Raw genomic sequence first — 57,671 nt, 5'->3', positions numbered from 1 at the left:
GAGGTTGAGAAAGATTTTTTTGGTAACGAACAAAAGCCTTTTAAAGTCATTACAAGAAAAGCTGTAATAGCGAGCGATGAGGAGCTAGCGGTTAATAGCCGAGCTAGAAGTGCAAAATTAAGAATTGGAGAAAAGTTATGAATAACCAATTCAGAAAAAAGTTAGAAGAGCAGGAAGAGGAAGAACAACCACGGGTAGAAGAGGAGGTTCAAGAGCCTGTAAGAGATAGTAAAACAATTGCCTTTTTAAGGAAATTTTTTACAGAAGGAGTAATTACTAAAGAGTCGGCAACGGATATGCTGCCGTTTTTGATTTTTGTTTGTGTGTTGGTGATGATTTACATCGCAAATAGCCACATGGCAATTTCAAATATTAGAAAAATTAGTACGCTAAATAAAGAAGTAAAAGAATTGAGCTGGGAATATAAATCGCTGAAAGCTGATTTAATGTTTAAAAGCAAATTAACGGAAGTAGCAAAAAAAGTTGATACGCTAGGTATAAAAGAATTAATAGAACCACCGAAAAAGATAATTATAAAAAGCAATGAACATTAGAGCAAACATATTATTGCGTGTGTACTTGGCCTTTGGGTTAATAGTACTCTTCGCCCTTGCTGTACTGTTGAAGTTGGGTCAGGTGCAGTTTGTGCAAGGCGAAAAATGGAAAGCTATGGCTGATAGCCTTTCTACCAAAGAGTTTGAAATTGAAGCTGCTCGTGGAAATATCTATTCTAACGATGGTAGTTTGCTGGCAACTTCTATTCCTGAGTACGAATTGCGTATGGATATGTTTGCTGGTGGAATTCAGGAAGACAAAGTTTTTAATCCCAAAGTAGATTCGTTGGCTATGAAGCTGGCTGGCTTTTTTGGAGATAAATCTGCTAAAGAATATTCAAGGTTTTTACGCAAAGCGAGACAAGATAGTGCTCGTTATGTATTAATAAAACGTAAAGTTTCGTATCAGCAACTTAAAGTAGTTAGAACTTTTCCTTTATATAATATAGGTAAGCATACGGGTGGTTTAATGGTTATCCAAAAAAACAAACGCATTATGCCATTTAAAGATTTGGCCGCCAGGACTATTGGTTACAAAAATGAGAATGTTGCAAATGGGGTAGGTTTAGAGGGTGCTTACGGTAATTACATCAATGGAGAAAGTGGTAGGCAAATGATGCAAAGGATTAGCGGAGGAACCTGGGTGCCTGTTAATAGGGATGCAGAAGTGGCGCCAAAAGACGGAGCGGATATTATTTCTACCATCGATATTAACATGCAGGATTTAACCCAAAATGCATTAAAAGAGGGTTTAATTACTGCTAATGCACACCACGGAACTGCAATTTTAATGGAGGTTGCTACCGGAGAGGTTAGAGCTGTTGCTAATTATACGCAAATGGCCGAAGGCGTTTACAAAGAGTCTTTCAACTATGCAATTGCTGGTAATCAAGATCCGGGTTCTACTTTTAAATTGGCGTCTTACATGGCTTTGTTAGAAGATGGTCTTGTAGATACCAATACAATGGTTAGAACGGGCTGGTATCAAATTCCAGGAAAGAGAATTACAGATTCTCACCCTAAAGATGAAATGGTAACCGTTAAACGAGCGTTCGAAGAATCATCAAACGCTGCAATCGCGAAGCTAATAAACGACAATTACAGTGGTGATCCGATGAAATTTACTGATCATTTGTATGAGTGGGGCTTCAATAAAAAAATGGAACTTCAAATTCCAGGTGAGGCACAACCAGTTGTTAAAAATATCAAAGCGAATAAAAGCTGGAATAAAAATATGACTTTGCCACAAATGGCTTATGGTTATGAAATGAATTTGACGCCTTTAAAAATGCTTTCGTTTTATAATGCAGTTGCAAATGATGGAAGATATGTTGCGCCGATTTTTGTAAAAGAAATTAGAAGGTTGGGTAATCCGATAGAGCAATTTAAAGCAAGAGTGATAGACGATAAAATCTGCTCTGACAAAACCTTAAGCAAAGTAAAAGCGATGTTAGAAGGAGTGGTTACCAATGGTAGCGGTAAGCAAAATGTATTTAATCCTTTATATAAAATTGCTGGTAAAACGGGTACAGCTCAGGTAGCTAATGATAATTTAGGTTATAAACTTAACAAGAAATATCAGGCATCATTTGTAGGTTATTTTCCGGCCGATAAACCTAAGTACTCTTTAATCGTTGTGATCAATGATCCGAAAAACGGCTATTACGGATCAACAATTTCTGGTCCGGTTTTTAGAAAAATTGCCGATCGCATCTATGCTGGAGATGTACAGATGATTAACAATGTACAGCAGAATTTAGTTGGTAACACAACGGCTCCAGACGCAAAAGCCGGACAGAGCAAAGCGGTGAAAAAAGTATATAATGCTTTTGGTATTAAGGCGCTTTATGCAGCTAAATCAGATTATTTTAACACAGTTGATACAAGCAATGGTATAGCATACCAAGAAAATACACCTGTTAAAGGTATTATGCCGAATGTAAATGGCATGGGCCTAAAAGATGCTATGTATTTGCTAGGTAACGCCGGGTTAAAAACAAAGGTTAGAGGAAGCGGTAAGGTGATAGGGCAATCCATTGCTGCAGGTACCAAGGTTGGCAAAGGTTTGTTAGTACAATTAGAATTACAATAAAAATAGAAGGGTAGAATTACTGAGTGAGGAGTTAGTGGATTAGCTATTCGATCATTCAAAATTTAGTCATTCAAAAATAAATGAGTATGCAACTGCAAGATTTACTTTACGGCGTAGCAATTAAGAGTTTGGTGGGTAAGCCAGATGCTGAAGTGAATGCTTTAGCTTTTGATTCTCGTCAGGTAAAAAGCGGTACGTTATTTTTTGCAGTGGTAGGCACGGTAACAGATGGCCATCAATACATTTTGCAAACTATTGAGGCTGGCGCTAATGTTATTGTTTGCGAGCAAATGCCTGCCGAAATAAATGAAAACGTTACTTACGTAGAGGTAGATAATTCTTCTGTAGCACTAGGTATAGTAGCTAGTAATTTTTACGGAAATCCATCGAACAAAATTAATTTGGTTGGCGTTACCGGTACAAATGGTAAAACTACTATTGCTACCTTGTTATTTCAGTTGTTTCGTGGCTTAGGTTATAATGTAGGTTTAATCTCTACGGTACAAAATCAAATTAATGAAGAGGTAATTCCAGCAACGCATACAACGCCGAATCCAATTGCATTAAATGCTTTGTTAAAAAACATGGTTGATGCTGGTTGCGAATACGCATTTATGGAGGTTAGTTCTCATGCCGTTGTTCAACATCGCATTGCCGGGTTAACCTTTGTAGGTGGCATATTCTCTAACATCACGCACGATCATTTAGATTTTCATAAAACATTTGATAGCTATTTAAAAGCGAAAAAAGAATTCTTCGACAACTTGCCCAAAAATGCATTTGCATTAACCAATGCTGATGATAAGAATGGTATGGTAATGTTGCAGAATACCAAAGCAAACAAAAAAACCTATGCTTTAAAACAGATGGCCGATTTTAAGGCAAAGATTATCGAAAACAAGTTTAGTGGCTTAAACTTAAATATCGATGATATGGATGTTTTCTTCAAAATGGTAGGTTCTTTTAATGCTTATAACCTTTTAGCTGCCTATGGAACTGCTATTTTGCTGCAACAAGACAAGCTACAAACCTTAACCATTTTAAGCAGTTTGGCAGGTGCCGAAGGCAGATTCGATTATATGGTTTCTAAAGAAGGCGTAATTGGGATTGTGGATTATGCGCATACGCCAGATGCAGTTCAAAATGTATTAAGTACGGTTGCAAACATTAGAAAAGGTACCGAACAAGTTATTACCGTAATTGGTTGTGGTGGCGATAGAGATAAGACTAAACGTCCAATTATGGCACAAGTTGCTTGCGATTGGAGCGATAAAGTGATCTTAACTTCTGATAATCCAAGAACAGAGGAACCACAAACTATCATTACAGAAATGGAACAAGGAGTTTCCCCTACCAATAGGCGTAAAACCCTAAGTATTCTAGACAGAAAAGAAGCTATAAAAACGGCTTGCCACATTGCACAACCTGGCGACATTATTTTGGTTGCTGGTAAAGGACATGAAAAATATCAAGAAATTAATGGTGTAAGGCATCATTTTGATGATAAAGAAGTATTAACCGAACAATTAAACGCTATCAGCTAATGTTATATTTATTATTCGAATATCTGCACAAACATTATGATTTTCCTGGATTAAGGTTATTCCAATACCTAACGTTCAGAGCGTCTTTGTCTATCGTATTATCGTTAATTATTACAACTGTTTACGGTCGTAGAATTATAGATTATTTGCACCGCAAACAAGTTGGCGAAACGGTTAGGAATTTAGGTTTAGAAGGACAAATGCAAAAACAAGGTACGCCAACTATGGGTGGTATCATGATTTTGTTAGGTATTTTAATCCCTACCTTGTTATTTGCGAACATCACTAACGTTTACGTTATTCTAATGATCGTAACTACGGTTTGGATGGGTACAGTAGGTTTTTTAGACGACTACATTAAAGTATTCAGAAAAAACAAGGAAGGTTTAGCAGGTAGGTTTAAAGTTGTTGGTCAGGTTGGTTTGGCTATAATTGTGGGTTTAACTATGTTTTACCATCCAAATATTGTGGTTAGGCAAACAGTTGATGAGTCTGCTAAAACAACCCATGCAGCACCAATGGTGCTTAGGCAAAAAGGCGAAACTTTTTACTATACACAAGATGTAAAATCTACCAAAACCAATGTACCGTTTTACAAAAACAACGAATTTGATTACGCCAAAGTTCTTAAGTTTTTAGGCGATGGTTATGAAAAATATGCTGTAGTAGTTTTTATGTTTTTCGTAATTACCATTGTTACTGCGGTTTCAAACGGTGCAAATTTAACCGATGGGATTGATGGCCTGGCAACGGGAACGTCTGCTGTAATTGGGCTTACGCTAGGTATTCTAGCCTACATTTCTGGTAACACCGTTATGGCCGATTACCTTAACATCATGTACATTCCTAACTCTGGAGAGTTATTGATTTTTGCTGGAGCTTTTGTTGGGGCTTGCGTAGGTTTCCTTTGGTACAATTCTTACCCGGCGCAAATTTTTATGGGCGATACCGGAAGTTTAACTATTGGTGGTATCATCGCGGTTTTCGCCATCATGATTCGTAAAGAACTATTAATCCCGATTCTATGTGGTGTTTTCCTGGTAGAAGTTTTATCGGTTACGTTACAGGTAAGTTATTTTAAATACACTAAAAAACGTTTTGGCGAGGGTAGAAGAATTTTCTTAATGTCGCCGTTACACCATCATTATCAGAAAAAAGGATATCACGAAGCTAAAATCGTTACACGTTTTTGGATTATCGGTATCATGTTGGCAATTATCACTTTAGTTACGTTAAAATTGAGATAATGGAAAACAAAAGGGTAGTAATTCTTGGTGCGGGAGAAAGTGGGGTTGGTGCAGCTAAGTTGGCGCAAAAACAAGGTTTTGATGTTTTTGTATCTGATTTTGGCGGTATTGCTGATCGCTATAAAATCGCCCTGCAAGAATTAAATATCGCTTTTGAAGAAAAACAACATACCGAAGCACTGATTTTAAATGCTACGGAAGTTATAAAGAGCCCAGGCATACCAAGTACGGCGCCAATTGTAAAAGCCTTAAAGCAAAATGCTATTCCTGTTATTTCAGAAATAGAATTCGCAAAGCGATATACAAATGCAAAGACGATCTGCATAACTGGTTCTAATGGTAAGTCGACAACTACCATGCTAACCTACCATATTTTGCAAAATGCTGGGTTAAATGTTGGTTTAGCGGGTAACATTGGTCAGAGCTTTGCAGCTCAGGTGGCCGACAAAAATTTTGATTGGTACGTATTAGAGATTTCGAGCTTTATGCTTGATGATATGTTTGATTTTAGAGCTGATATTGCTGTTCTTTTAAACATTACGCCAGATCATTTGGACAGGTACGATTATAAGATGGAAAACTATGCAGCTTCGAAAATGCGCATCGTTCAAAATCAAACTAAAAATGATGTTTTCATCTTCTGTGCAGACGATGAGGAGACGCAGAACACCATTCCTAAAATAACAATAAACGCAATACAATATCCATTTTCAATCCAAAGAAAGGTAGAGAGTGGCGCATATCTACAAGACAATACCTTACACATCAACACACCACTAAAACAAGAATTTACCATGTCAATTTCTGAGTTAGCTTTGCAAGGCAAGCACAACATTTACAACTCTATGGCTTCGGGCATAGTAGCTAAAGTATTAGAGTTACGTAATGAAACCATTCGCGAGAGCATGGGTAACTTTAAGAATATTGAACATCGTTTGGAGTTCGTAGCCAAAATATCTGATGTAACCTACATTAACGATTCTAAAGCAACCAACGTAAACTCTACCTGGTATGCATTAGAAAGTGTGGGTACAGATGTGGTTTTAATTTTAGGTGGTGTAGATAAAGGTAACGATTACGGTATGCTTAAAGACTTGGTGCGTAGTAAGGTAAAGGCTATCGTTTGTTTAGGTAAAGATAACAAGCGTATTCACGAAGCTTTTGAAGATGATGTGGAAATTATTGTAAATACTTTTTCTGCCGAGGAAGCAGTACAAGTAGCTTATCATATTGCTAAAAAAGGTAATACGGTGTTGCTGTCACCTGCTTGTGCAAGTTTCGATTTATTTAAAAATTACGAAGACAGAGGCAACCAATTTAAAGCTGCCGTTAAAGAATTATAGATATGTATACTAGCAATGCACATATAGATCAAGACGATCAAGAGCAAACATCTGCTGGAAACAAATTCAGTATAGATAAGTTATTGGCACGTACTAAAGGAGATCGATGGATTTGGCTGATTATCATCATGCTTTCTCTGATCTCGATTATGGCAGTTTATAGCGCAACTGGCGCAATCGCCTATAAAAAGAATATGACAGTAGAGAAGTTTGTGTTTGTTAAACACATCATCTTTGTACTGTTGGGTATTTTCATGATCTATATTTCGCACCTGCTCGATTATAAATACTATGCCGGTATCTCAAAAATATTGATGATTATAACCTTGCCACTGCTACTATACACCTTGGCTTTTGGTACTAATTTAAACGGTGCAGCACGTTGGGTGCAGGTGCCCGTTATCGGATTAACTTTTCAAACATCAGATTTGGCAAAACTTGCACTTATTACATTTCTAGCAAGAATGTTAACCAAAAAGCAGGAAAATATTAAAGATGTAAAAAATGCATTTGTACCAATTATGGGATCGGTTTGTGTGGTTTTTATTTTAATCGCGTTAGCAAACTTATCTACAGCTTTAATGCTTTTTGGGGTTAGTATTTTGCTGTTGATCATTGGTCGTATTAGTATTAAGCAAATAGCAATTGTTTGCGTAGGAGGTGTAGTACTGTTAATGTTTGTGGTCTTCTTAGGTCCGCGTAGAGAAACCTATAAATCTCGTATCAACTCATTTTTACACCCAGAATTACAACATTCTGATAAGACATTCCAGTCAGACCACTCAAAAATTGCATTGGCAACTGGAGGCGCATTTGGCAAGGGCCCAGGTAATAGCACCGAGCGTAACTTTTTACCGCACCCATATTCTGATTTTATTTTTGCCATTATTATCGAAGAATATGGAACAATAGGAGGTTTAGCTGTTATGGTGTTATACCTGGTTCTGCTATATCGATGTGTACGGATTGTTACTCGAAGTCCGAAAGCATTTGGAGCTTTGCTTGCTGCTGGGTTAAGTTTTAGTTTAACCATTCAGGCGTTTGCAAATATGGCTGTAGCCGTTGGTCTCGGTCCTGTAACAGGGGTGCCGTTGCCGTTGGTTAGTATGGGCGGTACATCTATGATTTTTACCAGTATCGCCTTCGGTATTATTTTAAGCGTAAGCCGAGACGTAGAAGAGTATAGCGAGAAAAAAGATAAAGAAAAAGTTATTGTTGGTACTATACCGGCGATGGGGTAAAAAAACTGAAATACCAAAGTTGAACTAATAAAGGATAAAAAAAAGAAAGTAAAAAATTGTAGAAAGCTAAGCTTTAAGCTTTGGTCTTTCTGCTTTAAGCTTAAAAAACAATGAATAATTTCCCAAAAATTATCATATCTGGTGGTGGCACAGGCGGGCATATATTTCCCGCCGTTGCTATTGCCAATGCACTAAAAAGTATTTCGCCAAACTGCGAGATTCTGTTTGTGGGTGCTATTGGCAGAATGGAGATGGAGAAAGTTCCCGCTGCAGGATATAAAATTGAGGGTTTAAATATAAGTGGAATTCAGCGTGGCTCTATTTTAAAAAATTTAGGCCTGCCGTTTAAAGTGCTTTCGAGTGTACGCAAAGCAATGAAGTTGATCGATGAGTTTAAGCCAGATGCGGTAGTTGGCGTTGGTGGTTACGCCTCTGGTCCGTTATTGTATGCCGCAAAACTGAAGGGAATTCCATATTTGATCCAAGAGCAAAACTCTTATGCCGGCATTACCAACAAAATGCTAGGCAAAGGTGCTGCTAAAATATGTGTTGCATTCGAAGGGATGGAGCAATTCTTTCCGGCAGATAAAATAACGCTTACCGGAAATCCGGTTCGCGAAAATATAGTAGATATTAAAGGAAAACATCACGCAGGTGCGGAGTTGTTGAAATTAGATCCATTAAAGAAAATAATTTTGGTTACTGGCGGAAGTTTAGGCGCCGGTACTTTAAATAAAAGTATAGAAAAACATTTGCCAGAAATTATTGCCGCCGATGTGCAAGTTGTTTGGCAAACGGGTAAATATTATTATAACAGCATAGTAGAACGATTAACGCTAAATTACCATCCAAACGTGGTTATTTTAGAGTTTTTAAATAAAATGGATTTAGCTTACGCGGCAGCGGATTTGGTGATTTCGAGAGCGGGAGCAGGAACTATAGCTGAACTTTGCTTGGTTCAAAAACCGGTAATTTTGGTGCCTTCTCCAAATGTTGCAGAAGATCATCAGACAAAGAATGCTTTAGCATTGGTTAAAAACGACGCAGCTGTTTTAATTGCAGATCGCTCTGCAGAAGATACGCTCGTTGCCGAAGCATTAAAATTATTGAAAAACAAGGAACGTTGCGAAGTTCTGAGTGAGAATATTGGTAAAATGGCTTACCGAGATGCAGACACCGTTATAGCGGATGAAGTGTTGAAATTAGTCGATAAGTAATAAGACATTAGATAGGGGATATGAATTTGGGCACTGCGTCTCAAATCTCTGTTCTCACATCTCAAATCAAATAAAAATGGAATTAAGTAAAATAAACAGAGTGTATTTCGTTGGTATCGGTGGTATCGGTATGAGTGCGCTTGCACGTTATTTTGCTAAACGTGGTGTTGTGGTTTGTGGTTATGATAAAACACACACCGATTTAACTACTACACTAGAAAGCGAAGGGATTCTGATTTCATATATTGACGATGAAGCATCTTTGCCAATTGCTTTTCAGGAAAACTATCCAGATACTTTAGTTGTTTTTACACCAGCAATTCCTAAAGATTCGAAACTGTTAAATTATTTTAAGAACAATGGTTTTACGTTGCACAAGCGTTCTGAAGTTTTAGGGATTATTAGCAAAGGAATGTTTTGTATAGCTGTTGCGGGCACACATGGTAAAACCACTACTTCATCAATGATCGCTCACCTTCTTACCGATACAGGCTTCGGTTGCACAGCTTTTTTGGGTGGCATTACCACAAATTATGATAGCAATGTGCTTTTCGGAAAAAACGACGTGGTTGTTGTAGAAGCCGATGAATATGATAGGTCTTTCTTAACCCTGCATCCAGATGTAGCGGTAATTACTTCTATGGATGCCGATCATTTGGATATATATGGAGACGAGAGCCATTTGCAAGAATCTTTTCACCTTTTTGCAGACCAGTTAAAAGAAGGCGGAAAGCTATTCGTTAAAGATAACCTGCCACTAAACGGTATCACTTACAGTGCGATGAATGAATCTGCGCTTAAAGCATCAAATATTCGCGTAGCTGACGGCAACTTTGTATTCGATTTTACCGATGGGTATACTACTATAAAATATTTAAGCTTAGCTATGCCGGGTAAGCATAATGTCGAAAATTCTGTTGCTGCAATTGGTGTTGCTTTAAGTTTAGGCATTAGCCCGAAAAGCATTAAAAAAGCTGTGGCATCTTTTAAAGGTGTAAAAAGAAGATTTGAAACCATTGTAAAAACTTCAAATCATATTTATATAGATGATTATGCACATCATCCTGAGGAACTTAGGGCTTGTTTTGATGCAGTTAGGCAATTGTATCCTGATAAGAAATTAACTGTTTTGTTTCAGCCACATTTGTTTACACGCACTAGAGATTTTGCCGATGAATTTGCAAAAGTTTTAAGCACAGCTGATGAAATTTTACTGTTGGAAATTTATCCGGCTAGAGAATTGCCATTAGAAGGGATTAATTCGCAATTTTTATTAGAAAAAATTACTAATGATAACAAAGAATTATGTGGAAAAGATTCGGTAGTGGAGCGCATAAAGAATAAAAATCCTGAATTACTTTTGACTGTTGGTGCAGGCGATATTGATACATTAATTCAACCATTAAAAAATACCTTAACAAATGCTTAAGAGCGTAAATTGGAAAGCGATATTTAAAGGGTTTGCATGGCTATTTTGCCTTGCGGGAATTGTTGTGCTTATGAGTTTCATCAGCGTAAAGAAAAAAGAAGTTAAGGTTACTAAAGTTGAAATTTTAATTCCGGGTGCCGATAATTTTATTGAACGTGATGAAATTGATGCGATTTTAAAGGAAGGTGAAGGTCAGCTAATTGGTCGTAGCCTGGCTAACATTAACACGCATCAAATAGAAAATACCATAAAATCCAATCCTTACATTGCTTTTGTAAAGGTTTATGCAGATATGGATGGTGTTATTAGTATAGAGATTAAGCAACGCCAACCTGTATTACGAATCTTAAATGCTGGCGGACAAGATTATTATGTGGATAGTAAAGGGTTAAAAATGCCAATGTCGCCAAATTTTACAGCTAATGTTTTAGTGGCAACAGGAAATATTTTAGAAGGTTTTAGCGGCAGGGTAGATACTTTGCTTACGCCTTTGGCAAAAGATTTGTACAAGACTGCGCTTTACGCAAAACAAGATACACTTTGGGATGCACAGTTTGAGCAAATTTATGTAAACGATAAAAAAGATATTGAACTGGTTCCAAGGGTAGGTAACCAACGTATTATTTTAGGCAATGCCGATTTTATAGAAACAAAGTTGAGCAACTTGCTGGCATTTTATAAACAAGCAATGCCGATGGTGGGATGGAATGCTTATCGCACCATTAACCTAAAATACGTAAACCAAATAGTAGCAGAAAAGACCGATTCTACATTGGTTAAAAAAACATCCAAGCCTACTTTCGTTTTTGATAGCACGGCAGTTGTTAAAAAGTCTGTAGATTCTACTATTAAAAGCGTAATTGCTGATGAAATTAGAAAGGCAACTACAGAAGCTGCAAACGTTAAACCGGTAGTTCCGAAAGATAAGCCGAAACAACAAGCAAAACCTGCTACGGAAAAAACCAAAGTAGAAAAAAGTACTACACAAGCTAAAGAAAAGGTTAAGCCTGTAAGTACAACCAAAGAAAAGACAGATACTAAGAAAAACAAATAAAGAAACTCAACAAAAGAATATAGTTATGGGCAAAGAAAAATCTACCACACAATCTCCAATCGTAGTAGGATTAGACATTGGTACAACCAAGATTTGTGTAATCGTGGGCCGTCGTACACAGCACGATAAAATTGAAGTTTTAGGAATTGGAAAAGCAGAATCCGCGGGTGTTACACGTGGTGTGGTTTCTAACATCCAAAAAACTGTACAAGGTATTGCCGCCGCAGTTGAGATCGCAAGCGGACAATCTAACGTAGAAATCAGGGTGGTAAATGTTGGTATCGCTGGTCAGCATATCAAAAGTTTGCAACACCGTGGTATTTTAACGCGTAGAGAGCTTAATAACGAAATCAGTAAAAAAGATATCGAAAAGTTAATTGACGATATGTTTAAACTGGTTATGCCTCCGGGCGAAGAAATTATTCATGTTTTACCACAAGAGTTTACCATAGACAACGAGCCAGGCATTAAAGACCCTATTGGCATGGCAGGCGTTCGTTTAGAAGCAAACTTCCACATTATTTCTGGCCAGGTAACAGCGGTTAAGAATATTATGCGTTGTGTAACCAATGCAGGTTTGCAAACACAAGAATTAATTTTAGAACCACTTGCGTCTTCAGAATCGGTGTTGAGCGACGAAGAAAAAGAAGCAGGTGTTTGTTTAGTTGATATTGGTGGTGGTACTACAGATATCGCTATTTTCCACGAAGGCATCATTCGCCACACGGCTGTAATTCCTTTTGGTGGGAATAGTGTAACAGAAGACATTAGAGAAGGATGTTCGGTAATGAGAAACCAGGCAGAACTGCTTAAAACTCGTTTCGGATCAGCGCTAGCCGAAGAAAACAAAGAGAATGAAATTATCTGCGTACCTGGTTTGCGTGGCAGAGAACCTAAAGAAATCTCTGTTAAAAACTTGGCTTATGTAATTCAGGCTCGCATGGAAGAGATTGTTGAGCATGTTTATTATGAGATCAAATCATCTGGATACGAGAAAAAATTGATTGGTGGTGTAGTAATTACTGGTGGTGGAGCGTTATTAAAACATCTAAACCAATTGGTAGAGTACGTAACTGGATTAGATTGTCGCGTTGGCTACCCTAATGAACATTTGTCTAAATACGAAGACATGGCTAAAAACATTTATGATGATTTAAAAAGCCCAATGTATGCTACAAGTGTTGGTTTGCTAATAAAAGGTATCCAAAAAGCGGAAGAATTGCTAGAGGAAATGAAAAAACCGGGTGTGTATGTTGAGCAGCCAACTGTAGCAAAAGAAAAAGTAAAGAGAGCAGGACTGTTCGATAAGCTTCTTAAAAAGACTACCGATTTTATCAGAGATGATATGAACGTTAGTGACGAGGATTATATAAAACCGTAATAGTTTTCCACAAAAAGGGATTTTTCCACATTATTAACAGTTGTGGAAAACGCCTGTTAAAAAAGTGTTAATATTACAAAAGAGATGAACAGAAAATTTCAATTTTTAAACAACTGATTCATAACGATATGAAGTTCGAAATGTTAAAAGATAAGTCGTCAATTATCAAAGTAATTGGTGTTGGTGGCGGTGGAGGTAATGCGGTAAACCATATGTACCGTCAAGGAATTACTGGTGTAGACTTTATTATTTGTAATACTGATGCCCAAGCATTGGAGTTAAGCCCAATTCCTAACAAGGTACAATTAGGCTCTAGCTTAACCGAAGGAATGGGAGCAGGTTCTATCCCGGAAGTTGGTAAAAACTCGGCTATTGAAAATATAGACGATGTTAAAGCTATGCTAGGCAGCACTACCAAAATGCTTTTTATTACGGCAGGTATGGGTGGTGGTACTGGTACTGGTGCAAGCCCAATTATTGCGCAAGCTGCTAAAGAACTTGATATACTAACTGTAGCAATTATTACTACGCCTTTTGCTTTTGAAGGTAAAAGACGTAAAATGCAAGCTGACGACGGTTTAGACGAACTGAAAAAATACGTAGATTCTTATCTTGTAATTTCTAACGATAGGTTGCGTGAGATTTTCGGCAATTTAACATTAGGTTCGGCTTTTGCACAAGCAGATGATATTTTAACTACTGCCGCAAAAGGTATCGCAGAGATTATTACAGTTCCTGGTTACATAAACGTGGATTTTAAAGATGTGCGTACTGTAATGAAAGACAGTGGTGTATCTATAATGGGTAGTTTTTCTGCCGATGGCGAGAACAGGGCATTAGCTGCTGTTGAAGGTGCCTTAGCATCGCCACTGCTTAAAGATAACGAGATAGAAGGTGCAAGATATATTCTATTAAACATCAGTTCTGGCTTACGTGAAGTAACCATGGACGAGGTAACAATTATCACAGATTACATCCAGGATAAAGCAGGTCTTTCTGCAGATTTAATTTGGGGTAACTGTATAGATGAGAACCTAGAAGATAAATTGTCTGTTACTATTATTGCTACCGGTTTCCAAACTACCGAGCAAAGAGCAAAAGACAGACAGAATGTTAAAAAGATTTCTCTTTTAACACCAGAAGAAGCACCTTTGGTTAAACCTGTTGAACCAGTAAACTCATTTATTGAAGCTAAACCTCAACCAGTTTCTACTGAACCTGTTTTAAAAGTGCAAGAAGAACCTAAACAATCTGATTTGTTCGGCGATCTTTTTAACGCAAAATCAAACAAAGTAGAAGAGCCAGAGAAGGGTACGGTTATTCATCATTTAATTGAAGAAGAAGCTCCAGTAGCCGAAGCGCAAGAAACCGGTTTTGAATTTGAGGTTAAATTATCAGAAACTGATTTTGTTTTTGAAACCCCAACTGCTCAGTTTGAGGAAGAAGAAATTGTGTTTACACCAACTGCGCAAGTAGAAGAGGCACCAGTAAAAGGTTTAGACGATGATAAAAATGACGACTCTATTGAAGATCAACTTAAAAAATCTAAAGAAAGAATTTTAAGATTGAAAGATTTGAGTATGAAACTTCGTACTTCAAACGGCTTGCAAGAATTAGAAAATGAGCCTGCTTACAAACGCAAACAAATGCAATTGCAACAAGTTCAACATTCATCAGAGTCTCAAGTGTCGAGATTTACATTGAGTAATGATGAAGATGGATCTACAGAAATTAGACCAAACAACTCTTTTTTGCACGATAATGTTGATTAATACAACAAACCCTTAAATAGACGAGAGCCTTGACAACCTAGTTGTTAAGGCTTTTTTTGTTTTATAAAACCGTTAGCTTGCCCGTTGTTTTAACGGTATTTTAACGTTAAATTTGCAGAAAAAATAGAAAAATTACATTACATTAAAAATATATAAAATTGGATATTTTCGATAAAGTAGCGAAACGCATGGGGCCAATTGGTCAACACCAAAAATGGTCTCATGGTTATTTCTCTTTTCCTAAATTAGAGGGAGAGATTGCGCCTCATATGAACTTTAGAGGCAAAGAGGTGTTGGTTTGGAGTTTAAATAATTATTTAGGCTTAGCTAATCATCCAGAAGTTAGAAAGGCAGATGAGCAAGGAGCAGCAGATTTTGGTATGGCTTACCCAATGGGTGCACGTATGATGTCTGGTAATTCTAAATACCACGAACAATTAGAGCAGGAATTAGCAAGTTTTGTAGGTAAAGAAGATTCTTTCCTTTTAAACTTTGGTTACCAAGGAATGGTTTCTATTATCGATGCATTGGTAGATAGAAATGACGTTGTAGTTTACGATGGCGAATCTCATGCTTGTATTGTAGACGGGTTACGTTTACACATGGGTAAAAGATTTGTTTACAAACATAATAACATTGATGATTGCCGTAAACAGTTAGAAAGAGCAAGTAAATTGGTTGAAACTACTGGTGGCGGTATTTTAGTAATTACCGAAGGTGTTTTTGGTATGTCTGGTGCGCAAGGTAAATTAAAAGAAATCATCGAGCTTAAAAAAGACTTTAACTTCCGTTTGTTAATTGATGATGCGCATGGTTTCGGTACAATGGGGGCAACTGGAGCAGGAGCTCACGAAGCACAGGATGCTATTGAAGGTGTTGATGTTTATTTCGCAACGTTTGCTAAGTCTATGGCTGGTATTGGTGCATTTGTTGCCTCTACAAAAGAATTAACAGATTATTTTAGATATAATATGCGTTCGCAAACTTTTGCCAAAGCTTTGCCAATGCCAATGGTTATCGGTTTGTTAAAGCGTTTGGAGTTGCTAAAAAACAATCCAGAGCTGAGAGAGAAATTGTGGAACGTAGCAACAACTTTGCAAAAAGGATTACGTGAACGTGGTTTCGATTTAGGTGTTACTGACACGGTTGTAACGCCAGTTTTCTTAAAAGGCGAATTGTCTGAAGCTACTGCTTTAACTATGGATCTTCGCGAAAACTATGGTATCTTCTGCTCGATCGTAGTTTATCCAGTTATACCAAAGGGAATGATTGAATTAAGATTAATTCCTACGGCTGTACACTCTATGGATGATGTACAAAGAACATTGGATGCATTTAGCGAGGTGTCAGAAAAGTTAAAAAATGGCTATTATCTAGAACATCAGTTTGTAGAAAGCTTAATAAAATAAAAAATGCCCTCTAAATAGTTTAGAGGGCATTTTTTTTGATGAGATGTTGTTAATTTCTTGTTTTTCAATATGTTATGCTATTTTTCGGCTAACTACCTTGTTTATAACCATATAAAATGTGGAAAAAAACAAAAGATTGCAGATTTATTTATCCCTTTAAAAGTTTTTTTATTAAAATAATCGTATTACATTAGTATTAGAGTATTAATAAAAACCTTAAAAAAAACTAAAAGGAGTAATTAGAAAATGAAAAAATTTGAAGAAGTTAAAGCACTTGTTGCAGCTTTAGAAGCTGATGCAGACAAATTCTACAACAAAGCTAACAGCGCAGCTGGTACGCGTGTACGTAAAGGTATGCAAGATTTAAAAAACTTAGCTCAAAGCATTCGCTTAGAAGTTCAGGAAACTAAAAACAAGGCTTAATTATAAGTTTGTTTAAAAGGAAAAGCGCCCCATTACCAAGGCGCTTTTTCTGTTTTACTGTATTGGTAAAAGTTTATAGTCATCTGGATAAGAGCCCTCTCCAAATTGTACAAGTTTTTGATTGCTAAATCTAAAAAACTTAAACGTTTCTGTAATGGCGTTATAAGTTCTGTAGATTAATACTCCTGTTTCATCGCCGTAGGCTCGTACAGCAGATTTGTTGATTTTTTTAAACTGTTCTTCACTCATTCCGAGTGTAAATTTTGGTTCGTAATACTGCGTTACATTGCAGCTCATTGTGCCTAGCACAATAAGAATTAAAAATAGCTTTTTCATTTGTGTGTGTTTTTGTGTGTAGCTAAATATAGTTAATTACGATGCCTTGTAATAGTGCCTAACGAGAATAAAACTGTAACACTTTTGATTTAATGCCAACTGGCAATTAATCCTATTTAGTAAACGAAACACAATAAAAAAGCCTCAACTGGATTTCCAATTGAGGCTTTAGTAAAATTAAATTATTTCATTTATGCCAATTGTTTCAATTGGGTTGCAATAAGTGTATTAAGACCTTCGCTAGCTTTTATCAAGGGTAAGCGAACTACATCATCGCAAATACCCAACTGTTTTAAGGCAGCTTTTACACCAGCAGGATTTCCTTCAGCAAACAATAATCTTGTAATTTCTAATAAGCTTAAATGCGCAGGCAAGGCCGAAGTAAAATCACCTTTCAGGCACAGCGTAACCATGTCTGACAATTGCTTAGGTAAAGCATTGCCAAGTACAGAAATAACGCCTACAGCACCGATTGAGATCATCGGCAAAGCAATTGGATCATCACCAGAAATTAGAAGAAAATCTTCTGGTTTATCTCTCATAATTTGGTTAAACTGATCAAAACTTCCAGATGCTTCTTTAGTAGCTATAATGTTTTTAAAATCATGCGCTAGCCTGCAAGTTGTTTCCGGACTCATATTACTTCCAGTTCTTCCAGGTACGTTGTAAAGCATAATAGGTAACTCGCTTAACTCGCTCAAATATTTGTAGTGCTGATAAATTCCCTCTTGCGTTGGCTTACTGTAATAAGGGCTAACAGATAATATTGCACTGTATTGATTGCGCTCAAAAGATTTTATAGTTTCGCCGATAACCGAAGTGTCGTTTCCGCCAATGCCAGCAACCAAGGGCAACCTGCCATTATTAATTTCTGCTGTAAAATCCCACACCTTCTTTTTCTCCTCCTTGGCCAATGTGGCTGTTTCGCCTGTTGTACCTAATGATACAAGGTAATCTATACCTCCATCAACCAAGTGATTAATCAGTTTTTTTAATCCCTGATAATCTACTGTTCCGTCTGTGTTAAATGGTGTTACTAATGCTACACCAGTTCCGTGAAATTTGTTCATTTAATTAATAATATAGGGGTATTTAATATCTTTAAAAGCTTTATTAATTTTAAAACTTTTTAATTCCTTTTAGTCTGCTACCAGGGCCATCAATTCATCCTCAGAAATTAGCGGTACATTTAATTTGTTCGCTTTTTCTAATTTAGAAGGTCCCATGTTATCGCCAGCAACCAAATAATTAAGTTTTGCCGAAATGCTACTTAATATTTTGCCACCATTTTCTTCGATAATAGTTTTTAGCTCCTCTCTACTATGCTTTTCGAAAACGCCCGAAATTACGAATGTTTTTTCTTTTAATTTATCGCTTTGCAGCAACATTTCTGTTTCTACAACTTCAAATTGTAAACCGGCTTGCTTAAGTAGCTCAATTTGTCGCAAGTGTTCTGGTTTTGAGAAGTAATCTTGGATACTTTCGGCTATTCTACCGCCAATTTCATCAACAGCAATCAATTCCTCAACAGAGGCAGAAGCAAGTTTATCTATGTTTTTTAGTCCTTTAGCTAGTTTCTTAGCAACCGTTTCTCCAACATATCTAATTCCTAAACCAAAAAGCAATTTTTCGAAGGGCGTTTGTTTAGAAACCTCAATACCTTTTAGCATGTTATCTATTGATTTTTGCCCAAAGCGTTCAATGTTTTTCAAATCATCGGCTTTCTCATGTAAGGTATATAAATCGCTAATGTGCGCAACTAAGCCACGTTGGTAAAATGCCTCGATTGTTTCATCGCCCAAGCCATCAATATTCATCGCCTTACGACCAATAAAATGCTGTATTTTGCCCACAATCTGTGGTGGACAACCTTCGTCGTTGGGGCAGTAGAAAGCAACTTCTCCTTCTTTTCTAATTAGGGCAGTGCCACATTCAGGGCAATTGCTCACATATGCTATTGGTAGTGCATTTGGTTTACGTTCATCAAGGTTAACCTTTATAATTTTCGGAATAATCTCTCCGCCTTTTTCTACATAAACCGTGTCGTTTTCATGCAAGTCAAGTCTAATAATTTCATCTGCATTATGCAAGGTAGCACGTTTTACCGTTGTTCCGGCAAGTAAAACAGGCTTTAAGTTTGCAACTGGAGTAACTGCACCAGTTCGGCCAACTTGGTAAGTAACTTTTTCTAAAACGGTTTGTACTTCGGCAGCTTTGTATTTGTAAGAGATAGCCCATCGGGGAGATTTTGCCGTAAAACCTAATTCTTCTTGTTGGGCATAACTGTTTACTTTAATTACAATTCCATCTATATCGTAGCCTAATTTAAAACGCTGTTCTTCCCAATAGGTAATGAAATCCAAAACCTCATCCATGTTTTTAGCCAATTTTGTATGCTCGCAAACATTAAATCCCCATTTTTTAACAGCCTGCAAACTTTCCCAATGGGTTTTAAAAAGTTGTTTATCGCTATGCAAGGCGTATAAAAAGCAATCTAAAGGACGTTTTCTTACCTCTTTGGAGTCTTGCATTTTTACCGTTCCTGATGCGAAGTTTCTGGGATTGGCATAAGTTACTTCACCCAATTCCTCGCGAGCGCTGTTTAAGCGTTCAAATGCCGCTCTGTGCATAAAAACCTCGCCACGTATTTCAAAAAGATCCGGTACATCATTAGCTTTAACCCGATGCGGAATGGTTTGTATCGTTTTAATATTCGCCGTTACATCATCGCCTTGCGTACCGTCACCTCTGGTAACGGCCCTAACTAAAATACCATTTTCGTAAGTTAAACTCATCGATAAACCGTCGAATTTTAGTTCGCAAACGTATTCGAAGTTTTCGCCTAAAGCCTTTTTTGTGCGCTCGTCAAAATCTCTTAAGTCCTGCTCGTTGTAAGTATTGCCAAGCGAAAGCATTGGCCATTTATGTTTAACCGTTACAAAGTTTTTGGTAATATCGCCACCTACTTTTTGCGTAGGCGAGTTGGGGTCTGCAAACTCTGGATGTTCTTGTTCTAGCTTTGCTAACGCCTCCAATTTCTGATCAAATTCATAATCGGCAATAGTTGGCATAGCCAAAACATAATAATTGTAGGTATGCTGGTTTAACTCTTCAACCAAGGCATCCATTTGTTGTTTTACGGCAGAAATAGACATGCAACAAATATAAAATTTTTATCAGTATCGAGATGACAGATATTGTAGGCGATTTTATTTTTACAACTATTTGAAAAGCAAATTTGGGCAACGATTAAGGTTTGTCCTGCTATCCGCTTTATCCCGATAAATCGGGATGCTCGCTACTATCAGGTTTAGAGAACGTAGGCTTCTGCAACTATTTAGGTTTTACTAGCGCAAGCTTTGGTTGCTAACCCCGACAGCAACGGCATACTTTTGGAAAAAAACCTGCAAATGCCGTCTAACTAGAAGATTGCTTCGTAAATTTTGACAAAAGATAAAGTGTATGGCGGGAACAGATTTAGTAGCAAGCAAAAAGTGGCGTTTCTATTTATTTAGTTCGGGCTCTATCTCCTTATAAATATCTTGGTAATTGCTAGCTAATTGGGCTTTGTAAATTGTAAGTTGCTCGGTTAGTAGGTAAACGGTATCCTCGGTAAACGGGTGTGCCCATAAGCGCATACAAATGCGTTGCAAAGCATAACTGATATTTTCTAGTTTCTGGTAGCTTAACAGATATCTGCTAGATTTAAAACTAGTAAAAAACTTAAAAAACTGTTCGTTATCTGGGCAACCAGCTTTATGTAAAAAATCGTTTAAGGCATTATCGTCAACGTTCTCCAAATGGTCGTAAAAATCGTTTATTTTAATTCTTTGGTTTTCTACCAGCAAGTGATCTAACAGTAACTCTACACCAATATGCGCTAAAAATGATGGCCGAACTGGGCTATCGGCCAAAATAGGAAGCAGAAATTGTTTTAGTTTTGCTGTTTCTTCTGCAAAGAAGCTAGAAGAATGAAAAAGCTGATCGACTTTTAAATGTCGTTTCCAGCCTATTAAAATTCCGTTCTGCGCTTCGTGTTCAATGAATTTTTCTTCGCTTTTTTGTGGATAAAGGTTCCAATCCTTGTTCGCATTTTTCGCAAAATCTGGCAAAACCGTTCCGATAACAATATGGGGGTTTGGGTTGTGCCGTTCAAAATAATAGTGCGATAGAAAATTCATATAGGTATAGGTTAGGCGCAAAATAACAAATGATTGGCTAATAAGCTAATTTGTTAATGGGCTAATTATTATCTTTGCCAGCTAAAATAGAATATAAAGTAATGACAAATTTTGTAGAAGAACTGCGTTGGCGAGGAATGTTGCACGATATAATGCCTAATACTGAGGAAAAACTTAAAGAAGGCATGAAAGCTGGTTATATAGGTTTCGATCCGACGGCTGATTCTTTACATATTGGTCACCTTACGCAGGTAATGACTTTAATTCATTTCCAAAATGCTGGTCACAAACCATTTGCTTTAGTTGGCGGTGCAACGGGTATGGTTGGCGATCCGTCTGGTAAATCTGATGAGCGTAATTTACAAACGCCAGAAATGGTGGAGCATAATTTAGCTGGAATGAAAGCACAGCTTGCTAAATTTTTGAGGTTCGATGATGAGGGAAATGGTGCTGTTATGGTTAACAATGGCGATTGGTTTGCGAACCTAAACTTTTTAGATTTTATACGTGATGTAGGTAAGCATATTACCGTAAACTACATGATGGCCAAGGATAGCGTAAAAAAGCGGTTAGATGGTAGCGGAATTGGCTTATCGTTTACAGAATTTACTTATCAGTTGATACAGGGTTATGATTTTTATTACTTATGGAAAAATCATAATTGTGTTCTGCAAATGGGCGGTTCTGATCAATGGGGAAACATTGTTACGGGTACAGAGCTAATTAGAAGAAAAGATGCGGGTACAGCGTTTGCCTTAACTACGCAATTAATTAAAAAAACAGACGGTACTAAGTTTGGTAAAACCGAAAGTGGGGCGGTTTGGTTAGATCCAGAAAGAACATCGCCATATAAATTTTACCAGTTTTGGCTAAACTCATCTGATGATGATGTTAAAGCTTGGATTAAAATTTTTACCTTGAAAACGCAACAGGAGATAGAGGCAATTATTGCTGAACATGATTTGGCACCACACCAAAGAATTTTGCAAAAAGCTTTAGCCGAAGATATTACGATAAGAACGCATTCTAAAGAAGCCTTAGAAACGGCTATTAAAACATCTGAGTTTTTGTTTGGTAATGGAGGTTTGGAGTTTTTAAAAACCCTTGATGCAAAAAGCGTATTAGAGATTTTTGAAGGAGTGCCGCAATTTGAGATTGAAAAAAGAGAACTTGAAGCAGGAGTTGACGTGGCGACTTTACTGGCAGAAAAAACAACAATTTTCCCGTCAAAAGGAGAAGTTAAGAAAACAGTACAAGGCGGTGGTTTAAGCATTAACAAGGCTAAAGTTGCAGAAGCAAACGCTATTTATGATGCCAGCGCACTAATAAACGATCAATTTATTATTGTTCAAAAAGGAAAGAAAAACTATTTTTTAATAATAGCTAAGTAATTGCTAATGATAAATTTAAATCTCGCGTAAGCGGGATTTTTGTTATATAGGCAACTTTTTAAATTAAAAGTAGTAATATTTTAGCTTTAGATAATGCTGATTTGCCAGATCATCCAGATGCTGAAAACGTGAAGCAAATAAGTAATAGGATTTTTAGGTTTGATGCCCGATTTAAGCCTTAATTACTGCACCAACAAATTACAACCTCTAATATCAGCGTTATCGAATCGGCCTAAAATTTCAAAACTTCCGTTATTGTGCAACTTGCCTAAGTCTTGCGTAGCAATAAAAGAGCAAGAGTTAAAGTTTGCCAAATCAATTACATTAATCCCGCCGCTTTGTTTAGTTTTTAAAAGACTTAAAGGATCTGAAGTATCCCTTAATAGAATTTTCATCCAAGGTGGGCAATTGAAAATGCCTTTGCCATAGGAATAACCTTGCGAGAGCAATTCCGTCATTCCATATTCGCTATGGATATCGGCGACGCCAAAACCTGCACAGAGAATTTGGTGTAATTCTTCTCGAACCATTTCTTTTCGCTTCCCTTTCATGCCGCCGGTTTCCATTACAATTAAATTTGGAAATTCGATTTGAAATTGTTCTACAAAATCTAACAGCGCATAAGTAACGCCAATTAAAATTGTTTTTTGCCCTTTTTCTTTTTGCGCTAATAACGTTTGATGAAGTTCGGCCAGGTTATGTAAAAAGTAACCGCTTTTTGGGTGTTTGCTTTGCTTTAGCAAGTCATCAACCATATAAATTAACGAAGAGCCTTCTCGTTCCAAATAAGATGGAAGCAGTGCAAGTATGCAAATTTCGTCGGCCTTGCCATAAAAAAGCTCAAAAGCCTTGTTGTAGCTTTCTTCGTAAACTTTTAATTCGCTTACAAAATGTTTGCTGGTAGTTTGCCCAGTTGTACCTGAGCTGCTAAAAACTATTTCGGCGGGTTTGTTTATACTTAATACCTGATGGCTTTTAAAAAAGCTAATAGGCAAAAATGGAATTTCGGTATAGTGGTTTAGCGAATCTACGTCTATTTTTAAGTGTTGAATATAAGAGCGGTAAACTTCGCAACTACTTGCTTGATGCCTAAAAACAGTCAAAGCCGATTCGTTAAAATCAGCTTCGCTTTTTATATTAAAAATTTGCTCCGAAAAATTCACGGAGCAAAAATACAAAGAATTATACTTTCTGCGGTTTTGTTTTAAGGCTAATTATCGCCTTGCGAAATTGGTAACCACAATAGCCACAAATGCCGGCAACCAAAGCACCTACTAAACCGGTTACGAATAAAACAATTGGCCAAAATTTAACGCTTAACATTTCGGCAACTCTAGTTGCTAATAAATGATGATTAGGAATGCTTTTAAAAAGTGCCATGCCTATCCACAATAAAAAGATAGCAATAAAGGGTTGCCAGAAAGATATTTTGCCGGTTTTGCCAATGATGCCACAAGTTGCAAAAGCTACAATTACAATTACCCACCAAGGAAAAACCATTTGCAACAACAAACAAGCGATTATGATTACTAGAAATACCATTTTATTTTTTAGAAATTTTGTAGTGAGAAATTATTTTAGCTGATTTATCGTCGGGACTTTGCATAAAATACAGATCGTAAAGGTCGCCTTTAGCCCAGGTATCCACCATATTATCATAAAATTTACTGCCCGGATTTCCAGATTGACCACCTGGATAAACACCATGGCCTTTAACTTTTTTGCCGAGCTCTATAACCATACGCCACGAAGGTCCGTTGCTTTCGCTCAATGCGTTTATTGTACTTTTAGAACCGCCAATATCCAGTTTCTTTGAGCCAAAGCCAGGTATTTTAGCTAGATGCGGAACATTAGAACCTTTTACTTTGCCCCAACGCCAATCGTCGCCAATTGGTCCGTATTTTCTTTCCAAGCTATCGCAAGTATATTTAAAAGAAGCATTAACCAAATCGGCTAAGGTTTCTACTTGTGGCGTATTAACATTATCGAACCATTTAGAAGTTGGATTTTTCTCTATTAGTTCAATTGTTCTATCTCTAGAAGGGTAACGCATTGGAACGCTTGAAATCGTAAAGTCGTCATCCCAGATGTCAATCATCAGTTTTTTAGACCATAAATCGAACACGCTTGCACCAATTTCCTTAGCCTCGAAATATTTATTCCACTTTGTGATAATGTTAAAAGCCTCTTTCTGCGTAGCATTTAATTGTGCCGGATTTATCAGAGGCATAATACGAGGCAGCAAATTTTCTGCAGTTAAACTATAAGAATCCATCAACATATGCCGCATGCTGTCTACATTAATTTTATTCATGGCGGCTAACTTATCGTTAATGCGTTGCCCGCGTTCGTATGGAGAGAACTCCCAATTAATATAGTATGGATAGGTTTGATCTGTAGACGATTGATTTGCGGAACTTACGAAATTACGAGGAGGGTTTTTAACGGTTGGGTTTTGAGAGGCGGGTATAAAACCTTGCCAGTCGTTTGCCGGATCTGTCCCATCTAAAATAAATTTACCTTGGTTTTTCCATTTCAATGGGAATTTTCCGTTAGGTGTAATAGCAATATCGTTAGCTGCGCTAGCGAAAATAAAATTTTGCGCCGGAGCAGTGTAATAGGTTAGAGCTTTACGGTAATCATCGTAATTTTTACCTCGGTTTAATAAATAAAATGTCTTCAATTCGTTCGATTCATCATGCGCAATCCAGCGTAAAGCATTACCCAAGGGCACATTATCAGCAACGCTGTATTTAGGTTTGTGAAAATAAACCACCGGACCTTGATGTGTATAATAAACCGTATCCAGCTCATCTGGAGAGCCTTTAATTTTAATTTTTTCTATACGCTGCGTAGTGTTTTTCCATGTATTGTTATGCCAATAATTTTTATGTGTTTCGTCTTTAAACTTTATCTGGTAAAAATCTAAAACATCTGCGGCAACATTGGTAACACCCCAAGCAATATCCTTATTAAAACCTATAATAATGCCTGGTGCGCCCGGTAAAGAAACACCGTAAGAATTTAAGCCAGGCGCATGCAACTGAATTTGGTACCAAATAGAAGGTAAAGTTAAGTTAAGGTGCGGATCGTTAGTTAAAATCGGATATCCCGATTCTGTTTTTGAGCCGTTTACGGCCCAATTATTACTGCCAATGCCTTCTACTTTTTGTGCCGTTTTAATATTTCCGGTCATCATTTCTGTGTAGCCGGCTGGCGCCTTTGGTATTGGTAAAGGTGTAAAATCCCATTTTGTACCTACCGGGATAATTGGACTTTCTTTAAAAGGATAATCTGGAAACAAATCCTTCGTAATTTCCGGACCGTATTTTTTTAGAATGTTAGTCATGTAAAACTCGTCTGAGCCCATTGCCAATACTGCCGACATTTGTTTTAATAGGAGAGCGCATTTAAGTGGTGTCCAATTTTCGGGCTTAAAGTCTAAAATTTTATATTCAATTGGTAATTTTCCTTTCGGGATGGAAGCGATATAATCGTTAATTCCAGCAGTATAAGCCAAAATCATTTCTTTAGATTTAGGGTCGGCCATCATCCCTTTCAGGGAATTTTCTGCGCCGTACACCATGCCCATTCTGCGCTGGTATCTATCAACTTCTATTGCTTTGATGCCGACAACTTCCGATAATCTTCCGGCAGCAAAACGCGTTTGAAAATCCATTTGCCAAAGGCGATGTTTTGCTGTAACATAACCTTGGGCATAATAAACATCGTGATCGTTTTTAGCAAAAATATGCGGAATCATACGGTCATCGAATAAAATATCAATCTTATCGTGTGTATTTTTTAAAACTATTTTTTTGTTTTTGGCAACGGTAAAGTTCTCGGCATTTTGCCAAAACCCCATAAATGGGTTCAGAAATTTAAGTAAAGGAGGAACATCGCCAAATTTTGTGTTAAGTATAAAGGCCAAGGCAACAGGTACAACGATACAAATGAGTGCTTTTATTTTGTTCATTTGGTATAATATTATGAAGTGATTTGGTTAGTATATTACCAAAAGTAGAAACTAAGTTCGGCAATTTACTATAAAATCGAATTGAAAATATGTCAAATTAAATTTTGTGAAATAAAATTTAGCAGAATAGTATTTGTTAGTTTAGAAAATAGTCTTAAGTTTATGTTAAGAAACAAATATAAACTACTTACGTATGAACAAAATTTTTACGAAAATCATTTTTGTACTTTTCTTGTTGGCAACAACTTCTGGTTTAGCCCAAGCACAAAGTATAGTGGTTAGCGGTACAGTTACCGACAAACTAACCAAAGAGCCGATTCCTGGAGTAAGCGTTACCATCAAAGGAAAAACGATAGGTTCATCAACAGATAATAAAGGTCAATTCTCTTTTAGTACTACAGAAAAACCGCCATTTACCGTTTTGGTGTCTTACATTGGTTATACTTCTGTAGAAAGAGAGCTTGCTGGTAGTACAGCTAATTTAACTTTTGAGCTAGAGAGCGGTGCTATCTTAGGTCAGGAGGTAGTTGTGTCTGCATCAAGAACGCCAGAGCGTATATTAGAGTCGCCGGTTACTATTGAACGTTTAGGGGCTGCACAAATTAGAGAAGTTGCTGCACCATCATTTTATGATGCTATTCAAAACATTAAAGGGGTTGAGATGAGTACCCAGAGTTTAACTTTTAGATCTTATAATACTAGGGGTTTTAACGCAAATGGTAACACCCGTTTTAATCAATTAATTGATGGAATGGACAACCAAGCACCGGGTTTAAATTTCTCGGTAGGTAACATTGTAGGTATTACAGAGCTTGATGTTGACAATGTTGAGTTATTACCAGGTGCTTCTTCGGCTTTGTACGGAGCTGGAGGTATTAGTGGTACGTTACTAATGACATCGAAAGATCCTTTTAAATACCAAGGTGTTAGTGCACAACTTAAAGTTGGCGTAAACCATGTAAACGACGATAATACATCTGTACAAGAGTTTAGACAGTTTGATTTGCGTATGGCAAAATCTTGGAATAATAAATTCGGAGCTAAATTTGCGTTTTCGTATTTGCAAGCTAAAGATTGGTTTGGTACCAATTATTCAAATTTCGACAGAAGTACAAATAGCCCAAAATCTGGAAATCGCCAATCTGATCCAGCTTATGATGGGGTAAACGTTTACGGTGATGAGACAGCTTATAACATGCGCTCGGTGGCTGGTTCGGTTATTGCAGCCGGCACACAACAATACAGGCAACAATATGGCCAGGCAACTGGAGGAATGGTGCCAAGCCAGGCTCAAATTAATGCCTTTTTAGCAAGTAATGCTCAAACACGTCCTTTTTATTTAGGCTTAAACACTCCAGGGCTATTACCTAGTCAGGATGTAACAAGAACGGGCTATAACGAGATAGATCTTGTTGATTACGGAACGAAGTCTTTAAAAATGTCTGGTGGTTTATATTACAACTTATCTCCAACTATCCAATTAGCGGCACAAGCAAATTGGGGAACTGGTACTTCGGTTTACACTGGTTCAGATCGTTATTCTCTTCGTAACTTTAATATCGGATTATATAAATTGGAGTTAAAAGGTGAAGATTTTTATGTTAGAGCTTATACAACTCAAGAGCGTTCTGGCGATTCGTACATTTCGTCGATTTTAGGAGCTTATGTTAGCGAGAAAGATAAATCTTCAACCGCTTGGATGCCTCAATATGTTGGTACTTATATAGGTGCTAGAGCATCAAGCCCAACTGTTACCGATGCGCAAGCGCATGCGGCTGCTCGTCAAGCTGCTGATGCTGGTAGAGCTTTACCAGGTTCAGCCAGATTTGAAACTTTCGCAAATCAAATCAAAAATACTTACATCAGTCAGACAAATTTAGCTACAGGTGTTTATGGTGCTAAATTCGACGACAAGTCTAACCTTTATCATTATGAAGGGATGTACAATTTCTCGAGACTTTTTGATAATGTTGTAGAGTTTCAAGTAGGAGCTTCGGCCCGTAGATATGATTTAAACTCTGGAGGTACTATTTTCGACGATCTTAACAGAGAAATCAACATAGACGAATACGCTGCTTTTGGTCAAGTAGCTAAAAAATTCGGAGAGGTTTTCAAATTATCAGTTGCTGGTCGTTATGATAAAAGCCAGAATTTTGAAGGTCGTTTTACCCCACGTGTAACGGGTGTATGGACAGTTGCCAAAAACTCGAACATCAGAGCTTCGTTCCAAACAGGTTTCCGTAACCCGACTACCCAAAATCAATATATAGATTTAGCAGTTGGCGGTGGTAGCCAACGTTTAATTGGTGGTATCCCAGAATTTTTAAACAAATACAATTTGTTAACTAACAAACCAATTACCGAAGCTAGCTACCGCAGTTTAGTTGCTGGAACTGGAGCACCAGTAGTTTATGATTTTGATCCAAGAGGTGTACGCCCAGAAAGCGTAACTGCTTACGAATTAGGTTATAAAGGTTTATTGGGTTCTAGATTATTAGTAGACGTTTATGGTTTTATGAACGAATACAAAGATTTTATTACTGCAGTAACTGTTAGACAAAACCAAGGAACATTGGCTGCGCCTAATTTTGTTAAATTTGGTGTGCCTGTTAACGCTGCCGGTAAAGTTAAAACTTATGGTGGTGCATTTGGTTTAGATTATCTTTTGGGCAAATACACTGTATCTGGTAACGTTTCTTATAACAAATTACAAGATTTGCCAACAGCTTACGAGAACGATTTTAATACGCCGGAAATTCGTTACAATTTAGGTTTAAGTAATCGCGAAATCATTAAAAACTTCGGTTTTAATGTTAATTACCGTTGGCAAGATAAATTTACTTGGTTCTCATCATTTGCAGGTGGCGAAGTACCAGCATTTGGAACGGTAGACGCCCAAGTAAATTTAAAAGTACCTTCTGTTAACTCTGTTATCAAAGTTGGTGGTTCAAACATCTTAAACAAATACTATTACACTTCTTATGGTAACCCAGAGGTTGGTGCAATGTATTATGTTTCGTTGGCGTTTAACCCATAATAGAAATTACATTTTCTTAAAATGCTCCTCGGTTTTCGGGGAGCATTTTTTTTGCATTATATTTTACTAATTCTTTGGCTTTTAAGTTAAAAATTTACACTTTCGTTTATATTTTAACCAAATATAAAATGATGAAGAAATTTATTTTCTTAGTGGTGTTTGCAGTCGCCCTACAGGCAAAGGCACAAATGCCGGCTTTAGAAAGGATAGAGCCCTTAAACTGGTGGGTCGGTTTTAAAGATCAGTCCTTGCAATTATTGGTAAGAGGAAATCGCATTGCGGATAAAACCGTTTCGTTAAATTATGCAGGCGTAAAGCTAATGGGTGTTCAAAAAGTAGAAAATCCTAATTATCTTTTTGTAAACCTGCAAATTTCTTCAACAGCAAAATCGGGAACGTTCCCGATAAATTTTTCCCAGAAAGGAGAGAAAGCAATTAGCTACACTTATGAGCTTAAAAGTAGAAAGCACAAAACCGAAGGCGTAACCGATAAAGACTTTATCTATTTAATTATGCCAGATCGTTTTGCAAATGGCGACTTAAGCAATGATAAAATCGCTGGGATGAAAGACAAACGGTTCAGCAGAGATTCTATTTTTTACAGGCATGGGGGCGATTTACAGGGAATTATAAACAATTTATCTTATCTGCAAGATTTGGGTGTAACTACGCTTTGGCTTAATCCGGTTTTAGAAAACGATGAACCTAGAGCATCTTACCATGGTTATGCAAATACAGAAAATTATCATGTTGATAGGAGGTTTGGCACAAATGAACTTTATAAAAAACTGGTAGACGAATGCCACAAACGTGGGATGAAAATGATTAAAGATTTGGTGCATAACCACATTGGCGATCAGCATTTTTTGTACCAAGACCAGCCTGGAAAAGATTGGTTTCATCAATGGCCAAAATATACCGGAACAACTTACAAAGACCAAACCTTGTTTGATCCTTATGCAGCATCTGCAGATAAAAAGCTAATGACCGATGGATGGTTCGATCGTCATATGCCAGATCTTGATCAGCAAAATCCTTTAGTAAAAAAATACATCACGCAAAGCCATATTTGGTGGATAGAATATGCTGGTTTAGATGGTTTTAGGCTCGATACCTATGCCTACAACGACAAGGTTTTTATGGCAGAATGGGCAAAGCGAATCAAACTGGAATATCCGCAGTTTAGTTTTTTTGGCGAAACTTGGGTAAACGGAATTCCAAACCAAGTGTTTTTTACAGAAGGGAATACCGTAAATCAAAAATTTGATACGGGCTTGCCTGGCGTAACTGACTTTCAGACATATTTTGCAATTAACGAAGCATTAAATGGCAAATTCGGCTGGACTGATGGTGTTAATAGATTGTACACTGCCTTGGCCAGCGATTACCAGTACAAAGACCCCACTAAAAATGTTGTGTTTTTAGATAACCATGATATCAGCAGATTTTATTCTGTGGTAGGAGAGGATTTTAATAAATACAAATCGGGTATTATTTTGTTATTAAGCTTAAGAGGAATTCCTCAAATGTATTACGGTACCGAAATATTGATGAAAAATTTTGCAAATCCCGATGGGAAAGTTAGGGAGGATTTTCCAGGAGGATGGCCTACTGATACTGCAAATAAATTTTACCAAAAAGGCAGGACTGAAAAGGAAAACGAAGCTTTCAACTTTGTTAAGACTTTAGCAAATTACCGCAAGAGCAATACCGTTTTGCAAAATGGTAAACTAATGCAATTTGTGCCAGAAAATGGTATTTATGTATATTTTAGGTACAATGCAAACAAAACTGTTATGATTGTAATGAACAGCGAAGAGAAAGAGCAAATCGTAACAACAGCTCGTTTTAGCGAGCGCACTGGCAACTATAAAAAAATGATGAATATAATTACCGGCGAAAAAATGGATTTGGAAAAAATTATTATGCCGGCAAAAACTACTTATATATTTGAATTACAATAATATGTCTATAATAAAAGCGTGTATTTTTGATCTTGACGGGGTAATTGTAGATACTGCAGTTTACCACTATGAAGCATGGCGAAGACTTGCCAATCAGCTTGGATTTGATTTTACAGAAGAGCAGAACGAGGAACTTAAGGGCATTAGCCGAATAGAGTCGCTTAAAATCATTTTAAACTGGGGCAATTTACAAAAGGATGAAGATGAGATTATTGCTCTTGCTACCTTAAAAAACACTTGGTATGTAGAGATGATTACCAAAATGACACCAAGTGAAATTTTGCCTGGAGCACAAGAGTTTTTAGAATTAGTTAGAGAAAAGGGATACAAAACAGCTTTAGGCTCAGCTAGTAAAAACTCGGAAACTATCTTAAAACAAATCGGATTGTTTGATCATTTTGACGTTTTAGTAGATGGAAATAAAGTAACTAAATCAAAACCAGATCCTTCTGTTTTTTTAGTTGGAGCAGAAGAATTAGGAATTGATCCATCAGCATGTGTAGTTTTCGAAGATGCAGTTGCTGGCGTTCAGGCAGCGTTAGCCGGAGGAATGAAGGTTGTTGGAATTGGGAATGAAAAGATATTAAAAGGGGCCGATTTAGTGGTGGCAGGTTTGCACGAAATGACTATCGATAAATTAGAGCGTTTATAACTAGTAATGAAGAATTATATTAAACATAACGAGTGGCAGATTATTGAAGAAGGATTTGACCCGCACTTAAATAAAATTTCGGAGAGTATTTTTAGTTTGGGCAATGGCCGAATGGGGCAACGTGCAAATTTCGAAGAATCTTATACAGGTGAAACCTTGCAGGGAAACTACGTTGCAGGCGTTTACTATCCAGATAAAACGAGAGTGGGTTGGTGGAAAAACGGTTATCCAGAATATTTTGCGAAAGTTTTAAATGCCACAAATTGGATTAGCATCAACATTACGGTTAATGGCGAGCAGTTAGATTTAAACACTTGCAAAGTGTTGGAATTTACTCGTGTACTTGATATGAAGTTGGGCACACTTACCAGGAAATTTGTAGTAGAGCAAAGTAATGGAAATGTTTTGGGTGTTGAAGCCATTCGTTTTTGCAGTTTGGTTGACGACGAAGCAGGCGCTATAAAATATACCGTTACACCACATAATTTTGATGGCGAACTGAAAATTGAATCTGCCTTAGATGGCGATGTTAAAAACCAGGATTCTAATTACGATGAAAAATTTTGGTCGGAAATTAGTAAAACGGAAGTAGAAAACTTTGCCATACTAACAATGGAAACCAAAAAAACAGCTTTTTGGGTTTCATCGGCCATGTTTACAGCAATTCATCAAGAAGGTAAAGATTTAGAATTAGCTCCACAATACCAAGAGGCGGAGAAATTTGTTTCGCAACAGTTCTCTGTAAATGTAAAGGCTAACCAAGCAACCAGTATTTATAAATATGCGGTTAATCTATCTTCAGAAAACCATAAAAAAGAAGATATAGAAAATGATGCAATACAAGTTTTAAAAAATGTTGTAGCTAAGGGATTCGAAAAAATGCTTGCCGAACAGGCAACAGCTTGGGCAGCAAAATGGCAAAATGGCGACGTGGTGATTGAAGGAGATGTAGCAGCTCAACAAGCCATCAGGTTTAACATTTTTCAGTTACACCAAACCTATACCGGCGAAGATGCTCGTTTAAATATTGGTCCGAAAGGTTTTACCGGAGAGAAGTATGGAGGTTCTACTTATTGGGATACAGAAGCATATTGTTTACCTTTTTATTTGGCAACCGCACCGCAACAGGTAGCCGAAAACCTATTAATTTATCGCTATAAGCATTTAGAAAAAGCAATAGAAAATGCCGAAAAGCTAGGTTTTAAAGATGGAGCGGCATTGTATCCAATGGTAACGATGAATGGAGAGGAGTGCCATAATGAATGGGAAATTACTTTCGAAGAAATCCATAGAAATGGCGCTATTGCTTTCGCTATCTTTAATTTCATTCGTTATACGGGAGAAAATAAATATTTGGCCGAATACGGTTTGGAGGTTTTAATAGGGATTGCTCGTTTTTGGGCACAACGCGTTAACTGGAGCAACGATAAGGAGCAATATGTAATGTTGGGCGTAACCGGGCCAAATGAGTATGAAAATAATATCAATAACAATTGGTATACAAGTATAATGGCAACTTGGTGTTTAAAATATACCATCCAGGCAATTGAAGAGGTTAAAGAAATCGATGCGAATCGTTTAGATGAAATCCTTAACAAAACTAAGTTTGATGTAGCAACAGAAACGAAAAATTGGCAACATATTATAGACAATATGTATTATGCAAGCGACGAAAAGCTTGGGATATTCTTGCAGCAGGATGGCTATTTAGATAAAGAGCAAGTATTGGTAAAAGATTTGCCTGCTATAGACAGGCCGCTAAATCAAAAATGGAGTTGGGATAGGATTCTACGTTCTTGTTTTATTAAGCAAGCTGACGTTTTGCAAGGAATTTACTTTTTTGAAGAGGATTATGATTTAGAAACTATTCGAAGAAATTATGATTTTTATGAGCCTCGAACTGTTCATGAAAGTTCTCTATCGCCTTGCGTACATGCCATTATTGCAGCTAAGTTAGGAGACTTAGATAGGGCTTACGAATTCTATTTACGTACTTCTCGACTAGATTTAGACGATTACAACAATGATACCGAAGATGGTTTGCACATTACTTCGATGGCTGGAACTTGGTTAAGTGTTGTGGAAGGCTTTGGCGGAATGAGGGTAAAAGAAAATCAGTTGCACTTGAATCCGGTTTTACCGAAAAATTGGAAGTCGTACGCTTTTAAAATTGGATTTAGAAAAGCAGTTATAACTGTAAATGTTGATGCTGAAAAGGTAACGCTAAGCAACGAAAGTGAACACGAAGTAACCTTAAGTTTATTCGGAAGCAGGCGACAATTAGATGCTGGTGGTAGCTTAAACGTCAAATATTAATATATTTCAATTGAAGAATCTCGTTAAAATTGCGCTATTTTCGATGTCGCTCTGCGCAGTAAATGCCTGTGCGCAAAAAAATGAAAAACAAATGCTAGATCAGAATCAAACTACTACAGAAAAGCTTGAAAATAGAAAGTTAACAATTTACCAGACATTGGTAAGGCACTTCGGAAATAAAAATACCACTAATAAATTTTATGGTTCTATTGAAGAAAATGGTTCAGGAAAGTTTAACGATATTACAGAAACTGCTTTAAAGGAAATAAAAAAAATGGGTATAAATTATGTTTGGTACACGGGCGTAATTGAACATGCTACGATGACCGATTATAGTAAATATAGTATTAATGTAGACGATCCGGATGTGGTAAAAGGAAGAGCGGGTTCTCCATATGCCATTAAAGATTACTATGATGTTAATCCGGATTTGGCCGTAGATGTAAACAATAGGATGAGCGAGTATGAGGCTTTGATTAAGAGAACGCATGGCGAAGGCTTAAAAGTACTAATGGATTTTATACCAAATCATGTTGCTAGAACTTACTTTTCTGATGTAAAACCAAGAAATGTTATAGATCTTGGGGCTAACGATGATAAAAGTAAAAGCTTTGATGTTAATAACGATTTTTACTACATCCCAAACCAGAAGTTTGAAGTTCCAGGCGGGTACCAACCGGGCGGAAGCGAGTTCCTACATCACTTAAAAGACGGTAGGTTTGATGAAAATCCGGCGAAGGCTACTGGCAATAATGTATTTAAAGCGGCGCCCAGCATAGACGATTGGTTCGAAACCATTAAGTTAAACTATGGTTTTGATGTGCAAAATAACAACGAAAAACATTTCGTACCACATCCGCCGGTATGGAAGAAAATGCGTGATATTTTAGCATTTTGGGCTTCTAAGGGAGTAGATGGCTTTAGGTGCGATATGGCCGAAATGGTTCCAATTGAGTTTTGGAATTGGGCAATTACAGACTTGAAGAAAAAATATCCAAACATCATTTTTATTGGAGAAGCTTACGATCGCAACGAGTATAAAAATTTTTTAGTGAACGGAAAATTCGACTATTTGTATGACAAAGTTGGCTTGTATGATGGAATTAAGCGCCTAATACGAAATGAAGACGGGGCTGATGTAAAGGATATCTCGTACGTTTGGCGAGAAGAGAGCAAAGGTTTTTCTCAGCATATGCTTCGTTTTTTAGAAAATCACGATGAAACCAGAATAGCTTCTAAAGATTTTGCTGGTAACGCTTGGTATGCTGTACCGGGTATGGTAATTACGGCAACCCTTTCTACTGGGCCAATAATGGTTTACAGTGGTCAGGAAGTTGGAGAGCCTGCAAGTGGTGCTGAAGGGTTTGGTGGAGACGATAGCAGAACTTCAATTTTCGACTATTGGGGTGTGCCACAACACCAGAAATGGATGAATGGTGGCACATTTGATGGAGGTAAACTTGATGAAAGCCAAAAAAGTTTAAGAAATTTCTACAGTAAATTATTAAACCTTTCGGTTAGTAACGAAGCAATTTCTACTGGAGATTTCTATGAATTGATGCAGGCAAATCAATCGTCGCAGGGTTTTAACCAAAGAGTTTACGCGTTTTTAAGGTATACCGCTAACAAACGTGTTTTGGTACTATCTAATTTTAACAGAAGTGAATCCAAGCTTAAAGTAGCCTTACCAGCCGACGTTTTAAAAGCTCTTAAAGTTGAAGGTAAAGCTTTAGAATTTACAGATCTATTATCAAACACCAAATTTAAAACTGCCAACATAAACAATGGTTTAGACATTACTTTACCCGCTACCAGTGCGGTTATTTTAGAATTTTAATCCGTCAACTAGCAGGTTAAAAATTTGCCTTGCTTAGCACAAAACCTAACCAAATAAAAATATGAACACATCTTCTCACAGGCCGAAACTTTCGTTTTGGTCTATTTTTAACATGAGCTTTGGCTTTTTAGGCATACAGTTCGGCTTCGCCTTGCAAGGTGGTTTTATGTCTAGGATTTTCCAAACGCTTGGTGCAAGTCAGGATAGCATACCCGCTTTGTGGATTGCAGCGCCATTAACAGGATTGTTGGTGCAACCAATAATTGGTTATATGAGCGACAGAACTTGGAGCCCAAAATGGGGAAGAAGAAAACCGTTTTTTTTAATCGGAGCAGTTTTAAGTACTATTGTGCTTTTCTTTTTACCTCACTCTCCAGTTTTGTGGGTGGCTGCGGGTTGTCTTTGGGTTTTAGATGCGTCCATCAATATCACCATGGAGCCTTTCAGAGCTTTAGTAGCCGATAAGTTGCCAGAATCACAACGTTCGTACGGATTTGTAATGCAAACACTTATTATTGGCGTAGGTACATGGATTGCCAGTAACTTACCTTGGTTAGTAAATAAAATGGGGGTAAGTAACGAGGCGTTGCCGGGTATTGTTCCGTTATCGGTAAAAATAGCATTTGCAATTGGCGCCGTGGTTTTTATCGCATCGGTTTTGTACACAATTTTTACTACAACAGAATATCCGCCAGAAGATTTAGAGGAATTTAAACGCGAAAATGAAGCGAGTAAAGGATTTTTTAACGGCTTAAAGGAAATTTTTAGCAGTATTGGCCAAATGCCAAAAACGATGAAGCTATTAGGCGTAATACAATTTTTTAGCTGGTTCGCTTTTTTTGCCATGTGGAGTTTAGCTACGCCTGCCTTAACAAGTCATGTTTTTAACGCACCTGCACCGGTAGAAACTGCTTATAATATGGCAGATGTGGCAAGTAGTAATTTATTTATGGAAGCTAGTAAAGCATATAATGATGCTGCGGATTTGGTTGGCTCTTACATGGGTACTTATGGTCTGTCGTCTATGGCTTTTGCTTTGTTGTTAACTTTTTATGCCGCAAAGCGAAAAATAAATAGGAAATACATCCACATGTTTAGTCTTTTTGCTGGCGGGGCAGGCTTTATTTCTATGTACTTTATCAGCAATCCAGAATATCTAATAATTTCATTTATACTCATCGGAATTTCCTGGGGTAGCATACTTTCTATGCCTTACGCAATGTTATCAAGCGCTATAAATCCAAAAAAAATGGGGATTTATATGGGTATTTTTAATATGTTTATCGTAATTCCTCAAATTATAGCGGCAACAGGTGGATTAAACTACTTGTACCACGTAATTTTTGGTCCAGAAGTTATCAATGCTATGCTTCTCGCTGGAGCGTCGTTAATAATTGGCGGACTAGCTAATTTCTTAATTACTGATAAAAAAGTAATTTCGCATCAGGCTGAGGATACCGAAGTTTTGAGTTAAATTTAAATTATGGAAGAAGGAAATAATACTAGCGAACAAGAATTAAATAATGTGCCCGAAACCGTTGAAGAGGAAGTTGTTCAACATTTAAATAATCCGGTTACCGACCTTAAGCCCATAGTAAAACAATATTTAACTGCCGTTAAGGGCGTTAAAAAAGAAGGTAATAAATTTTATTTTTCTGATGGAAGCGCTAGGGTTGAAGTAAGGGTGGTTAGCGATGAAATTATCAGGGTTCGTTTAGCACCACACGGTGTTTTTTTAGATGATTTTTCTTATGCAGTACCAGTTGTTGATCAAAAAGTTACCACTTTTAGGTTAGAAGAGGCAGACGAATATTATGGAATTTCTACTAACACAGTAACTTGTAAGGTTAAAAAAGAAGATTTTTCTATCTCTTTTACCGACAATACAACTGGAATGGTGATGAGTCAGGATGCAAAACCAATGCATTGGGAGGAGAACGTAGAATTTGGTGGGTATTATGTTTTCGCTACTAAAGAATGTTTACCAGAGGAGAACTTTTTTGGTTTAGGGGATAAATCTGGAAACCTGAATTTACGTGGTAGAAAGTTTCAAAACTGGAATACAGATGCTTATTCATTTGGATGGGATCAGGATCCGTTGTACAGAACCATACCGTTTTATATAGGTTTACATGAGGGTGCCGGTTATGGTATCTTTTTCGATAATACTTTCCGCTCTTATTTTGATTTTGGAGCAGAAAGTAATTCTAAAACTAGTTTTTGGGCAGATGGTGGTGAGTTGCAATACTATTATATCCACGGCCCACACATGATGGACGTTGTAAAACGTTACCAAACCTTAACAGGAACACATAAACTGCCGCCAAAATGGGCTTTGGGTTATCATCAATGCCGTTGGAGCTATTATCCTGAAAGCAGGGTAAGAGAGGTTGCACAAGGTTTTAGAGATCATCAAATTCCTTGCGATGCGATTTATCTAGACATCGATTATATGGATGGCTACCGTTGCTTTACATGGAACAAAAAATACTTTCCAGATCCTAAAAAAATGATTAAGGATTTATTAAACATCGGCATGAAAACCGTTGTGATGATAGATCCAGGGATAAAAGTTGACGATAATTATTGGGTTTTTAAAGAGGGCAAAGAAAACAACTACTTCTGTCGCCGAAGCGATGATTATTTTATGGAAGGTCACGTTTGGCCAGGCAGATGCCAGTTCCCAGATTTTACCAATCCAACCGTAAGAGAATGGTTTGGTGGTTTGTATAAAGAACTTGTTGAATTAGGTGTAGCAGGTTTTTGGAACGATATGAATGAGCCAGCAGTTTTTGGCGCAGGAACTTTCCCTAATGATGTTCGCCATAATTACGATGGTTACCGCGGTTCGCACCGAAAAGCGCATAATGTTTACGGCATGCAAATGGTTCGTTCTACGTACGATGGTTTAAAAAAGCTAATGCGCAATAAACGTCCATTTACCATTACAAGGGCGGGTTATTCTGGTATGCAACGTTATGCTTGTGTTTGGACTGGCGACAACGTAGCAACTTGGGAACACCTGAAATTAGGTAATATCCAATGCCAACGTATGTCTATTTCTGGTGTGCCATTTTGCGGCACCGATATAGGCGGATTTAGCGGAGAACCAGATGGCGAGTTATTTACACGTTGGATACAGCTGGGTACTTTTTCTCCGTTTATGAGAGCCCACTCTGCCGGCGATACGTCGGTGCGTGAACCTTGGAGTTTTGGCGAACCCTTCACTTCAATCAACAGAAAGTTCATAGAATTAAGGTATAGATTAATGCCTTATATCTATTCGGTTTTTTGGGAACATCACCGTTATGGTTTCCCTATTTTGAGACCGCTTTCTATGCTGGAGCAAGAGAATATCAGCAACCATTTCCGCCAAGATGAGTTTACCTTTGGCGACAAAATTTTAGTTTGCCCGGTATTAGAGCAAGGTGCAACATCTAGAACGGTTTATCTGCCTAAAGGACAATGGTATAATTTCTGGACACACGAACTGCTAGACGGCGGTAACGAATATGAAATTAGTGCACCTTTAGAAGATATGCCTTTATTTGTGAGAGCGGGTTCGGTAATTCCAGAATACCCTGTAATGCAATACGTGGGCGAAAAACCAATTGAAGAGGTGTGGCTTAACATCTATTATGCATCTTACGAAGTAAATTCTTTCTTGTACGAAGACCATGGTGACACCTTCGCTTATGAACAGGATATTTATTTAGAGAAGAAATTTAGTGTTAGGGGCGACGGTAAAAATCTTGTAATTGAGCAAGTAGTAGAAGGCTTATATACGCCAAACTATGAGTTGTACGATTACAATGTTATTGGTTTGCCATTTGCTGTAAGCAAAATTTATGTAGACGATAAAGAGGTCACAGATTTTGGACTGGATGATCGAAACCGATTAAAATTCAAATCGAATAAAAACTTTATGCATATTAAAATTATAGGCCTTTAAATTTTTTGCCGGATAAGATTTTTATCCGGCATTTTTTTTGGATTATAAAGTTAACCTTGCTACTATGTTAATCAGCAATATTTGATATATGTTGCAGAAACTTAAATTTCTTTATTTCCGCCATTTTAAATTAGTGGGTGCATTAGGTTTTTGTTTAAGCCTATACTTTATTAATTTATTTGTAATTAAAGGCTTTGATAAGATTAATCTTTACAATTTAGCCGTTTTCTTTAAATTATTGGGCTACTGTACTACTCTAGGAATCGAAAAACTCTTTTTCTCTAGTAGAAGTTTTTATTACAAAAATTTAGGATTTAGCTATCGCCGAATTTTGGGTACCTTATTTATGGTTGATTTTGCCATTTTCTTATTACTTCTTTTAACTTCTTGGCTATGGATGAGCTTTATATAGACAGTGTTAATCATCGTTATGGCGATAGGGAGGTTTTAAGTAGCGTATTTTTAAACTGTAGAGTTGGCGAGATTGTAGGTTTGTTAGGCCGAAATGGTTCAGGTAAATCAACGCTGCTAAAAATTATTTTCGGAGAAACAAAACCACGTTTTATGCACCTAAAGGTTGATGGGCGGTTTACCAAAAAAGCTTATTTATCTGGTAAGGTTGCTTATTTGTCGCAAGGTTTTTTCATCCCTCACTATTTAAAAATTGGCGATTTGGTAAACTTGTATACCAATAAGTATAAAAACGACTTGTTGACTGTTAGTGTTATTAAGGGCAACCTTAAGGAAGAAATTGGTAATTTATCTGGTGGAAATAGACGCCTGGTTGAAGCATTATTACTGATTTACAGTGATGCAAAATATTTATTGTTAGATGAACCATTCTCTCAATTGGCTCCAATAATTGCTGATGAACTTAAAAGTCATATTTTTAAATTTGGCAAAGAAAAAGGTTTTATCATTACTGACCATTATTACCAACAAATTTTAGAAATATCCAGCCGGATGGTATTGATTACCAACGGGTGTAATTATACCATTAACAGTGAGGATGATTTAATATTGAATGGTTATTTGCCCAATTAAGTTTTACTGAAAGCAATAATTACGTTATGTCGCCAAGAAATACTTGCTTTTTAATATAAACCTGACAGGCGTATAGGTATTGTTATGCCTACATTTACCGATTTTAAATCGGTACTACGAAAACAATACCGAAACAAATGGCAGGGCTAAACTTGCCAAGAACTGCTGACCTTGTTTTTCGATAAAAAATCTAAAACATCGCTTTATTGCTAAACGTTTTAATTTTTCCAGAAAAATAATTCAAAATCAAGTTAAAAAAGTAAATTACCGCTATCAAATCCAATGAGCACCAAATATGGCTACTACCAAAAAAACTAAGCTAAGTGAAAAAGTAAAGACAGTTGATGAAGGAAATACATTTATAGATTATAGTAAAAATGTTTGGGTGCATAGCTTACTTACCGATTTCGATATTGCACTTTTTATCTCTGGTAAGCATTTTCGTTTGTACGAGAAGATGGGAGCACATTTATGTACCATTAACAAAACTTCGGGAACCTACTTTGCCGTTTGGGCACCAAATGCGCAAGAGGTTTCGGTTATAGCTAATTTTAATAATTGGAGCAGAGGTAGCCACCAACTCTATAAACGTTGGGACAGTTCAGGAATTTGGGAAGGATTTATTCCGAATGTGGGCAAAGGCGAGGTTTATAAATATTACATTAAGGGTTTCGATGGGAGCGATATAGAAAAAGGAGATCCTTATGCTTTGCGCTGGGAACATCCGCCACAAAAGGCATCTATTGTTTGGGATACGGATTACAGCTGGAAAGATAAAACATGGTTAAAAAAGCGGGCAAAAGTTACGGCATTAAACCAGCCAATGTCTGTTTACGAATTGCATTTAGGTTCTTGGCAACGCGATCCTAGTAACCCAGAACGGGTGCTTAGCTACCAAGAAATAGCTAAAAGCCTAGTGCCATATGTTTTAGATATGGGCTTTACGCACGTAGAGCTAATGCCGATAATGGAGTATCCTTATTATCCGTCGTGGGGCTATCAAGTTACCGGATATTTTGCAGCGAGTTCTCGCCACGGGCACCCGCAGGATTTAATGTATTTGATAGAAGAACTGCATAAAAATGATATAGCGGTAATTTTAGATTGGGTTCCGTCTCATTTTCCGGGTGATGCAAATGGATTGTACAACTTTGACGGAACACATTTGTACGAACATGCGGATATGCGCAAAGGCTTTCATCCCGACTGGAAATCTTATATTTTTAATTACGATAGAAATGAAGTACGATCGTTTTTAATTAGTAACGCAATGTTTTGGCTCGATAAATTCCATGCAGACGGTTTGCGTGTTGATGCGGTAGCTTCTATGCTGTATTTTGATTTTTCTAGAACAGCGGAAGAAGCGGGGACGAATGAATTTGGAGGAAGCGAAAACTTAGGCGCCATTAAGTTTCTTCAAGATATGAACGAAGCGGTTTACGGCAATTTTGAAGGCATACAAACCATTGCCGAGGAGAGTAGCACTTTTGATGGGGTAACTAGACCAGTTTATGCCGGCGGATTGGGCTTTGGCATGAAATGGATGATGGGATGGATGAACGATACGTTGAAGTATTTTAAAAATGACCCTATCTACAGAAAGTTTAACCATCATCAGTTAACTTTTAGTATGACTTATGCCTTTACCGAAAATTTCATGTTGCCGTTTTCGCATGATGAGGTTGTACATGGTAAATCGTCTATGATTTATAAAATGCCGGGCGATGAATGGCAAAAATTTGCAAACTTGAGGACGTTATATGGCTACATGTTTACGCATCCAGGTACCAAGCTGTTGTTTATGGGTAATGAGTTTGCGCAAACTAACGAGTGGAATTTTACCGAATCTCTGCGTTGGGATTTGCTAAAACATGCACCACACGCAGGTATGCAACAGTTTGTAAAAGCACTAAATAAACTTTATAAGGCCGAGCCTGCATTATATCATTTCAGTTTTTCTTACGAAGGGTTCGAATGGATAGAAGCCGATGATGCAAATAATTCTATTTTCATTTATCAGCGAAAGGGCGAAAAAGCAAAAGACACGCTGGTTATTGCTTTAAACTTAACACCAGTTTACCTGCAGAATTTTAGAATGGGCATGCCAACAAAAGGCAAGTGGAAAGAAATATTTAACAGCGATGAAAAACAGTTTTTCGGCTCGGGAAACGTAAATGCAGGGATTTTTATTACAGAAAATGAAACCATGCATCATAAAAAACAATCTGTTGTAGTTAAGATACCTCCTTTAGGCATCGCAATTTTTAAAAAGACCACAAAGTGATTTTCAACTAAAAAATATTTTAATTGTCAATCTCTATAAAGGTTGATTTGAAGAACATGATACAGCGAAACTTAGCATTTAATAAGACTGAAAAAGGAGAATGGTGGCTAGTTTTACCAGAGTGGAAAGGTGATCCAGAAGATTTGCAAATGATAGAAGGTGCAGATTTATGGTTGGATTTGGTAAGTGGGCAACATTCGAGCGTTAAATTAACTTTGTCTGACACTAGTTTTGAAGAATCGGAAAATTTATCGTTAATACGTATTAGAGAAGAAAATTTTGGAGGAGGAGGAATTTATTTCTTAGAAAATTATCAAAATAAAAAAGTGCATCTAAAACTCTGGTTATGCTACATTACCGAATTTGTGTTCGGCAAAATTCCACAAAAAATATACTTTAAAGTGGTTTAGTAATTTTTCAGCTTATTTATTTTGTGCTTAGCGAGGATAGGGAAATTTTATATATTTATAGTCTCAAAGCAAATTAGCCTAAACCGATGCCAATCATTAATATTTTTCTCCTTTAATTATGGAGAGAAGGGATAATAAATTTTCTGCCTGGTTTGTAGATAGACCTAGGTTAACTGGTTTTTTGTTTTTTTTGGTTTTGATAGGCTTAAATTTCTTTATCATTAATCAACGCTATCAGCTCTTTAAAGAGAACAAAAACAAAGAGATTTCTAACATTTTAAACGCATCGGCGCAAAATATAGAGCAATCGTTAAAAAATAGTTATACCGTAGCCTTAACGCTTGCGCTTACGTTAGATAATAATGGCGTACCTAAAAATTTCGATAAGGTTGCAGATCAGTTAATTCGTTCAAATCCGGGCATTCAAGCTGTTCAACTAGTTCCAAACGGAGTTGTAAAATACATGTATCCTGTAAAAGGTAACGAAGCAGCTATAAATCTAAATCTTTATAAAAGCCATCCGCAAACAGTTTTTGAAGTTCAAAAAGCTATTAATGGTCGTAAGATGTATTTTCAGGGCCCTGTAAAACTAACACAAGGTGGTGTGGGTTTGATTGGCCGCTTACCGCTTTATATTGATAATAAGTTTTGGGGTTTTTCTGCGGTTGTAATCAAGTTAGAAACGTTTTTTAAAAACGCCGGTATAGATAATACAAAACATACCGATTATCAGTTTCAATTTTCAAAAATCAATGAATTTACCCAGAAAGAAGAGTTTTTTCTGCCACTTAATCCAAATTTCGAAAACCATCTATCTAAATCAGTATTATTTCCAGAGGGCGATTGGCGTTTGTATGTAATCAACGTTAATCGTTATGATACTTGGTACGAGTTAATTTCTGCTATTTTGTTAGGGTTAGGATTATCGGTGCTTTCAACATATCTTCTGGTAAGGCTAATTAAAAAGCAATCGCAATTACAAGGACTTGTACAGCATCAAGCAACAAAATTAATCGACACTGAAAATAAGTTCGAAAAAATATTTGACCATGCAGCAATCGGCATTGCCCGAATTAACTCCAAAACTGGTTACATATTAGAGGTAAATGATTATTTGTGCAACTTTTTAGGGTATACTCAAGAGGAATTAATGCAGACAAAAATTAAGTCTGTTATTTATCCCGACGATTTAGAGGAAGATAGGTTGCTGTTTAAAAGACTTTTAGCTGGCGAAATTAGACAGTTTAATAAAGAGCTACGTTACGTAAAAAAGGACGGTTCTGTTATTTGGAGCAACGTAACCATTACTCCTTTATGGAAAGATGGCGAAGCGCCGACAAATCACATTGTGATAATAGAAGACGTTACACAGCGTAAACTTAAGGAACAGATTTTAAGGGCTTCGCAACAAAGACTCGAATCGTTAATTAACACAATTGACGGTATTGTTTGGGAGGGAGAATTTGACTCTTATGAGTGCACTTACATTAGTAAAAAGGTAGAGGATATATTAGGATATACCGTAGAAGAATGGATGGGAACACCCGGCTCGTGGAACAAATATCTTTATGAGAAAGACCGACCTCGATTACAGAAATACCTTGAGCTTAAATTAATTACAGGCGCCCAGCACGACGAAGAATACAGAATGGTTGCCAAAGACGGCTCTATAGTATGGATTAGGGATATTGTAACTTTGATAGAAACTGCGGGCGAAGGACCGAAGTTACGTGGTATTATGATTGATATTACCAGTAAGAAGCATGCTGAAATGGCGCTAAATAAGTCATTCCATCTAGTTACGGAGCAAAATAAGCGTTTACTGAATTTTTCTTACATCGTTTCGCACAACTTGCGTTCGCACGCCAGCAATATCCAAAGTATTACAACGCTAATAGAAAGCGCAAAAGACGAAGGTGAAAGAATTGAGATGATACAACTACTTAAAAAAGTAGCTAACAATTTAAACGAAACTCTTTTTAATCTCAATAACATAGTAAGCATACAAACCAGTGTAGATATTGAAGTTGAGCCCCTAAGTTTAAGAGAATATATTAACAGATCGGTTGCAATACAGAAAACGCAAATTTTAGCAAAACAGGCAGTTATTTTAAACAGGGTTGATGAAGAGTTTATCGTTAACTACAACAGAGCTTACTTGGAAAGTATTCTGCTTAATCTCATTTCTAATGCTTTAAAATACAGTAGCCCAGATAGAAAACCGGTTATATCTTTAGATTGTGTAGAAGAAAAAGGAGAGATGGTTCTGAAAATTTCCGACAACGGTATTGGAATAGATTTAACAAAACATGGAGAGAAAATTTTTGGGATCTACCAAACCTTTAACGGAAATTCTGATGCGCATGGTTTTGGACTTTTCATCTCAAAAAATCAAGTTGAAGCTATGGGCGGTAAAATTGAAGTAGAATCAGAATTAAATCAAGGAACTACTTTTAAAATCTTTTTCAAGAAAAAACCTCGATAAACAGGGGATTTTCTGCAGAATGTAGATAATGTCATCGTAAAACACGTTGATTATTAAATGTTTGCTGTTTTTTTAAGCTTTGAACTCATCTATTAAACCTATATCTTTATAATTGCCAGTATAAAAGCAAACAGATAGGCTATAACCACAATATCGTTAGTAATCTTTCGTATGTAGTATAGTTTACTAATAATTTGAGATGGAAAATTCTGCAATATTAAGTGCTCCAAATGTTTTAGCCCACGAGAGAGCTTTGCTAGATGCAATGAGCAATCATGATACCGATAAACTGAACGAACTTATTCACGATGGCTTGGTGTACGTTCATCCCACTGGGCAAGTGCTTACTAAAAAAATGTATTTGCAGTCTTACAAAGCCAAACACTTTGCAATAGAACGCTTAAGTTCAACAGATTTTTATTATAACATAGTTGATGATGTAGCTACTGTTTCGGTTTACGTAAAAATGTCGTGGAGTATGGTAAGGGATGAAGTGAAGGGAAGATTTAGGTATATGAGAACTTGGAAAAAATTTGGCAATTGTTTAAAAGTGGTTTCATCTTCTTGTGTAGAGGTTAGAGACTTATAATTTTAAATTGAGTAAATCTTAATTTTGCAAAATATATTAGTCCCAACTTGCTTTATATAACAAGTCTTTTTCAAGATGAATCCACTAATTGCAAAATTTAAAAAATACGGCTCTCTTTCGTCTGAAGCGGAAAAGGAAATAGAAAAACGTTGTAAAAAAATCAACAAAAAGAAACACGATCATTTCTTAAAGACAGGTCAGACGGTAGCGAGTTATTTTGTTTTGGAGAAGGGACTAATCCGTGTGTATTTTAATCGCAATGAAAAAGAAATTAATGCCTGGTTTGGTGCAGAGAATGAAATTTTTGGTTCTATCTTACCCGTATACGCACAACAACCATCTTTCGAAAATATTCAGTTTTTAGAAGACTCGGTAGTTTATGCCATTTCGGTTGATGACTTAAATCAGTTGTATCTTTTATACCCCGAGCTAAACGTAATAGGAAGGAAAATAGCCGAGGAGCTTTGCATTATTTTAGAAGAACGGATTACTTCTTTGCATACCGAGTCCGCAGAGGAACGCTATCAAGTTCTAGTTGAAAAATATCCCCATTTATTACAGCGAATTAGCCTAGGTCATATTGCTTCTTTTTTGGGCATAACGCAAGAGACATTAAGCCGTATTCGGAAACGATAGCCGATTTTGATGTACATCAAAAAATAAAGCTGTTGGTGGCTTTAGCTTTGTGGTGTAAACATTAAAATTATGAAATATCTGTATTTAGCTGTCGCTATTGTATTTGAAGTTATAGGCTCAAGCCTTATTAAAGTATCCGACGGTTTTACTAAACTCTGGCCAACCGTATTCACTTTTATTGCTTTTGTAATCTGTTTTTATGCGCTGTCTATTGCGCTTAGAAGTATTCCGCTAGGTATTGCTTACGCTAGCTGGGCGGGTTTAGGTATCGTACTAACTGCCTTGGTTTCGTTATTTGTATTTAAACAGTCGATAGATTTGCCCGCGATGTTAGGCATGGGATTAATTATAGCCGGAGTAATTGTGATTAATTTTTTCTCAAAGTCTAGTGCGCATTAATGACTAATTAACAGATTAAATAACTACTCAACCTGAATTCGTACATAAAACGGTGAATAACAAGGATAGCAGGCCCGGAAAAAAGAAAAGAGAACATCCATCCAGACTGTTCTCTTTTTCTAACCAAATATAAACCTGTATGAACGGGTTATTTTTTTATGCCTTAAAGGCGTATTTTCTATTTCTTAAAGGCTTCGCGATAAATCTCTCAACCTTTGATGATACAAATATAGAAATAATTTTGATAGTGTACAAAATACACTAAGGAAATTTTTAAATATTTTTATTTTTTTTATTTCAGCCATTTCAAAAATCCATTTGAAAGCTTATTAACGTCGATTCGACGGTCGTAAAAGTACATCCAAATTTTGTGCCTAAAACTTAAATAATGTTAAATTTTTATTAATTAATGTTTTGTTGCGGATGAAATCTGGGTTAAGCCTCACTGAATTTGGATGTTTAGATTGCTTTTATAGTTAGATGCTTTTATAAATGCGTGGGCTATTGCTGAGTGATAATTGCTATATTGTGGTAACTGAAAATTTCAATAATCGAAAATGCGCTTCTCATGACTCAAAGAAATTATATCTTTTCGCTGTTCTTCGTTTTATCTCTATTAATTGGCTGTAAATGAACTCCGGAGCGTACGGAATTTACTATTACAGCTTCTGTTAAAAACCTAAATGGGGTAAAAGTTTATCTGGCGCAAAATTTTAAAGTCTTAGATAGCGCTGTGGTTGAAAATGGAGCCTTTTTGCTCTCCTCAGAAGTTTTAAACAATACTGCTGTAGAAATCATGTTTTTAGGTTCAGACGAAGATATTGATTTGTTAACGGGTGGGTGGCGCCGTTACATCCAAATTTTTGTAGAGCATGATGCTAACTACAAATTTGTGGCAGATGGAAGAATGCAAATTTATGATCATACTTTTCAGCTAGAAACAAATTCGCCTTTGGCTCAAATTTATTATCAGCTTAATGCTTTATCTTTTAAAAAATCAAGAAAACACCGAGAAATTGCAGATGATTTCGAAAAAATATTAGCAACTCTTAATACTTCGGATACTTTGCTTTACCGCAAATATGATGATTCTGTCTCTTATCATCGTCAACTACAAAGTTCATCGTTTGCAAATGCTAACAAAGTTGTGATCAAAAAAAATCCTAACTCTTATCTGTCTCTTTATTTACTGTCGGAAGCTACTGATTTAGCGCTCGATGAAGATTTTTATATTAAGATAGATAAACAGCTTTCCGGAAAATTTCGGGAAACTCCTCAGGCAAAAAAGTTCATCAAAGCCTTAGCAAAAATTAGAACCGATCTTCCTATCAAATTAACCTTAGATGCGAACAGTGTAGCCGACAAGCCTTTTAACTTTGAAAATTTTAAGGATAAAAACGGTATTGTGATAGATTTTTGGGCAACTTGGTGTGCGTCATGTTTAGAGGTTATGCCTAAAGCTTTAGCAGTTGAAAAGCAACTCAAGGCTAAAAACATTGTTTACGTTTTTCTGTCTTATGATGAAAGGATTAAGACTTGGAAGGGTGAAAGCGATCGACTAGGTTTACAGCATAGTTATCGCATTGCGCACAACGCTAAACCTTATTTAAAAGAGACCTTGCATTTAGAATCTATACCAAGATACATATTAATTAATAATAGGGGAGACGTGTTGCTTAGAGACCTTCCCTCTCCTAATGATCCAAAGTTTCTAGTTACGATTGATTCTGTAATGAATAAACTCGATAAGTTAAAATAGGGGACATAAAAAAAGCAACACTTTTACAAGTGTTGCCTTAGGTATTAATAATAGAAGGAGTGTTTATTTTAAAGTTCCGTAATATTCTACGAATTTTGCTAACGCTGAAGAATAACCCCATTCGTTATCGTACCAAGATACAACTTTAACGAAGTTATCATTCAATGAGATACCAGCTCCAGCATCAAAAATAGAAGCGTGATCGTTACCAATAAAGTCAGTTGAAACAACTTCGTCTTCTGTGTAACCTAAAACACCTTTTAAATAACCTTCGGATGCTTCTTTCATAGCTGCCTTGATTTGCTCATAAGTAGCTGGTTTTTCTAAACGAGCAGTTAAATCTACTACAGAAACATCGGCAACTGGTACGCGGAAAGACATACCTGTCAATTTGCCTTTTAATTCTGGTAAAACCATACCTACAGCTTTTGCAGCACCGGTAGAAGAAGGGATGATGTTAGAGAAACCACCACGACCACCTCTCCAATCTTTAGAAGATGGGCTATCAACAGTTTTTTGCGTTGCAGTTACTGCGTGGATAGTACTCATTAAACCTTCAACGATACCAAAGTTATCGTTTAATACTTTAGCAATTGGCGCTAAACAGTTTGTAGTACAAGAAGCGTTAGAAACGATAGTTTGATCTGCGGTTAATTTATCGTGGTTAACACCCATTACATACGTAGGGATGTCTGCATCTTTAGCTGGTGCAGAGAAAACTACTTTTTTAGCACCTGCTGCGATGTGTTTTTCAGCATCAACACGAGTTAAGAACAAACCAGTAGATTCGATAACGATTTCTACACCAACTTCGTTCCATTTTAAGTTTGCTGGATCTTTTTCTGCTGTAATGCGGATGGTTTTACCGTTAACAACTAATTGTCCGTCTTTAACTTCTACGGTACCGTCAAAACGTCCGTGTGTAGAATCATATTTTAACATGTAAGCCATGTAATCTGGCTCAATTAAGTCGTTGATTGCAACAATGTCTAAGCCTCTTTTAAGTGCGGCTCTAAAAACTAATCTGCCGATACGGCCAAATCCATTTATTCCTACTTTAGTCATCTTATTTAATTTGAGTAATAATTAAGTAAATTATATATTGGTTCTTTTGTAATAGTCATTATTTCTAACTGGTGTTTAGCTGCAATTGCTCTCAGGTTTTCCTGAAAGTTTCCGGCTACGGCTCCCACAAAGTGGATTTCCTGGTTAGGGTGTTTGCTTAGCGTTGGCAATAGGTAGGTGGCAAAATATTTTTCGAAAGCATTATCAACAATCTGCTGAATAAATTTATGACTTCTGTTCTCCAAGTAAAAGTCTAAGAACGAAGTGAGATATTGCTGTGCACCATGTTTTTTATAAATTCGTTCTAAAACGATTGCTCTGTCTAAATTATATTTATGATCGAAAGCTTTTTTTAAGTCGGCAGGCAATTTATCTTCTAAGAAGTTTTTCAGGATCATCTTTCCAAAATAATTGGAAGAACCTTCGTCTCCTAAAATATAGCCTAAACCAAAATTGTTTTTCTCTGGTTTTTTACCATTAAAATAAGCACAATTTGCACCACTGCCTAAAATTCCTACTATGCCAGACTTGTCGTAGCAAGCGGCAATAGATGCACCGTAAATATCGTCCTTAACTTTAATCTTCGCATTTTTAAAAAACAAATTTAATGTGTTAGCTAATGCTTCTTGCGATTCTTTGGAAGATGCGCCGGCTGCAAAAATCTTCATTTTTTTTACCTGCTCTGCGTAATTTATTAAGGATATATTTTTATTCAATTGTTGGATAATGTATTTCGAGTCGTTTAGTCGCGGATTTATACCGGGTATGGTACATTCGGCCATAACCTTTCCATCAAGGGCTATTCTCCAAAATGAGCTTTTCGATCCGCTATAAACTACTGCTATCATCTAAATTAAATTGATAAAACGTGCGTCATTTCCAACAAATCGTCTTCTAGCTTATAGTTGTGGGCGTGTAAGGCTTCGTCTAAACTGGTTAGTTTAATTTCATTACCACGAAGACCAACCATTTGCATCGTTTCGCCAGCCAAAATTGCGTTTACCGCAGCATAACCTAGTCTACTACCTAAAATACGATCAAAACCACTCGGGCTACCGCCTCTTTGCAAGTGACCTAAAATAGTAACCTTAGTATCGTAATGCGTAAATTTCTTTTTAACCGCTTTAGCTATATCATAAGCGCCGCCATATTTATTTCCTTCGGATACAATAACGATACTCGAAGATTTTTTGGTTGATGCGCCACTTTTTAATTTAGTGATAAGATCTTTAAGAGAAGTTTCGCGTTCTGGTAGTAAAACTGCTTCAGCACCGCTAGATATTGCGGTTCTTAACGCTAAACATCCAGAATCTCTGCCCATCACTTCAATAAAAAATAAACGGTCGTGAGAGTCTGCTGTATCTCGAATTTTATCAATAGCCTCTATGATGGTGTTTATCGCCGTATCGTAACCCAATGTAAAGTCAGATCCGTATAAATCGTTATCTATTGTTCCGGGAACGCCAATAACATTAATGCCGTATTTTTTGCCAAAACGTTGCGCACCAGTAAAAGTACCATCGCCACCAATAACAATAAGTCCGTCTATTTCTTTTTCCTTCAGATTTTGGAAAGCTTTTTCCATCCCTTCATCCTCTCTAAATGCAAGGCATCTGGCAGTTTTTAGGATGGTGCCACCCATATGTAAAATATTGCTTACAGAGCGGGCGTTCATCGGAACAATGTTGTTATCGATCAATCCTTGATAGCCTTGTATTACCCCGAACATATTTCTTCCGTGGTAAATACCTGTGCGTATTACTGCTCTAATGCAAGCATTCATGCCCGGGGCATCGCCTCCCGAGGTTAGTACTGCTATATTTTTAATATTTGGTTCCATTATAATACACGAATATAGTGTGTATTTTTTACACTAAGTAATTTTTTTTTCATTATTTTTATCGATTAACAGAACAAGTGTGTTTATTTGTTCTATAAATAAATATAAACGTTTTTGTCTTGGAAGAAGTATTACCTGTATTTAATTCTGCGGTCTCTATAGATTGTGTTTTGTTTGGCTTTGATGCTGGCGAACTAAAAATTTTGTTGATTGAGCGTAATGAAGAACCTTTTAAAGATTGGTGGGCTTTGCCTGGAAATTTAGTAGGAGAGGATGAAAGCGTAGATCAGTCAGCATCGCGTATTTTGCACGAGCTAACCGGCTTGAGCGATATCTACATGGAACAATACTACACTTTTGGCGAGGTGGGAAGGCACCCACAAGGTCGTGTAATTTCGGTAGCTTATTATGCCATGTTACGCCTTGGTGGAGATAAGGCTTTAAAGCCTTTAACTTCTTATGCTAAAAAAGCACAGTGGATAAATGTTAAGGAATTACCGAAGCTAGGTTTTGACCACCAGCATATTTTTGACAAGGGCCTGGAGAAGATAAAACGTAGAATTAAGCATCTACCAATTGCCTTCGAATTACTGCCAGAGAAATTTACACTAACCCAGGTGCAGAATGTATACGAACTCATTCTGGGTAAGAAATTAGATAAAAGAAATTTCAGGAAGAAAATGTTAAGTTTTGGCGTTTTAAAAGAGCTTGATGAAAAACAAAAAGGCGTGTCTTTTAGGGCTGCTACCTTGTACAAGTTTGATAGGCGTAAATATGCAAAGCTTTTTGGTAAGGAAATTTCTTTTTAAGAGTTAATTTATTGTGCTTTAGATTTTTAGCTTGATTGATCTTTGACTAGTTTTTTTGATTTCCCTTAAAAAAAATATTGCTAGTACAAACGTTATTTACGTTTAAGTGTTATATTTACACTAAGAATCCTTGCGTATGGTGAAACTTTACAAGCTAATTGTATTTTTTTTCTTGGTAATTGTGTCGAATTTAAACGTTTCAGCACAGTTAAAAGGATATGCTTTGACCGTTTCAAACCAATCATCATTTGCACGTTACCCGATTTTATCTGTAAATAACTTTGCTGGTAAACAGGTTTCCAATTTTACTAACTACCCAAATCCTGCTACTTTACGTACAACTATTTCGTACACGCTAAGTGCTAAAACTAAGGTTAACCTGCGTGTTATAGATTTGGCGGGTAAACAGTTAGCTGTGTTAGTTAAAGCTGATCAACCTGCTGGAAAACACGAGTTTGAATGGGAATTTGCAAATAACAATATAAGTGCGGGTATGTATATCCTGCTTTTGCAGGTAGATTCTAAAACTTATACTAGGAAAGTTATTGTGCAGTAACGGATTTTAGGAATTCTATCTCCTCGCTTTAATAATTAAGTGATTTTTCCTCTTAAAAGAATCCAAAATTTATTTCTTAATATAAAATTGAAAAGGATAATGCGCTGAACATTTATTCATTATTATTTGGCTTGCAATTCGAATATGGCAACAAACATACTGAATATAGCTTATAGCCGAGCGTATATAAATATGCATATATACATGGTATTTTTGTTAAATATATTGGCACATCACTTAAAAAGATATATTATGAAAAATTTCTTAGAATTAGCAAAAAGTAGCTCTGTGCTGTCTGAAACCGAGATGAACCGAGTTAAAGGTGGGTTAAAATAGACTAATGACAGAAGTAATAATGTAGATGATAGGAGAGGGAAATATGGGCACCTTTATCTTTATTTACAAAGTTCGAGAAATAGAAGTGCGGGTGAATGTTTAAGTGGTTATATACCACAAATGGGACCATACCATTTGCCAGGATAAGTTGCTCTATCTGCAGGTTAAAAATTGCTTGTTGATATGACAAGTGGTTTCACAAAAAAGGGTCGTTATAAAATAACGACCCTTTTTTGTGAATAATTGCTATTTATAATAAAAATAGGAGTTTTCTTTTCAGATTATCTTTTGCTCAAGTGGTAAGCAACTAAATCATCTATTGGAGAACGGATGATTTTACCAACACCCATTTCGTATCTATCTGCAACAATGCTTAAAGTGTCTCTGAAGCTATATCCAACTGAACCTACGCAGTTTAATTTGTAATTCTTATAGTTTGGATAATGAATTACCAAGTTTTCAAAAAATGCAGTAAATGCATAATCGACAACCGATTGTGTATAATCTTCGTAGCTTTCTTTAAAGTCGTAAATGAATTTGCTAAAGCTCGCACAGAAACGATTTGGTAAGGGTTTATTATAAATATTGTCGAAAATATCTTCGTTGGTTAATGCATAGTTATCATAAAAACTTTCACGTAAACCTTTAGGCATGTAGCCTCTCATGTAGTCTGACAGGATACGTTTGCCGATATAGCTACCACTTCCTTCATCACCTAAAAAGTAACCTAAAGAATCTATGTTTAAGGTAATATCTTTTCCATCGTATAGGCAAGAGTTTGTTCCTGTTCCTAAAATCGCTGCAAAACCTTCTTCATCGCCCAGTAAGGCACGGCAAGAGGCCAATAAATCGTGACCAACGTTAATGTTAGCGTTAACAAAAACATTTTGCATTGCATCGGCAACAATTTTTTTGTTAGAATCGGTAGAGCAACCTGCACCGTAGTAGTAAACTTCGGTTAATTTTTCAGGCTCTAAGTGGTCTGGCAAAGAGTTTTTTAGCGAGCTTTCAATATAATCTCCTTTAGAAAAATATGGATTGTAGCCTTCAGTGTTAAAGTAGATTTTTCTGCCTGCTTCGTTAATTAAGCACCAGTTAGTTTTTGTTGATCCACCATCTGCAATAACTATCATTTTTTGTTTTTTAAGTTACGTAATTAGTAAAAAGTCTACCAATATATGCGCCTTTTTTGAAATAAAAAATTAAAATTGAGTTTTTTATTTCTTAACATTCGGCACCACTAACTGTTTGAAAAACTGAAACAAAGCTATAATATTGACAAAGTGTACTTTATACACTAATTAACGTCATTTTGACGTTGTTTCCTGTTCTTTGTAATATTTTTCAAACAAAACAGGCCCTTTTTTAAAAGAGCCTGTTTTGTTTAGTGGTATATTGATAGTTTAGTTTTTAGTTACGGTATAAGTTTGGTTGTACTCGTCAATTTTAACGGTGTAGTTTCCAGCGGTGGTTATCGCTAGGTTTGCACCGCCGTTAGAAATTTTTCCGGCACTGCCTCCGTAATCAAAATCCCAACTTCCTTTGGTAACGATAAATTTAAACTCGCCAACAGTTAAATTAGCTGTTACCGTCCATTTACCATTTCCTTCGTAAGTCATTGCAGGCAAAGCATTGTTTGAAGCTGAATTATCCCACCCGCCAGCGGTAGCATTACCAACTAAAAATACCGATCCGTCTGTTACAGAATATTTAAGATTTTTAATATCCGTTCCATCCCAAATAATACGTTTTAATCCGGTAGTGCCGGTATGCGCAAAATTAGACTCATTTGCCTCCAACATACTTCCTGCTGTAGCACCTTTACCATAATCTCTAGATCCAGAAATTGAGCCATTACCCCAAGCGTTTCCATCAATTAATTTCCATTCTTGCCCGCTAGTAAGCGATACCAGACCTAAAAATTTATTCGTATTAACGAAACCTAAAGCTTGAGAAGGGAAGATAGTAGGAGGGTCCCAACCAGCTGCGGTTGCACCACCAACAGCACCCATTCTGCCATGATCCGCTTGTACGTAATATTTTAGATTTTTCTGATCGAAAGTAATTCTATATACACCGCTTGCACCATAGGTTTCAATGTTGCTTTCGCCATCAACTACTGCGTCGCCAGGAGAACCAGGTTTCATTCCCCAATCTGCAGCGTTTAAGCTACCACCTGGCCATTGTTGTTGGTTTAAAAACTTAAATCCACCGCTTCCTGCAGTCAATTTTACGTAAATGTAAAATGTTCCAGGATTAGAAGCATCAGGAATCATTTGTAAAGCGCTTTCCGCGGTCCATCCCGCTGGGGTATCGCCACCAACTAAAAACATTTTAACTTCTCTGGTAATTACCAAATCATTTACATAATCGGCGGTTTTTTTGAAATTTCCAGAGGTTGCTTCAACGGTCCATTGCAGAGCAACAGGTGTCGCCTGGTCAGTAAATCCGGCGGCGGTAAGCTTATCGCTGATGTTTTTATAGCCAATTGCTAGTGCAGAGTCTAGTCCGCTGTTTGCAGAAGTGTAGGTGAAAAGTGGTGAACTAAAATCGCCACCTTTAGCCACAAATTTTATAACATATTTGGTAGCATTAGCGGCAACGCCAGCAAAAGATTTTTGCCATTTGAAATTTAAAAAATCTGTAGTAGAATTTGGATTAATTACTACCGGCGTGCTCGAAGACACGGGACCGTAAAGTAAAAAGTTGCTCACCCCATCGCCCATGCGAGTTATAGCAATATTTAAGGCTGGAGAAGTTGTAATGGTTACATCTCCATTGGTTGCCTTAACTGCCCAAATTAAATCTGTTTTTATGCCATCGGCGATTGATTTTGCTTTTAGCGCATCATCTAATTGCTTATGTGTAAGTGTTAATGTAGTTGATGTGCCATTGGCGTCTGATGCTAATTCGATAATTGGCGCATCAATACTACCCGTTTTTAATGCCGCAACAAATTTGTAGGTTGGTGCGGTGCTAACGCCAGGTTTGGCTGCGGACCAAGTAAAAGTAAGTTTGTTATTTGGCGTGGCCGAATTTAGAACAATCATAGCATTATTACTTGGAGCAGTAATTGCGAAACCGCCCAATGCCTCGCCATTAGATTCGTTG

Annotated in this window: 44 protein-coding genes (2 of these 44 running past the window's edge); 32 read left to right on the top strand and 12 right to left on the bottom strand. The window is 36.9% G+C overall.

Annotation, left to right across the window (positions count from 1 at the left end):
- The 14 genes from rsmH to DUT69_RS14610 all read left to right on the top strand — a co-directional run.
- Positions 1–141 carry the 3' end of a 16S rRNA (cytosine(1402)-N(4))-methyltransferase RsmH gene (rsmH, locus tag DUT69_RS14675; protein ID WP_113654199.1) on the top strand. 765 nt of this gene lie to the left of the window's left edge, so 141 of the gene's 906 nt are visible here — the last part of the coding sequence; the start codon falls outside the window, past its left edge; the stop codon is at positions 139–141.
- Positions 138–554: an FtsL-like putative cell division protein gene (locus DUT69_RS14670; RefSeq protein ID WP_113653992.1), complete on the top strand. Its 417-nt coding sequence runs from the start codon at positions 138–140 to the stop codon at positions 552–554. Before rsmH ends, DUT69_RS14670 begins: the two co-directional genes overlap by 4 nt.
- On the top strand, positions 544–2,646 hold the full coding sequence (locus DUT69_RS14665; RefSeq protein ID WP_113653991.1) for a penicillin-binding protein: 2,103 nt from the start codon (positions 544–546) through the stop codon (positions 2,644–2,646). The genes DUT69_RS14670 and DUT69_RS14665 overlap by 11 nt, the downstream gene beginning before the upstream one ends.
- An 86-nt stretch (positions 2,647–2,732) precedes the next feature.
- Positions 2,733–4,190 carry a UDP-N-acetylmuramoyl-L-alanyl-D-glutamate--2,6-diaminopimelate ligase gene (locus DUT69_RS14660; RefSeq protein ID WP_113654198.1) on the top strand — a complete coding sequence of 486 codons (1,458 nt, stop codon included), beginning with the start codon at positions 2,733–2,735 and terminating at the stop codon, positions 4,188–4,190.
- Positions 4,190–5,437, top strand: a complete 1,248-nt coding sequence (gene mraY, locus DUT69_RS14655) for a phospho-N-acetylmuramoyl-pentapeptide-transferase (RefSeq protein WP_113653990.1) — start codon at positions 4,190–4,192, stop codon at positions 5,435–5,437. The genes DUT69_RS14660 and mraY overlap by 1 nt, the downstream gene beginning before the upstream one ends.
- On the top strand, positions 5,437–6,780 hold the full coding sequence (gene murD, locus DUT69_RS14650) for a UDP-N-acetylmuramoyl-L-alanine--D-glutamate ligase (RefSeq protein WP_113653989.1): 1,344 nt from the start codon (positions 5,437–5,439) through the stop codon (positions 6,778–6,780). The genes mraY and murD overlap by 1 nt, the downstream gene beginning before the upstream one ends.
- A 128-nt stretch (positions 6,781–6,908) precedes the next feature.
- On the top strand, positions 6,909–8,021 hold the full coding sequence (locus tag DUT69_RS14645) for an FtsW/RodA/SpoVE family cell cycle protein (protein WP_240186737.1): 1,113 nt from the start codon (positions 6,909–6,911) through the stop codon (positions 8,019–8,021).
- 110 nt (positions 8,022–8,131) lie between these two features.
- The gene (gene murG, locus DUT69_RS14640) at positions 8,132–9,238 is read left to right on the top strand and encodes an undecaprenyldiphospho-muramoylpentapeptide beta-N-acetylglucosaminyltransferase (protein ID WP_113653988.1); all 1,107 of its coding nucleotides are present in this window, start codon (positions 8,132–8,134) and stop codon (positions 9,236–9,238) included.
- A gap of 76 nt (positions 9,239–9,314) precedes the next feature.
- Entirely contained in the window at positions 9,315–10,667 is a 1,353-nt protein-coding gene (murC, locus tag DUT69_RS14635) for a UDP-N-acetylmuramate--L-alanine ligase (protein WP_113653987.1), read from the top strand.
- A complete protein-coding gene (locus DUT69_RS14630) occupies positions 10,660–11,721 on the top strand; it encodes a cell division protein FtsQ/DivIB (RefSeq protein ID WP_113653986.1) in 1,062 nt (353 codons plus the stop codon). The genes murC and DUT69_RS14630 overlap by 8 nt, the downstream gene beginning before the upstream one ends.
- 25 nt (positions 11,722–11,746) lie before the next feature.
- On the top strand, positions 11,747–13,102 hold the full coding sequence (ftsA, locus tag DUT69_RS14625) for a cell division protein FtsA (RefSeq protein WP_113653985.1): 1,356 nt from the start codon (positions 11,747–11,749) through the stop codon (positions 13,100–13,102).
- A gap of 128 nt (positions 13,103–13,230) precedes the next feature.
- Positions 13,231–14,874 carry a cell division protein FtsZ gene (ftsZ, locus tag DUT69_RS14620; protein WP_113653984.1) on the top strand — a complete coding sequence of 548 codons (1,644 nt, stop codon included), beginning with the start codon at positions 13,231–13,233 and terminating at the stop codon, positions 14,872–14,874.
- Positions 14,875–15,032: 158 nt separating this feature from the next.
- A complete protein-coding gene (locus DUT69_RS14615) occupies positions 15,033–16,283 on the top strand; it encodes an aminotransferase class I/II-fold pyridoxal phosphate-dependent enzyme (protein WP_113653983.1) in 1,251 nt (416 codons plus the stop codon).
- 246 nt (positions 16,284–16,529) lie between these two features.
- On the top strand, positions 16,530–16,706 hold the full coding sequence (locus DUT69_RS14610) for a histone H1 (RefSeq protein ID WP_113653982.1): 177 nt from the start codon (positions 16,530–16,532) through the stop codon (positions 16,704–16,706).
- Between the two features lie 54 nt (positions 16,707–16,760).
- On the opposite strand, the gene DUT69_RS14605 is transcribed toward DUT69_RS14610, so the two are convergent.
- The 4 genes from DUT69_RS14605 to DUT69_RS14590 all read right to left on the bottom strand — a co-directional run bounded on the left by DUT69_RS14605 (position 16,761) and on the right by DUT69_RS14590 (position 21,223).
- Positions 16,761–17,042 (bottom strand): hypothetical protein, encoded by a 282-nt coding sequence (locus DUT69_RS14605; RefSeq protein WP_113653981.1) that lies wholly within the window; start codon positions 17,040–17,042, stop codon positions 16,761–16,763.
- A 191-nt stretch (positions 17,043–17,233) separates the two neighbouring features.
- The gene (gene dapA / locus DUT69_RS14600) at positions 17,234–18,112 is read right to left on the bottom strand and encodes a 4-hydroxy-tetrahydrodipicolinate synthase (protein ID WP_113653980.1); all 879 of its coding nucleotides are present in this window, start codon (positions 18,110–18,112) and stop codon (positions 17,234–17,236) included.
- Between the two features lie 69 nt (positions 18,113–18,181).
- Positions 18,182–20,197 (bottom strand): NAD-dependent DNA ligase LigA, encoded by a 2,016-nt coding sequence (ligA, locus tag DUT69_RS14595; RefSeq protein ID WP_113653979.1) that lies wholly within the window; start codon positions 20,195–20,197, stop codon positions 18,182–18,184.
- A 348-nt stretch (positions 20,198–20,545) separates the two neighbouring features.
- On the bottom strand, positions 20,546–21,223 hold the full coding sequence (locus DUT69_RS14590; protein ID WP_113653978.1) for an ACP phosphodiesterase: 678 nt from the start codon (positions 21,221–21,223) through the stop codon (positions 20,546–20,548).
- A gap of 101 nt (positions 21,224–21,324) precedes the next feature.
- On the opposite strand from DUT69_RS14590, the gene tyrS reads away from it, so the two are divergent.
- Positions 21,325–22,614 carry a tyrosine--tRNA ligase gene (tyrS, locus tag DUT69_RS14585; RefSeq protein WP_113653977.1) on the top strand — a complete coding sequence of 430 codons (1,290 nt, stop codon included), beginning with the start codon at positions 21,325–21,327 and terminating at the stop codon, positions 22,612–22,614.
- Positions 22,615–22,796: 182 nt separating this feature from the next.
- On the opposite strand, the gene DUT69_RS14580 is transcribed toward tyrS, so the two are convergent.
- The 3 genes from DUT69_RS14580 to DUT69_RS14570 are packed head-to-tail and all read right to left on the bottom strand — an operon-like array spanning position 22,797 to position 26,590.
- Positions 22,797–23,777, bottom strand: coding sequence for a LuxE/PaaK family acyltransferase (locus DUT69_RS14580; RefSeq protein ID WP_113653976.1), 981 nt, complete (start codon positions 23,775–23,777; stop codon positions 22,797–22,799).
- Between the two features lie 19 nt (positions 23,778–23,796).
- A complete protein-coding gene (locus DUT69_RS14575) occupies positions 23,797–24,156 on the bottom strand; it encodes a hypothetical protein (RefSeq protein WP_113653975.1) in 360 nt (119 codons plus the stop codon).
- Between the two features lies 1 nt (position 24,157).
- Positions 24,158–26,590: a penicillin acylase family protein gene (locus DUT69_RS14570; RefSeq protein ID WP_113653974.1), complete on the bottom strand. Its 2,433-nt coding sequence runs from the start codon at positions 26,588–26,590 to the stop codon at positions 24,158–24,160.
- A gap of 193 nt (positions 26,591–26,783) precedes the next feature.
- Here DUT69_RS14570 and DUT69_RS14565 point away from each other — a divergent pair, with 193 nt between their 5' ends.
- The 15 genes from DUT69_RS14565 to DUT69_RS14490 all read left to right on the top strand — a co-directional run bounded on the left by DUT69_RS14565 (position 26,784) and on the right by DUT69_RS14490 (position 49,954).
- On the top strand, positions 26,784–29,627 hold the full coding sequence (locus DUT69_RS14565) for a TonB-dependent receptor (RefSeq protein WP_113653973.1): 2,844 nt from the start codon (positions 26,784–26,786) through the stop codon (positions 29,625–29,627).
- 128 nt (positions 29,628–29,755) lie between these two features.
- The gene (locus DUT69_RS14560) at positions 29,756–31,591 is read left to right on the top strand and encodes a glycoside hydrolase family 13 protein (RefSeq protein ID WP_205314278.1); all 1,836 of its coding nucleotides are present in this window, start codon (positions 29,756–29,758) and stop codon (positions 31,589–31,591) included.
- A 1-nt stretch (position 31,592) separates the two neighbouring features.
- A complete protein-coding gene (gene pgmB, locus DUT69_RS14555) occupies positions 31,593–32,243 on the top strand; it encodes a beta-phosphoglucomutase (protein WP_113653972.1) in 651 nt (216 codons plus the stop codon).
- A gap of 6 nt (positions 32,244–32,249) precedes the next feature.
- Positions 32,250–34,559, top strand: coding sequence for a glycoside hydrolase family 65 protein (locus DUT69_RS14550; RefSeq protein WP_113653971.1), 2,310 nt, complete (start codon positions 32,250–32,252; stop codon positions 34,557–34,559).
- A gap of 10 nt (positions 34,560–34,569) precedes the next feature.
- Positions 34,570–36,396, top strand: a complete 1,827-nt coding sequence (locus tag DUT69_RS14545; RefSeq protein ID WP_240186729.1) for an alpha-amylase family glycosyl hydrolase — start codon at positions 34,570–34,572, stop codon at positions 36,394–36,396.
- Positions 36,397–36,457: 61 nt separating this feature from the next.
- Positions 36,458–37,870: an MFS transporter gene (locus DUT69_RS14540; RefSeq protein ID WP_113653969.1), complete on the top strand. Its 1,413-nt coding sequence runs from the start codon at positions 36,458–36,460 to the stop codon at positions 37,868–37,870.
- A 9-nt stretch (positions 37,871–37,879) separates the two neighbouring features.
- Complete coding sequence (locus tag DUT69_RS14535; RefSeq protein WP_113653968.1) at positions 37,880–40,348, top strand: glycoside hydrolase family 31 protein; 2,469 nt, start codon at positions 37,880–37,882, stop codon at positions 40,346–40,348.
- Positions 40,349–40,741: 393 nt separating this feature from the next.
- A complete protein-coding gene (locus tag DUT69_RS14525; protein WP_113653966.1) occupies positions 40,742–41,392 on the top strand; it encodes an ATP-binding cassette domain-containing protein in 651 nt (216 codons plus the stop codon).
- 295 nt (positions 41,393–41,687) lie between these two features.
- Positions 41,688–43,676, top strand: coding sequence for a 1,4-alpha-glucan branching protein GlgB (gene glgB / locus DUT69_RS14520; protein ID WP_113653965.1), 1,989 nt, complete (start codon positions 41,688–41,690; stop codon positions 43,674–43,676).
- A 23-nt stretch (positions 43,677–43,699) separates the two neighbouring features.
- The gene (locus DUT69_RS14515) at positions 43,700–44,086 is read left to right on the top strand and encodes a DUF6717 family protein (RefSeq protein ID WP_162796321.1); all 387 of its coding nucleotides are present in this window, start codon (positions 43,700–43,702) and stop codon (positions 44,084–44,086) included.
- Positions 44,087–44,204: 118 nt separating this feature from the next.
- Positions 44,205–46,571, top strand: a complete 2,367-nt coding sequence (locus DUT69_RS14510; RefSeq protein ID WP_113653963.1) for a sensor histidine kinase — start codon at positions 44,205–44,207, stop codon at positions 46,569–46,571.
- A gap of 199 nt (positions 46,572–46,770) precedes the next feature.
- Complete coding sequence (locus DUT69_RS14505) at positions 46,771–47,160, top strand: nuclear transport factor 2 family protein (RefSeq protein WP_113653962.1); 390 nt, start codon at positions 46,771–46,773, stop codon at positions 47,158–47,160.
- A 75-nt stretch (positions 47,161–47,235) separates the two neighbouring features.
- Positions 47,236–47,796 (top strand): Crp/Fnr family transcriptional regulator, encoded by a 561-nt coding sequence (locus tag DUT69_RS14500; protein WP_113653961.1) that lies wholly within the window; start codon positions 47,236–47,238, stop codon positions 47,794–47,796.
- 69 nt (positions 47,797–47,865) lie between these two features.
- Positions 47,866–48,195: a DMT family transporter gene (locus DUT69_RS14495; protein WP_205314277.1), complete on the top strand. Its 330-nt coding sequence runs from the start codon at positions 47,866–47,868 to the stop codon at positions 48,193–48,195.
- Between the two features lie 754 nt (positions 48,196–48,949).
- The gene (locus DUT69_RS14490) at positions 48,950–49,954 is read left to right on the top strand and encodes a TlpA family protein disulfide reductase (protein ID WP_162796320.1); all 1,005 of its coding nucleotides are present in this window, start codon (positions 48,950–48,952) and stop codon (positions 49,952–49,954) included.
- 63 nt (positions 49,955–50,017) lie between these two features.
- On the opposite strand, the gene gap is transcribed toward DUT69_RS14490, so the two are convergent.
- From gap to pfkA, 3 genes are read right to left on the bottom strand one after another with little or no spacing between them, the layout of a single operon-like run.
- A complete protein-coding gene (gap, locus tag DUT69_RS14485; protein WP_113653958.1) occupies positions 50,018–51,019 on the bottom strand; it encodes a type I glyceraldehyde-3-phosphate dehydrogenase in 1,002 nt (333 codons plus the stop codon).
- Between the two features lie 5 nt (positions 51,020–51,024).
- Positions 51,025–51,867: a hypothetical protein gene (locus DUT69_RS14480; protein WP_113653957.1), complete on the bottom strand. Its 843-nt coding sequence runs from the start codon at positions 51,865–51,867 to the stop codon at positions 51,025–51,027.
- 5 nt (positions 51,868–51,872) lie between these two features.
- Positions 51,873–52,859, bottom strand: coding sequence for a 6-phosphofructokinase (gene pfkA, locus DUT69_RS14475; RefSeq protein ID WP_113653956.1), 987 nt, complete (start codon positions 52,857–52,859; stop codon positions 51,873–51,875).
- 119 nt (positions 52,860–52,978) lie between these two features.
- Between pfkA and DUT69_RS14470 the strand changes: the two genes are divergently transcribed.
- Both DUT69_RS14470 and DUT69_RS14465 read left to right on the top strand, forming a co-directional pair.
- Positions 52,979–53,668 carry an NUDIX hydrolase gene (locus DUT69_RS14470; protein WP_113653955.1) on the top strand — a complete coding sequence of 230 codons (690 nt, stop codon included), beginning with the start codon at positions 52,979–52,981 and terminating at the stop codon, positions 53,666–53,668.
- A gap of 136 nt (positions 53,669–53,804) precedes the next feature.
- A complete protein-coding gene (locus DUT69_RS14465; protein WP_113653954.1) occupies positions 53,805–54,224 on the top strand; it encodes a T9SS type A sorting domain-containing protein in 420 nt (139 codons plus the stop codon).
- Between the two features lie 617 nt (positions 54,225–54,841).
- On the opposite strand, the gene DUT69_RS14460 is transcribed toward DUT69_RS14465, so the two are convergent.
- Together DUT69_RS14460 and DUT69_RS14455 are read right to left on the bottom strand one after the other, a co-directional pair.
- On the bottom strand, positions 54,842–55,693 hold the full coding sequence (locus DUT69_RS14460) for a BadF/BadG/BcrA/BcrD ATPase family protein (RefSeq protein ID WP_113653953.1): 852 nt from the start codon (positions 55,691–55,693) through the stop codon (positions 54,842–54,844).
- A gap of 270 nt (positions 55,694–55,963) precedes the next feature.
- A protein-coding gene (locus tag DUT69_RS14455; RefSeq protein ID WP_113653952.1) for a SusF/SusE family outer membrane protein crosses the window boundary here: on the bottom strand, positions 55,964–57,671 show its 3' portion. 74 nt of this gene lie beyond the right edge of the window; only the last 1,708 of its 1,782 coding nucleotides appear in the window; the start codon falls outside the window, past its right edge — the gene reads right to left on this strand; its stop codon occupies positions 55,964–55,966.

This window comes from Pedobacter namyangjuensis, from assembly GCF_003313325.1.
In the GTDB taxonomy this organism is placed as follows: domain Bacteria; phylum Bacteroidota; class Bacteroidia; order Sphingobacteriales; family Sphingobacteriaceae; genus Pedobacter; species Pedobacter namyangjuensis.
This window is presented reverse-complemented; position numbering and strand designations above follow the sequence as displayed.

Bases quoted from the DNA above. Each gene is read 5' to 3' on its own strand.
- DUT69_RS14510 (WP_113653963.1), top strand. From the start codon at position 44,205: ATGGAGAGAAGGGATAATAAATTTTCTGCCTGGTTTGTAGATAGACCT.
- ligA (WP_113653979.1), bottom strand. From the start codon at position 20,197: ATGTCTATTTCTGCCGTAAAACAACAAATGGATGCCTTGGTTGAAGAG.
- DUT69_RS14540 (WP_113653969.1), top strand. From the start codon at position 36,458: ATGAACACATCTTCTCACAGGCCGAAACTTTCGTTTTGGTCTATTTTT.
- DUT69_RS14465 (WP_113653954.1), top strand. From the start codon at position 53,805: ATGGTGAAACTTTACAAGCTAATTGTATTTTTTTTCTTGGTAATTGTG.
- DUT69_RS14560 (WP_205314278.1), top strand. From the start codon at position 29,756: ATGATGAAGAAATTTATTTTCTTAGTGGTGTTTGCAGTCGCCCTACAG.
- DUT69_RS14610 (WP_113653982.1), top strand. From the start codon at position 16,530: ATGAAAAAATTTGAAGAAGTTAAAGCACTTGTTGCAGCTTTAGAAGCT.
- DUT69_RS14575 (WP_113653975.1), bottom strand. From the start codon at position 24,156: ATGGTATTTCTAGTAATCATAATCGCTTGTTTGTTGTTGCAAATGGTT.
- tyrS (WP_113653977.1), top strand. From the start codon at position 21,325: ATGACAAATTTTGTAGAAGAACTGCGTTGGCGAGGAATGTTGCACGAT.
- DUT69_RS14505 (WP_113653962.1), top strand. From the start codon at position 46,771: ATGGAAAATTCTGCAATATTAAGTGCTCCAAATGTTTTAGCCCACGAG.
- DUT69_RS14480 (WP_113653957.1), bottom strand. From the start codon at position 51,867: ATGATAGCAGTAGTTTATAGCGGATCGAAAAGCTCATTTTGGAGAATA.
- murC (WP_113653987.1), top strand. From the start codon at position 9,315: ATGGAATTAAGTAAAATAAACAGAGTGTATTTCGTTGGTATCGGTGGT.
- DUT69_RS14660 (WP_113654198.1), top strand. From the start codon at position 2,733: ATGCAACTGCAAGATTTACTTTACGGCGTAGCAATTAAGAGTTTGGTG.
- DUT69_RS14565 (WP_113653973.1), top strand. From the start codon at position 26,784: ATGAACAAAATTTTTACGAAAATCATTTTTGTACTTTTCTTGTTGGCA.
- ftsZ (WP_113653984.1), top strand. From the start codon at position 13,231: ATGAAGTTCGAAATGTTAAAAGATAAGTCGTCAATTATCAAAGTAATT.
- DUT69_RS14525 (WP_113653966.1), top strand. From the start codon at position 40,742: ATGGATGAGCTTTATATAGACAGTGTTAATCATCGTTATGGCGATAGG.
- pgmB (WP_113653972.1), top strand. From the start codon at position 31,593: ATGTCTATAATAAAAGCGTGTATTTTTGATCTTGACGGGGTAATTGTA.
- mraY (WP_113653990.1), top strand. From the start codon at position 4,190: ATGTTATATTTATTATTCGAATATCTGCACAAACATTATGATTTTCCT.
- glgB (WP_113653965.1), top strand. From the start codon at position 41,688: ATGGCTACTACCAAAAAAACTAAGCTAAGTGAAAAAGTAAAGACAGTT.
- DUT69_RS14495 (WP_205314277.1), top strand. From the start codon at position 47,866: ATGAAATATCTGTATTTAGCTGTCGCTATTGTATTTGAAGTTATAGGC.
- dapA (WP_113653980.1), bottom strand. From the start codon at position 18,112: ATGAACAAATTTCACGGAACTGGTGTAGCATTAGTAACACCATTTAAC.
- DUT69_RS14645 (WP_240186737.1), top strand. From the start codon at position 6,909: ATGCTTTCTCTGATCTCGATTATGGCAGTTTATAGCGCAACTGGCGCA.
- DUT69_RS14535 (WP_113653968.1), top strand. From the start codon at position 37,880: ATGGAAGAAGGAAATAATACTAGCGAACAAGAATTAAATAATGTGCCC.
- DUT69_RS14550 (WP_113653971.1), top strand. From the start codon at position 32,250: ATGAAGAATTATATTAAACATAACGAGTGGCAGATTATTGAAGAAGGA.
- ftsA (WP_113653985.1), top strand. From the start codon at position 11,747: ATGGGCAAAGAAAAATCTACCACACAATCTCCAATCGTAGTAGGATTA.
- DUT69_RS14570 (WP_113653974.1), bottom strand. From the start codon at position 26,590: ATGAACAAAATAAAAGCACTCATTTGTATCGTTGTACCTGTTGCCTTG.
- DUT69_RS14460 (WP_113653953.1), bottom strand. From the start codon at position 55,693: ATGATAGTTATTGCAGATGGTGGATCAACAAAAACTAACTGGTGCTTA.
- DUT69_RS14670 (WP_113653992.1), top strand. From the start codon at position 138: ATGAATAACCAATTCAGAAAAAAGTTAGAAGAGCAGGAAGAGGAAGAA.
- pfkA (WP_113653956.1), bottom strand. From the start codon at position 52,859: ATGGAACCAAATATTAAAAATATAGCAGTACTAACCTCGGGAGGCGAT.
- gap (WP_113653958.1), bottom strand. From the start codon at position 51,019: ATGACTAAAGTAGGAATAAATGGATTTGGCCGTATCGGCAGATTAGTT.
- DUT69_RS14630 (WP_113653986.1), top strand. From the start codon at position 10,660: ATGCTTAAGAGCGTAAATTGGAAAGCGATATTTAAAGGGTTTGCATGG.
- DUT69_RS14665 (WP_113653991.1), top strand. From the start codon at position 544: ATGAACATTAGAGCAAACATATTATTGCGTGTGTACTTGGCCTTTGGG.
- DUT69_RS14500 (WP_113653961.1), top strand. From the start codon at position 47,236: ATGAATCCACTAATTGCAAAATTTAAAAAATACGGCTCTCTTTCGTCT.
- murD (WP_113653989.1), top strand. From the start codon at position 5,437: ATGGAAAACAAAAGGGTAGTAATTCTTGGTGCGGGAGAAAGTGGGGTT.
- DUT69_RS14605 (WP_113653981.1), bottom strand. From the start codon at position 17,042: ATGAAAAAGCTATTTTTAATTCTTATTGTGCTAGGCACAATGAGCTGC.
- DUT69_RS14590 (WP_113653978.1), bottom strand. From the start codon at position 21,223: ATGAATTTTCTATCGCACTATTATTTTGAACGGCACAACCCAAACCCC.
- murG (WP_113653988.1), top strand. From the start codon at position 8,132: ATGAATAATTTCCCAAAAATTATCATATCTGGTGGTGGCACAGGCGGG.